Here is a 46,273-nt window from a genome sequence, read left to right as displayed (position 1 = left end):
CGCCGTGCGGGCACTTCAAGTATCTTCTACGCCTTCGATCCGCAGGGCAACCCGGCCGAAGAGGTCAACTCCAGCGATTCCGTTCTCGCCTCGTTCGACTTCGACGCCTTCGGCAGCCGCTCCATCTCCGGTACGGCAACCGATCCGTATTCCGGCTTCGGCTCACAGTTTGGGACCTATAGCGACACAGAAACCGGCCAGCACCTGCTGGGTTATCGGTACTACGACCCGGCAGAGGGCAGGTATGTAAACCGCGACCCCATCGGCATCGCTGGCGGGGTGAACGTTTATGGGGTTGTGGCGAATGATGCGGTGAACTGGGCGGATCCGGAACGGCTGCAATCAGCTGCTGCGGCCGTTTGGCTCGCTCGCGGTGGCGAGGGGGAGATCGCAGGCGGTGGCCCGGAGGACCCAGTCGCCGACTGCGTGGCCGTCGGCTGCGGCATTATGGCCATCTATTGCCTGGTCCATCCGCCACCGGTCCCGCGACTGCCAACCCTTGTGCATCCCTTTCCGCCGATCTCGATCCCGGCTCGTCCACGCCTGCTGCCCTTTCCGGCCCGCGGTAAACAGACGCGTACGGGTTGGCCCGGCAAGGATCCGGGCGACAAGGCCGGGCTGCATAAAAATGGAAGAAGTTCAAAAAAGAGAAGTGGCCCGATTGGCCAAAAAATGTATCCCCGCTCATACTAAAAGAGATAAAGCGGCATGAAAAAGCGATCGGATACGTGCACAGCCGAACAGGGTAGGCGCGCGCCCGGCGACACCAGCCTGATCGCGGCGCCTCCGGAAGTGCATGTTACAAGTCTACCACCCGTCAATCAGGCAGTTCTGGCTTTCCAGGCGGAGGTCGGCGCTTACCGCCCTACGTCGCGGGGTACTTTTCGGCGTGACCTCACCATAATGCGAAGGCGGGCAAACGGGCGCTCCGCTCCACCGTTCCGACCGCTGGCACGTCGCGAGGGACCGACGGGCGCGAACAAGTGCGGGCCGCGAACGCAGCGGAACACACTGTTGGGGCGGCCTCGCCGCAAAAGACGGGACAACTTAGTGCGAGGGTGTACCGATGATGGCTATTTATCTCCGAGTCCGCCCTCGCATGGCGGTTAACCCGCTGCATTCCGCGCTCCTGCGGCTCTATCGCCAAGGCGCTCCGTACTCCGTACGTATGCGCATCGTCGACCTCATCCGATACGATGAGGACCGGGCGGCCGAACTCATCATCGAGGCGATGGCGGATCCGAGCGCGGCGGTCCGCGCCGTCGCGGCGTCCAGGATGAATAATTCGGAGTACATCCCGCTGCTCACGGGGGCTGCCCTCAGCGACCCCAGTCCCGTCGTTCGGGCGACGGCCGTCAGGCGCCTCGGGAGGATCCAGAAGCAGTGGTGCGCGCCAGTCTTCCTCCGTGCGATTAACGACCGCGCGGGCTCCGTCCGAAGCGAGGCGGCAGCCGCGTTGGCGCTCTCAGGTTCAGCCGGTGGTATCGACGCCATACGCGGCGCGATGGCGGGTGAGCGCCACCGCTGCGTCCGGATCAGTTATTACGCGGCCCTGGTACAGCTCGGTGCACCGGAATGGCTTGGCGCCCTATGTGCCGAGCTGCGAGCGCCCTCTGCGGTTGCGCGGGCTCGGGCCGCGGCGCTCCTCGCCGCGGTCGCGACGGCCAAGACCGCCGAGCGGGCGATCGATGCGCTCGCAGCAGCGTACGGCCAGACAGCGGACTACGCGACGTGCGTGGCGCTCGCCGATGCGATTTGTGCTCTTGCCTGCGTTGGGAGCGGCGCGGCCGAGGCGCTTGTCCGCCTCAGCGGCCAGCGGCCCGCCGACGAGATTCTGAGCCGCGCGGTGGGCATTGCGTGGGCGAGGTCAGGCGGTACCGAAGCGAGTGCTGAAGCACTTACGGTCGGTGGGGCGGCGCGGTCCGGGGCTCCGCCGTCAAGACATTGAACGGCGCGAATGGCCGGCCTGAGGCCGCATATCGCGTGGAGTTTTCCGGACCCGTCTGCGAGGCAAGTAAGGGCCACGCGGGCGCACAGGACTTGAGATACCTGGCAGCGACCCTGCGCGGCTCGCGGATAGCTGATCGTGGCCCGTAAAGTCGTCGCGTCGAAAGCCGAGGAGGACCAACTGCTCCTCGACCGTTACCGCGCCTCCCGCAGTCCACGGGTTAGAGCAGCGATTGTCGCGAGTGTGAACGCACCGAGTCTGGCTAGCGTCGCCATTTTAAACCTCGCGATTCGGGACCGGAACGCCGGGATCCGGATGATTGCCGCAGATTACATGGCGGACGAACGGCACGTCGCTTCGCTGGCGGACGCGCTACGTCGCGATCCAGAAGCGATGGTGAGGGCATCGGCCGCCGAAGCTCTTGGGAGCATTGGGGACCCGGCCGGCGTCCCGGCGCTGCTTGATGCCCTGAACCAAACCTACTGGCTGGTAAGGGGCATGGCTGCGGATTCGCTCGGCAATTTCAGATCCATGGTGTGCGTGAAAGCGCTCAAGGCGCGTCTAGGGATCGAGCGCCGGCATTATGTGAGAATACATTGCCACGGCGCGCTCGTGCGCCTCGGATTCGATGAACACGTTGAGCCGCTGGCCGAAGAGCTTTATGCTCCCCGCCACACCGACCAGGGCGTCGCATCGACGGTCCTCGAAAGGGTGGCAACTCCAGTCACGGCAATGCGTATTGTTTCTGTAGCGCTGAAGTGCGTTGAGGTCAGGCGGCTCCGGTTCGCTGTCGAGAATAACTTCTCGCTCATCGCGCACCTTGCGGGCCCCGCGAACGGAGCAGCCGCGATGTTGGACGCGGCCGCTTGCGCCCTGACAGCGAACGAACGTGAGACCCTCGGGTGCTGCCTCGCGTTGGCCCGTTCCGGCGCCACGGCTCGGGCAGCCGCGATCATGGCCGCTATGGCGGATCAGGACGAGGTTCGCCGATGGCGTGACGAGTACTCCGAACTGGGGGATATTACACTTTGAGCATAGCGCGCCAACCGATCCGTATTCCGGGTTCGGTTCACGATCTTCGTACTATAGCGACAGCGAAACCGGCCTGCAGCTGCTCGGTTATCGGTACTACGACCCGGCAGAGGGAAGGTATGAATACCGTAACCGCAGTGGCACTGTCGGAGGGATGAAGGGTTAAGGTTACGGACGCACCGTTGCGGGGAGCCGGGCGGATGCAGAGGGTTGTGCGCCGTGATCGCGTATGGCGGTCTGCGAATCAGGATAAGAGAACCCGGGTTGTGCCACCAGTGCTCCGGGCACCCCTTCCACAGCAGTCGTGTTTCCGATGAGGCAGCCCGCGCCTCGGTGCGTGACAAGCCGTGCTGGTATACTGCGCGGGTGCCGAACCCGCTTCTTGAATACCGGAAGACACAGCGCAAACTGCGCGAAATCTTCGATCCGTTTACCGCATCGCACTGCGCAGCGTGCCCCACGCCCTGCTGCCGCCAGCCTGCGCGGATTGCTCCGACCGACATCCTGTTGGCCGAAGCCGCGGGCTGGCGGCCGCCAAATCATGGCTCGACCGACGCCGCCTCCGCAGCGGCCGGGGAAGCCGCCGCTGCGCTTACCGCCGCCGGGGACCCGGAAGGTGAGGGCGAGCCATGCCGCTTTCTTGGCGAGCGCGGCTGCTCCTTCCCCCACGATCTGCGACCGTTCGGGTGTACCACGTTCATCTGCCGATATATGTACCAGGATCTTGAAAAGTCGACTCTGGAACGCGCTCGACGCCTCGTAAGAATCCTCGCGCGGCAGCACGACGAGTTGATGAAACATGCCGCGGCGCACGCTCCGTCGCCGAAACCACGCAGGCGGCCCTGATGCGTGCCGTGGTCCAGCGCGTCTGCTCGGCTTCGGTCACGTCGGTGGACGATGGAATCGAAACGGTATTGGGCTCCATAGGCGCGGGACTAGCCGTACTGGTTGGCGTAGCGGCAACCGACGACGCCGACGGTGCAGAGCGACTCGCCTCCAGGATTCTGAACCTGCGGATATTTGTCGACACAGGCGGACGCCTGAACCGGTCGCTCCTGGAGACCGGAGGGCAGGCGCTTGTCGTCCCGAACTTCACGCTGTGCGCAGATTGTGATCATGGCCGCAGGCCCAGCTTTACAGGTGCTGCCCGCGGCGACATCGCGCGCTCTCTCTTTCAGCATTTCGCCGACACGTTTGACCGGCGCGGCGTTGTCACTGCTCGCGGCAGCTTCGGAGCCGATATGCGCGTTTCGCTGGTCAATGACGGCCCGGTCACGCTGATAATCGGGTCGCCGGCAGACCGCCATGATGCAGGAAATGAGCCTTCGGCAGGAGAAATCACGGTCAAATCGGCCACTCCGCGCGTAGAGGTATTGTGAACAACCGCACGAGCCAACCGCAGCAGACCGCCTGGGAAGAGGCGAAAACCATCCGGCGCGCCAACATGCACTATCGGCGCGCCGAAACGCTTCGCGTCAAAGGCGAGTTGGCGGCAGCCATCGCGCAGTACCGTATCGCCACCCAGGCTGCGCCCGAGAACGCCCACTACAGGTACCGACTGGGTGAATGTGCTGCCGCCGCAGGCGATCACGAAGAGGCGACGGCGCAGTTGGAAGCCGCTTGCTCGCTGGCCCCCCGCGACGGCTTCTATCGATTCAGCCTCGGCGAGGTGTATGCCAACGCCGGCCGCCATACCGAAGCCATTCGATGGCTGCAGCGTGCCATAGCCGCCGCTCCGGAGGACTCGTACTACACCATCCGCCTGGGCATCGTCTGCCTGCATGCCGGTTACATCCAGCAGGCTGTGCGGGCGTTCCGCCACGCAGTGGGACTTGAGCCCGATAACGCGGGCTACCACTCGCTGCTTGGCGATGCCTACGTTCAACTCGGCTATGAGCGCGAGGCGCTGCGCCACTACCGGCACGCCGGAAAGCTGGATCCCTACTTCGCCGCCGTTGTGGACCGGTTGCGCCGGCAGGCCGTCCGGGCCGGCGCCGCTGCGCCATAGGGTGGGGAAGTCGCAGGCTGCGGGAGAGAGCGCCATGATGGATCCGTCGCTGCCCGAACTTCTCCGCCTCACCGAGCCGGAGCGTGAATTGCTGAAGCTGGCGTGGGACATGCTGGCCGCCATCCACAGCGGCGACTTTGAGTTCTACGCGGCGCACTGCACGCCCGACCTCTCATGTTACGAAGATGTCTGCCCATACCGCATCGACGGGCTCGAGTTCCATCTCGACATGATCCGGGTACTCGGTTCCGATCCCTCCACGTTCCCGGTGCGGTTTGACCTGCTGACGCCGCGAGTGCAGCTTCTTGGCGATACCGGCGTGGTTACCTTTACGCGCCTCACCTCCCGGCAGAGCAACGGTGTGCCTCACTGGAGCACCTGCAATGAGACCCGCGTGTTTACGCGCTCCGATGGCACCTGGAAGATGGCGCACTTCCACCGCTCCGGCGTGCCGGGGTGAATGCTGCAATTGCCGAGCTCGCCGACCGCTCGCGGGGCAGCACGGCGGACCTGCTTTGGCTGGCGACAGAGCGCGGGGCGCAGCTGCTCCGCGAGGCCGAGGCGCTGCCGGATGATCCGCTGAAGCGCTCCCGCCTCTTGCGTCCACGATGGCCCGATGCACCGGTCGCCGCGGCGCTCTCGCTGCTGGCGCTTCGGCGGCGCGCGGATGGCCGTTTTCCGCAAGCCAACCGTTCGTTCTTCACGCGGGAATCACTCGAAATGGCCACCAGTTGGCCGGTTGCACGGTCGGTAGCTGCACGATTTGGTCCTGGCAGTTGCGTACTGGATGGCTGCTGCGGCGCCGGCGGCGATTTGATTGCGCTCGCTGCCCAGGGCTCAGTGATTGGCATTGAGCGGAACGAGCCGACCGCTGTTTGCGCGGCACTGAACCTTGCCCTTGCCGACCGGCCGTCACGCGGAGATGCCCGTGTGGTGTGCGGCGATCTGCTGGCATGCAGCTCAGGTAGGCTGCGCACGGGGGGTTATACGGCATTCTGGTGCGACCCGGCGCGGAGAACCACCACAGGCGGACGCACCCGTTTCGGCGCCGGTTACCGGCCACAGTTGCCGTTGGTGCTCGACCTTGCAAGGCAGTTCGAGCGGGCCGGCATCAAAGTGTCGCCGGCCATACCGGATGAGGAACTTGCTGCTTCGGAAGCTGCGGTGGAGATGTTCAGCTACCGCTTTGAATGCTGTCAGGCCGTTTTGTGGTTGGGCTTCGGCAGTTCAACGGCTCGCAGTGATCCACCCAGGTACACCGCAACGGTGGTTGGTTCGGACGGCTCGGCATCATCGCTGACGCCCGGTGATGCTGTGGCGCCCTCGACCGGTGAGATTGGGTCTGTGCTCTACGAACCGGACCCGGCAGTGCGCCGGGCGCATCTGGTGCACGAGTTGGCCGAACGCCTTCACGCCGGCCAGCCCGATTCGCAAAGCGCCTGGCTCACTGGTGAAGTCCCAGTGGCTGGGCCGTTTGCACGCTCGTGGCAGGTGTTGGAAGTCACCGATTTCTCCTCGAAGAGCATCGGAGCTGCGGTACGCCGCTTGGGGCTGCACGTGTCGGCGGTAAAATCGGGCGGTATGCCGTTTCATCTGGAGCCGCAGGAGCTGGCGCGCTGGAGTGAGCGTGGCGCGCCCGAATGCACCGTCATCTGCCTGCGCCGTAATGACCGGACCGTTGCCGCAATCACTCAACGACGAAACGAGCCAATCTGATTATGCGACTACTCTTGACGGGCAGTGAAGGCAACATCGGCAGATGGCTTACGCCGGCACTGGAGGCCGCCGGCCATCACGTGACGACGCTGGACGCTTCTGCGTCGGACCGACCGGGCCATATCGTGCTGACGCTGCCCGACTTCGATGGCGTAAGCCGGGCCGTTGCCGGCATGGATGGCGTGGTGCACGCTGCAGCGATCCCCGGCGACTCCGGAGGCACGCCCCAGGCAATCCACGCAACCAACGTGCTGGGTACGCTGCAGCTTTTGGAAGCGTGTGAGCGGGCAGGGACGGGCCGATTTGTATTCTTCAGCAGTGTGCAGGCGCTCGGCAACTTCGCCGGGCACCGTTCCGCATCCATTCTGCCGATAGCCGACGATTACCCGGCTCACCCGATGACCGCCTATCAGCTCTCCAAGCAACTCGGCGAGCTGGCTTGCGCCTGTTACACCCGGCGTACCGGCATCGTGACCCACTGCTTCCGACCCGTGGCTGTGTTACAGCCGAATCGCGGTCGAGTACGGAGCCTGGAAGAGGATGCGGCCACTTCTCACGGTTGGTGGCGCGACTATTGGGCGTGGGTAGATGTGCGCGATGTATGCAGTGCCGTGACGCTTTCGCTGGCAAACCAGACGGTGTCGCACGGAGCATGGCTCCTGGCTTCCAGTAGATCGGGAATGAATGAGCCAACCGCGGAGCTGGTGGACAGCGTCTACCCCAAAACGCCCTGGAGCATCGATCGAGCGGAGTGGCTGCGCTACGACGATCATCGCGGACTGGTCGACTGTTCAGCGGCCGCACGCGACCTGGGATGGCGCCCCGAGCATCCCTGGTGAGCCGCGAAGGAGGCGAGACGCATGCGTGTTGATATTGGCGTAGGCATCATCGGGAGTGGGTTCGTCGCGGATATTCATGCCGAGTCGTTTCAGCGGTATGTCCGTAACGGCGTAGTACAGGCCGTCGCGTCGCCCTCCCCCGGCAACGCTGCGCGACTCGCCGCCAGGCATGGAATCCGCGATGCGTACCTGGACTACCGTGCGCTGCTGGATCGCAACGACATTCAGCTCGTTGTGATTGCGGCTCCCAACGACCTGCACTGCAAGATGGCGTGCGACGCGGCGGCAGCCGGTAAACACGTCGTTTGTGAAAAACCGCTATGCCGCACGCTGGCCGAGGCCGACAGAATGATCGCGGCATGTCGCGAGGCCGGCGTGCTGCTGATGTATGCCGAAGAGCTGCTTTTCGCGCCGAAGTATGTCCGCGCCCGCGAACTGGCCGAGGAGGGCGCCCTTGGCCGCCTTTTCCTCGTGAAGCAGTGGGAAGAGCACAACGGGCCGCACATGCCCTGGTTCTGGGACATCGAGCGTTCTGGCGGAGGCGTGCTCCTGGATATGGGCTGTCACTCCATCGAGTTTGCCAGGTGCGCCTTCGGCAAGCCGCCCATCCAGAGCGTTTCGGCCGTGATGGGCACCTACGTACACGGCGCGAAAACGCGCGGTGAAGATCACAGCATTGTGATTGTGGAGTACGAGGGCGGCAGGGTAGGGATGGCGGAGAATTCCTGGGCCAAACCGGGAGGGGTGGATGACCGGGCCGAACTCTACGGCTCGCACGGCAACACGCGCGCGGATCTGCTGCGAGGCAACGCGCTCACCACGTACAGCGAAGTGGGTTATGGCTACGCCGTGGAGAAGGCAGGCTCTACGCGCGGCTGGACGTTTACGATGTTCGACGAAATCCTCAACTATGGCTTTCCGGCGGAACTGCAGCACTTTGTGAACTGCGCGCTGGGTATCGAAAAGCCCATCGAGACCGGAGAGGACGGGCGCACCGTGCTCGAGATTATCCTGGCTGCCTACCAGTCCGCCGGCGAGGGGCGTGCGATATCGTGGCCGTACGATGCACCGGAAGTCGAGAAGCCGATCGACCTGTGGCTCAACGGAACCGCCCACCGCGCGGCGCAATCTGCTTCCGCCTAACTGCCCACTGCGTTTGCCGCTCGGCCGGGGTTGGAGCCCTAGTTACAGACGTCTGGGAACGTTGGCAGATACGTGCGCCACACCGAGTTGCTTTGACCGGCGAGGTACTTGGTGAGGCTGATGTAGGGCACGTAGCGCGGGCGGCGCGGAGGTCGCCGCAGGTGCATGCCAACCACGTGCATCAGCTTGTCGCCCTTCCGCGCATTGCACTTGCGGCAGCAGCAGACCAGGTTCTCCCACGATGCGCTGCCACCCTGGCGTCGCGGCACCACATGGTCGATCGTCAACTCACGACTCGTGCTGGCGCAGTACTGGCAGGTGTACTGATCGCGCGCAAAGATAGTCCGCCGGCTCAACTTCAACTCCGGCAGTGGGCGCCGCACATGCGTGCGCAGTTTGACTACCGACGGCGGCAGCAGGCTGCCATCGGCGCGGAGGGGCGCGGCCTCCTCCATGGCGTGCAGCATCTCGGCTTTGCCGAGCACAACCATGATGACGGCACGCCGCACCGGGCAGACGTTCAGCGGCTCGTAATCGCTATTCAGTACCAGAACCTCGCCATGCATCTCAATACCACCCCCGAAACAGCGTACTGGGCGCGCATCCGCCGTCGTTCTCCGTATAAACAAAAACCCGCTCCAGGCTGGCGGCACAGAGCGGGTTTGCAGAGCGAGAACTTTTTTGTTGCTCGTGGTGCAGGTACCGCAGGTAGGCCAGGTTCTCCGGAGAGGCCGCCATGTGCCTTGCAGCATTCAGGCTGCTGCGCGAGGCACACCGGCCGACCCCGGATTGCATGGTATGGCGACTGGACAAGGTCATGATTGTTGAAGGCAAACGGAGCCTGTTTCACCCGCTATTATGCCGAGTTGAACTTTCGATGTCAAGTACGTGCGTTGTCCGTAATCCTCCAGCTACGCTGTCGGCTGGCGCCACACGTGCGTTATTGGTCGCCGTTTTCTCGGATTGGCTTCCGCAGCCAGTTTCAGGTGCCGTTGAGCGGTCGAAATATCGTGGGTTAGGGTCCGGTGCTGGCGCTTGTCCTGTCCATCTGGCGCTAGATTGCGCTGTTTGTGTTGCGACTGTATACGCCTCGCGTGAAAATGCGCTCCGAATCTCGCGTCGAGTTCAGTTGTCGGCTACTCTGAGACGCGCCGGCGTCTTGTGTGGTTGCTAGGTCATGTACTGCGCAACCGCCCTTTCTCTGATGACTGCGACCAGCTGCGCAACACGGATCCCAATGTCGGAGTCGCTACACGCAGCCTCTACGGTACCCAGATCGTCACCGGGTTAGCATTTTCCGTCGTGGCGGGGTCGCCCGGCACAACGGCAGGGCCAGCGGTGCCATTCGGGGGGCCAACCGCCGCTCCAAACAAACCGTCGGTTGGATACGTGACCACCGTGTACATTCCGGTTGCGAGGTCCGGGCTGTATTCGGTGACACTCTGCGACGTGCCGGGCGCGACGTCAACGGTAAGCACATCTGTGCCAGAGGTCCCCCCAGAGGGCGGCGGCTGGATGGCCGTAACCTTGCCGTCAGCGCTGGTTGCCGTCCCTATGAAGAGCGGATCCCCCGTCCACCACACGCTGCCTTTTGTGCCGTTGGCCACCGTGAATGTTATCGACAGGCACCTGGTCCCAGAGAAAGTAACTACCGCGACAACCTGGCTGAACGTGATGCCGTCGACCGTCCGGGGACGTGACGTGCGACTGACTGCGGCCGGGCCGGCGCCGCCGCCGCATCCCGAGCCGACCACGGTGGCTGCAAAGATCGCAGCCGCAAGATAGGCGCTCTTCATGGCTTGCTTTCCTTCTGGGGGATGAATGGGGGCGTGTCAGTACCCGAAATAGAACGGATAGATGATGGCCGGCGCGAACTGGTGTGGTTCCGGGCAGCGCCGTGCACGCATTCCCGCCATAATGAAGACGCTGGAACTTGGCGCCGAGCGGAAATGCCGGATTCCGAACAGCAGCACGCACAGGAGGGTCAACGCAAGCTGATTAAACGGCCAAGTCGGACGGGCCGCGTTGCGTTGCGTTGCGCGGCTGCCTGAAGTGTTCCGGTCCATCGGCGCTGCTCCGTTGAATCCCAATTTCGGCCCTTCGACACCGGTCTACCACAAATACAGCCGGTTGGCGTACCCGGAGCATTCTACAGATCAAGGTATGGCATAATCCCGGCAAATGCCGCCGGCATGCAACGCGTAGGGTCAACCTTAAGCTTGATCGGAATACGACGGTATTCAGGCTTCATTTACTCACCATTTCAGTGAGTAAATTCAACGCGCGAATCGCCGGTTCCGCGTTCACAGACGGTCCCAAACTATTATTGGTGGAGGATCACGGTTGCCTCAGGTTCGACTCAGACTAGTATCCAGGATCGTGCTAATACGATCGGGCCGCCCGTGCCATTGTGGATAGCAGCCCGTGATCAGGATGTAGCCGCGTCGTCCGCACGGCCGGCATGGCATCGGCTCCGCGCGCGGTCGATCGCATACGCGGCGGCTTCATCCGCTCCGCCACAACGGCTTTACGGGCCGCCTCCACCGCGTTACAGCCAGTCATCCTTCCTGCCTGGAGGCACGTGGGATAGTTCGTTCGGGCTCAGTTACACAGGATCTGGCCGCGCTCTTTCCGCAGCGCTTCACGCTGCTTAGCCGTGCGATATCTGCGCCGTTTGAAGCGCTGCAACGCCGGAACCGGCCCGCCGTCTTAAGAGAGTCCAATCGCTCCTGGACCCGTCGGTCGCTACGAGCCTTGTCTTTGGTGTCGTCCTGGCTAGTCAACGTGCTGCCCAGGTTCCACACAGGCTCGCACCCATCAGCAGCACGTCGAACGTACATTCGGAGACGAGTGCCCTCGCGATTCCGGTTTACTCCTCGATCTGACCGAGGGAGCCGGCATTGGCCTGACGACCGGCCGAGCCGACAATCGCGTTACAGAGGTCTTCCTTCGCTGCTGTAGAACGGCCATGTGCCATCAAGCGCTCCTTCCCCCAATTGCTGGCCCGCTCCTGGCGGGTAGATTCGGGGATGGCTACTGTTTTTGGTTACCGAGACGCATTCGAAACTCACCCTGTGAAATACTTTCGTTGACACGCATTCGCCGCTCCGGTATACTCGCGAAACGATGCCGGGTAGTGCAGCGGTAGCACAACTGACTCTGGATCAGTAGGTCGAGGGTTCGAATCCTTCCCCGGCAGCCAAACTTGCGCCCCGATGTGGGTCTTGCGTTGCTGTGACTGCGTGCGATGGCGACCCTCGCACGGTAACGCAGACGCGCCGGACCGGTGAGGTAGTACCAGCGCTGCTGCTCGCGGTGCATCTCTTGCGGAGCGGCAGCCGGTAGCAGCCATGGAGTGAACGTTGTCACGAACCAGGCGATGCCAGAACTGCGGCCATGAGGTCCGATTTCGGGATGTAAAGTGCAAGCGCTGCGGCAGGCAGGTTGCAGGCAAGGACTGGATGATATTTGCCGCACTCCTCGTGACAGTTGCCTTACTCGGCGTCGCCATGGCGCGTTTCATGCATTAGCCCTTACGGAACTTGCCGGGAACTGTTACATCTATTGCATCCGTAAGCAGGAATTGATGCACAGGTGTCGAACTGCAACCTGCGGCTTGGCGCCGGCCATGGCGGACTGCCCGTAGACTCCGCATCTCCACTTCTCGAACCATGCCGGGGCGTGCGTCCCCGAATCCACCGTCAACGCGGATTTCAACGCGAAAGGCAAGCAAAAATGCGTTTCCATCATTCCATTCTTCGGGCCGGCGTGCTTGCAGCCGTCGGCATCGCAGTCGCCATGCTCCCCGGTACGGCTCGCGCCGATACGGATGGCGGCTATAGCTGCTCGGTGCTCGGAACGGCAATTCCAAGCGTCACCGCCAAGAGCCTGCACGTCGACTACATGGGCGTGCGCTACTACATGTGCTGTGGCGGATGTCCTTCGCAGTTCAGTGCCAACCCGACCAAGTACATCAAGGCTGCCGCAAAAACCAGGAACGTTATCGGCGCCTCGCTGTTCGACCCCGTGACCACAGCACGGGTCCTGCCGGACAAGGCAGTAGCCCACGCCGATTACGGCAATGTTCGCTACTTTTTCGCCTCGAAAGACGACCTGGCAACGTTTAACAAGGATCCCAAGAAGTACACGGTAACGCCGAAATCGGAAGTGCTCTACTGCGCCGTGATGAACCAGAAGATTGCCTCCTCGGACAAGGCGTCGAACTACAGTGACCTGAAGGGCGTGCGCTACTACTTCTGCTGCACCAGCTGCAAGGCGCCTTTCGACAAGAATCCGTCGCAATACACCGACGGGCTCGACGCGCGCATCAAGGCGGCGACACCCTCCAAATAGCATCGCGCATCATCTGTGCGACCAATACGAGGCGCCCCGGCTGCACTCTGGCGGCCGGGGCGCTCATCGTTAGTCCGCGTTGAATCCCGGTTTCCATCGTCCGGCGCCGCGCCAGCGCTTGCGCTCGTCCAGTTCATCGATCTGTCCGGCAGCGATGCCGGCTCGACGGCAACGCGTTACGCAGAGGATCACGACCCGAGAGCGGTGTCTCACGATGCCTTATAGGTTCCTCAGCCAGCCCTGCGTGGCCGGGCGGTATAATCTGTGCCGTCCGCCTGCCCGGTTCCATCCCACTTTGTGGCCCAATATGCGGCAGACCATGGAGACCTCGTTTGCACCCTGCACCCGTTACGTACGTTCACGCAGTATGGTTGGGCCTGCTCCAGGGCCTTACCGAGTTCCTTCCTGTCAGCAGCACGGCGCACATGGATGTGGTGCCGCAGCTGTTCCATCAGCGCGACCCCGGCGCTGCGTTCTCGGCCATCGCCCAACTCGGGCCGATAATCGCCATTGTTCTCTACTTCTGGAGTGATATCGGCCGGTACATCAAAGGAATAATCCGTACCCGCACACCCCGGAATGTAGCTGCCGATGATCTGGACGCCCGTCTCGGCTGGTATACGCTCCTCGGCACCATACCCATCATCATTTTCGGCGTTCTGCTGGAAAAGAAGATCGATACATCGTTCCGCCGCCTTCCGGTAGTGGCTGCCAGCCTCATCCTGCTGGGCCTTGTACTGTGGGTCTCTGAGATTATCGGCAAAAAGCGGACGAAGCTGGATCAAATGACCATGGCAGACAGTCAGGTGGTCGGCTGGGCGCAAGTTCTGGCGCTGGTGCCGGGAGCCTCCCGATCCGGCGTGACGATCACTGCCGGGCTGTTCCGGAACTTTGATCGTGAGACTGCGGCGCGATTCAGCTTCCTGCTCAGCATTCCCGCGATAACCGCGGCGGGCCTCTACAAGCTGCTCAAATCGCTCAAAGCCGGCGGCCTCGCCGGCGCAGCGGGACCCGGTATTGTAGCCGCAGTGGTAGCGGGTCTGCTGGCCTACGTGGTAATTCGCTGGTTCCTTGGTTACATGAAAGAGCACAATACCGGCATCTTCATTGCGTACCGCATCCTGGCCGGCCTTGCCATACTCTGGCTGCTGCACGCCGGAACCATCAAGGAGAAGCCCGTCAAGCGTAACGCGGCAGTAATCAGCGCAGCCCGTTTGGCCAGCCGTCCACCAAACTCCGCCCCTCTCCGCTCTTGAGAGCAGCGTCGGGTCCGCCAACGCGGACCCGACCCGCCTCGTCCAGTATAGGCCCAGCTACCGGCCCATGGCCTTCAGGTTTTTGAGGCACTTGTCGACGCACTCCAGCGGAGGGAACGCGTAGCTCTCCTGCTCCACGATGTACCATTGCGTGCCCGCACTGGTTTCGCAGAGGCGGAAGATCTCCTGCCACGGAATGTCGCCTTCGCCGATAAGCGCCTGATCCCAACCCTGCTTGTACTCCTTGAGATGTACCGTGAGGGCCCGGCCCGGATATCGCTCCAGAAACGGCGGCGCATCGGCGCCGCCATGCATGGCGTTGCCGGTGTCAAATTGCATCACCACATCGGAGCGCGTGGCGCCAAAGAAGGTATCCCAGGGCAGCTCGCCATCCAGGGGCGTGAATTCCGTGTGGTGGTTGTGGTAACCCACCTGCATGTCCAGCGGCTCCAGATCGGCGGCGATCCCGTTGATCACCCTGGCCGTCTCCTGCCACGCCGCTCGGGACTCCGTTCGCTCGCGCGGCAGGCCCGGCACAATCAGAAACCGGTTGCCGATCGTCTTGTTAAACTCCACGGTCTCCGTCAGCTTCGGCCCAAGGAGTGTATCGATTCCCGTGTGTGTGCCGCAGCATTTGAGACCATTCTCATCCAGCAAGGCGCGCAACTCGGCTGCCGTCCGGCCGTAGTATCCGGCGAACTCCACGCCCTCGTAGCCCATACCGGCAACCGCCTTGAGCACACCCGGTAGATCGCGCGCGCAATCCTCTCGCACGGAGTAGAGCTGAAGCGCAATTGGTATTCGAGACATCCTTGACCTTTCTCCTGAGTTGTGGCCGGCGCGGCGCCGCCGACGGCTGCGTGGCAGTGCGAGCGCGTGTTCGCGACCGCTGCGTCAGGTTCCTGCCGCTCCGGTGACGCGGAGGCGCTTCGGCCAGCGTGCTTCAGCCCAGTCCATCCGGTTCCCAATTGGCGGTGTCGGCCTCATCCGGAATCGCGCCGAGCAGCTCGACGAGCCGTGAGATTCCGGTGAGGCTCATCCTCACCACCGGCAGGTGCACTCCGTCGCTCGGCAGCGCTATGGACAGCGTATGCGCCAGAGGCGTGAACAGCACCGTTTGACTGCCGCTTCGCGACGACGTGAGGTGCAGAGTCAGACCGAGCCGCTCGAGCCGCTCCGCCATCCGGATTCCCACAGTTGGATCGATGAAATTGCGGCCCTCAAATATCCGGATAGCTGGAGTATCGAGCCGGCCTTCGCCAAGCGCGCCAATTGACGGCACGTCGGCATTTACGATCAGCCGCAGGTTAGGTGCTCGGCGCTGCAGCCATACCACAGCTTTCCGGGCGACCTCCATCGCGCACTCCTCCGCCATTACGAACAGCGCAGCCACGCCGGGAACGCTGTGCGTTCGGGCGGCTTCGGCAGCTGCGTATGCCGTTACGCGCGGGTCCAGCGCCTTGCCCGATAGCAGGTCTCCATCGATCTCGGCATCCTGCCGGAACGTGAACACAGTTCGGTACGGCCGAATCGCTTCGCCATCCAGAACCAGTTTCTGCCCCAGGTCCACGTCCCCGGAGGAGGGAGTGGTTACCGCGCGCGCTGAAACGTCGAAGGCGGCATCTCCCGATTCCGCCAGGTAGTCCATGGCCTGAAGTCGAGCGTCGGCAAACACTTGTGCGGTATTGCCCCAGTGGCGGGTTGTCCATCCGCCGCCATCCTCGCCACCTGCTGGACCGTAGACGCACCCACCGACCTCGTCCACGTGCGATACATACAGCGTGTGGATGGCCTCCGGCGCGCCGCAGTGAAACAGGCAGAATCCGTCGCTGACAAACTCGGCTTCCCAGCCCTCGCCAAAAAACGTCCGCAGCAGCCGCATCACAGGCGCGCACGCGGTGCCGACCGAGGGCGCTTCGGAGAGAGCTTTCAGGAAGCAGGTGTCCAGGGCGGTCATTAATGGCCCCGCCGCGGCCGCTTCATGCGTAATCGGCACCCAACGGCCCGAGTGTCTGCCACGGTGATAGGGTTGTTTGCAGCCAGCGCCGCGAGCGCGTCCGCCAGCGGAGCGGCGCCATCTGGACCCATGACGGCGCCGTGGTAGTGAACGGTGCCGCTGCGGTCGATCACCCATACTTCCGGCGTGGCGACCGCCTGAAGCGCGCGCGTCACATGACCGCTGCGGTCCATGGCGGCTGGAAAGTTCCAGCCGTATTGGGTCGTGAAAGCGCGTACCTGGGAACCTGTTTCATTCCAGTTTGGGTCCACACCAACAAACTGCACGCCGGATGTAGAGTTCGCCGCCGCAAGCGAGGCGATCTTCGATGCGGCGCGGATCGACTCAGGGCAAGTGGTGGAGAAAAGAACCACCACCGTAAGCCGGGCGTTTGCCGCCGGGCACTCCGCCGTCCGCTTGCCATCCACGGCCGGCAGGCGAAAACTGGGTGCCGGGAGCCCGGAAGACACGTGCCACGTGCCGGAAAGCTCCTCCTCCAGGGTAGCTCCGTGCGTGCTCACCACACCGGCGGAACCCAGCGCAAGCCGCATGGCGTTATCTACCGTTGAGATGCGACCCTTCTTATTGATAATAAACGTCACACGTTCGGCATATCCGGACGAACCAAGGACACCATAAGCCCGGGAAACCGATTTCGACGTATCCGCAAGGATGGGATAGTTCAGGTGGTTCTTCTCGGCGAACTTCTGCTTGGAAGCCACATCCTGCACACTGATTCCCCACACCACCGCTCCGGCCTTCAGATAATCGGCCATGTGATCCCTCAGGGAACACGCTTCGGCCGTTCAACCAGGTGTATCGTCGGCCGGATAGAATGCCAGCACAACCGTATGTCCGCGTTCGGCAAACAGGTGCCTCGGTGTGTTCGTCTGGTCCGGCAGCGTGAAATCGGGCGCCATATCGCCCACCTTCAGCTCCGGATCGGCCGGTTTTTGCTGAGCCCCCGCGAAGACGCACGACACAACCATCAACAGGACGGCCGCAGCCGCCAAGCTCCATCTCCTCATCATTGGTACTCCTTCGTCAGGCGTCGACAGGTTGCAGCAGCATCGCCTTCACCCGTTCGCCGGCCCGAATGGCTCCGCCGCCGGCCGGCAGCAGCGCCAACGCATTGGCGCGGGCCAGCGATATCAGCATACCGGAACCCTGGCCCACAGCGGTACGCAACACTGCGCCGTCTTCACCGAATTCGACCGCTGCGCGCAGATACTCGTCCCTCACGGGATCGCACTGCAGATCCTTTGTTGCCACGGCTGTAACCCAACGGTCCGCCTCCGGGTGGCGCGCACCGGCCAGCTTCCGCAGCGCCGGAAGCACGAACAGGACGAAGGTTACAAACGCTGAAGCCGGGTTGCCGGGAAGGCCAAAGAAAAGCGTCTTGTCGATCCGGCCAAATGCAAAGGGTTTGCCGGGCTTTACGGCAACGCGCCATAGATCGAGAGTTCCCAGCTGCTCCACGGCCGGCTTGACGAAGTCGCGATCGCCCACCGAGACGCCGCCCGCGGCGATGATCACGTCGGCCGGTTCGGGTTGTTTGGCAAAGCGCGCCAGGTGCCGCAGCGTATCCTCCAGACTGTCAGCCGCGTGTGCCGTCTCGCAGCACTCGGCCCCGGCATCGCTGATAAGCGCCTTCAACATCAAACGGTTGGTGTTTACCACGGCGCCGAACGGCGCTTCGCCGAACGCCCCCGCATCCAGCACCTCATCGCCGGTCGTCAGCACGGCCACGCGCGGGCGGCGGGCGAACAGCGCGCCGCCTGGCGCCGCAGTCAGCAGCAGCGGCGCCGCCGCAGCGGTAATCCGGAATCCGGCCGGCAGCACTTCGGCGCCGGCGGCACACTCGGCCCCAGCGGGGCGAATGTACGCACCACAACGCACCTCGGCGTGCAGCATGATGCCTTCTGCGGTGACCTGCACATCCTCCTGCATCACAATGGCATCTGCGCCCGTCGGCACCGGCGCACCGGTCAGGATGCGGACGCAGCGGCCTGTTGTCACCGGCGGTGGCGGCCCGCCGCCAGCCACACTGGATCCCGTCAGTCGTAGCGAGGCAGGGCTGTGAGCCGATGCAGCAGCTACGTCACCGGCAATTACGGCGTAACCATCCACGGCAGAACTGTCGAATGCGGGAATGGGCTGTACGGCCAACAGAGGCGTGGCGAGCCGCCGACCGACAGCCGCCTCTGACGGCAGGTATTCGACTTCCAAAGGAGAAATACCATCCAGTATCGCTGCACGCGTCTCCTCAACCCGCCGCATGCTGTCCTCGCTTTCCGCCTTGCGGCCCGCAGCGCGGATTATACCTTTGCGCGTCGGCTGCGATGCCGGCGATTACCGAGTAGGCTGCTGGTACGTGATCGGATAAAGTCAACATGCAACCTGGTCAGGGCTCCGTGGCTGTCATCAGCGGCGGTTTGGGCGACATCGGGCAGGCGATTGTACGTGCCTTCTGCCGCGCCGGCTGTCGTGTTGCAGTGTGCGACCTTGCACCGCCGGAAAGTGCGGCGCCGTTACTGGCCGAACTTGGCTCAGCGGGCTCGTTTCATTACGCCCAGGTGGATGTCTCCGACGCCGCCGCTGTCGATGTATGGCTCAACGATCTGGAGTCGCAGTTCGGATGCCCAAGCTATGTTGTGCCAAATGCCGCCATAGTAACACGCGTCCCGGCCCTGGAGATGACGGCTCAGCAGTGGCAGCGCGAACTTGCCGTCAACCTCAACGGCGCCTACTTCCTGGCTGCATCGGCGGCTCGTAAGATGACGGCATGCGGGACGCCGGGCCGAATCGTATTCGTTGGGAGCTGGGCTGCCCACGCGCCACATCCGCAGATAATCGCATACTCGACGGCCAAGGCTGGCTTGCGCATGATGGCGCAGTGCCTCGCACTGCAGCTTGCGCCTGCCGGCATTCTGGTCAATGAAGTGGCGCCGGGCTACGTGGATGCTGGATTGAGCGCACAGCTTTTTCGTGAGGATCCCGGTCTCCGTGATGCCGCCGCGGCCCGCACACCACTGCGCAGGTTGATCGAGCCGGATGAAGTGGCTGACGCTGTGATCTGGCTGTGCAGTGATTCATCGCGGAACTGCACCGGCAGCGTACTGCTGATGGATGGTGGGCTGAGCCTGATGACGCCGGCCGGAGCGGCTCGGTGAACTCCGACTACCGGTACGTTGAGCCATCGTGGGCCGGCTGGGCCGGCGTGGCCGTCACGGATATTACGCCGCCCGTCGGCATCTACGCCCGCAACTGGGGCGCCGCGCAACACGACGTGGCTTCCGGAGTGCACCAGCCGCTGCAGTTGGCGGCATTAGTGCTGCGGCCGTCGCAGCGCGGCCCAGCCCGCGTACTGCTCACTGCCGATCTTGGCTGGTGGCGTGAGACATCTGATGAATGGTTTGTGCGCGGTGGGCTGTTGTTCGCGCACGGCCTCTCGCCCGATTCGGTCGTAATGGCGCTCAGTCACACCCACGCCGGTCCAACGATTTCACGAGCAGCGGCAGCCAATCGGCCCGGCGGCGACCGCGTGCCGGCCTATATTGAACGGCTTAGAGACCTGGCGATCAGCACCGTGCGCACGGCTATGGCCGCCGCCAAGCCATGCACCATCACCTGGGGCAGCGGCGCCTGCGACCTCGCCTGCAACCGCGATTTGCCCGATCCGGCAGCTAACCGCATGGTGTGTGGCTTCCATCCCGGGGTCGCAGCCGACAATACGCTCCTGGTGGGCCGGATTACCGGTTCCAACGGAACCACGATGGCTACACTGGTGAACTACGCATGCCATCCGACCACACTGGCTGCCGAAAACCAACTGATCTCACCGGACTTCGTTGGTGCGATGCGCCACCTGGTGGAGCGGCACACGGGTGGTGCGCCCTGCCTGTTCTTGCAAGGCGCCTCCGGCGAGCTCGCGCCGCGCCGTCAGTACTGCTCTGAGCCGGCTGTGGCCGAGTCGGGCGGACGGCAGCTGGGTTTCGCGGTACTATCGGCACTGGAAGGAATGCTGCCGGCCCGAACCGGGCTGGAGTTTGACCGCGTGCAGGAATCGGGCGCGCCGCTCGCGCTGTGGCGTGAAACTCCGACGCAGCCGTCATCCACGCTGGTTTGCCGGAAGGTCATGGTACGGCTTGCCCTCAATGCGTCATCCGATCCGCCGGAGCCCACCGATGACGATCCGTCTGCGGTTGCGGCGGCAAGAGAGCGCCGGGAGAGACGCGCTCTGGTGCGGCAATCGGTGGGAGACGGCGACGCCTATAGCTGCCCGCTCTGGGTGTGGCGCGTTGGCGACGCCGCTCTCGTCGCTCAGCCAAACGAAGCCTACTCTGCTCTCCAGCAGAGCCTGCGCCGCAGATTTCCGCGCCTGGCCATCATGGTAGTGAACGTTGCAAACGGCCATATCGGCTATCTGCCGCCGAAAGAAGCGTGGGCCGGTAACCTCTATCAGGCATGGCAAACTCCGTACGCTCCAGGCTGTCTGGAGGCGGTGACGGAAGCGGCCGGCGACACCATCGAGGAGCTGTTTCCCGTATCATGACTTTGAAGCCACCCATCACCGGCTCGGCATACATTGCGGCACGCGCGGCGGAGAGCTTGCCGGGCGGCACCGTTTCGTATAACCGCCGGATGCAGCCGGAGCTGGCATTTACACGCGCTCACGGCCCTTACATGTGGGATGCCGATGGGCGCCGCTACCTCGATTTTCATGCGGCGTTCGCTCCCTTTCTGCTGGGTCACGCGAACACCGAAGTCGATGAGGCGGTGGTCGCGGCCATTACGGATCGGGCGCCGCTCGCCGGTGCAGGCGTCACGCCGATGGAAGTGGACGCCGCCGAACTGTTTCTCCAGTGCGTGCGTACGGCCGAGCAGGTGCAGTTCACCACCAGCGGTTCTGAGGCCACCTACCATGCTCTCCGGCTGGCCCGAGCCGTGACGGGCCGCAGCCATATCGTGGTGATGCAGGGCGGCTACAACGGCTGGCACGATCATGTTGCCTGCAATGTGATGACTCCGCTTTCGGAACTGGGCCCACGCGTATCGCCAGGGGAGTATCCGTACCTGCCGATGACGGCGGGTGTGGCGGCCGGCGTGGCTGAAACGGTACATCCGATCAACTTCAACGATTTGGATTCGGCCCGACTGATGCTCGAGAAGTATCCGGTCGCAGCCGTCATTACCGAACCGATCCTGCAAAACGTCGGCATCATCAAGCCGCAGCCCGGCTACCTGGCCGGCCTGCAGAACATGTGCCGTGATGCGGGTGCGCTTTTCATTCTCGACGAGATCAAGACCGGCTTCCGCCATGCGTTGGGCGGATGGCAATCCATCGAGATGCTCAGCCCGGACCTCTCGGTGTTTGGCAAAGCCATCGCCAACGGCTATGCCCTGGGAGCTGTAGCAGGCTCGCGCACGGTAATGGAAAGATTCGCCGCGCCGGATGTCGCCGATCGCGTACTGATCGGCGGCACCTATAATGGGCATCCTGCGCCTATGGCTGCGGCGATTGCCACCATGCGACTCCTGCAGCGCGACGAATTCAGCCTCTATCCAAGACTCGATTCTCTCGGCGCTCGAATGCAGGCTGGGCTCGAGGCCGCGGCCTCTGATCTTGGCCTAACAGCAACTGTAGCGCGCCAAGGGTCGGCGTACTGCCTCTATTTCATGGACCATCTGCCCGTGGATTGGCACGATATCCTTCTGCATCACAACTTTGCCGCCGACGTGGAGTACCGTCGTCGGCTGATCGACGCAGGAGTGTTCCACTTCCCAGTCGCCACCAAGCAGAGCAGCATAAGCACCGCACACTCGGAGTATCACATCGATCTGGCGGTTAAGGAGGCAGCGAGGGCGATGGAGGCGCTGCCCGTCTGATGCCCCAGTACGACGCCGCGGATTGAGGAGGTTCGGATGCCTTTGTATGCCGGCGTAGCCGAGGTTGACATCACGCCGCCCCTGGGCGTCTGGATGGGCGGATATGGCTTCCGTTCGGAAGGCGCGCGCGACGTGCACGACCCCCTCTTTGCTCGCGCGCTGGTGCTGGATAACGGCTGCTGCCGCCTGGTGCTTCTGGTTGCCGACCTCATCACGTTGGATCAGGACCTGGTGCATGCGGTTCGCACCGGCGTCGGAGAGAAGCTGTGCGTGCCACTGGAAAACGTGATGCTGCACTGCACGCACACGCATGCCGGGCCGCTTACGCAGAGTTACCGCGCGATGGGCGTACGCGATGAGCCATACGTCCAGATGCTCTGCCGGAAACTGGTGTCAACGGCGCAACTGGCTGCGATGCGCCTGCAGCCCGCTCGAATCACCTATGGTGACGCCTCCGTGCAGATCGGCGTCAACCGCAGGAACCGTGACCCGCAGCGCGGTTCGCCCGGTGTCAATCTCGCCGGATCGGTGGACGGCGCCGTGCAGTGCGTGTGCATCAACACGCCGGAAGGAAATGCGATCGCGGTAGCGTTTCTACACGCTTGCCACCCAACCACGATGGGCGGCGATAACCTTGCAATCTCGGCAGAGTGGCCCGGCGCCGCAGTCTCAGCGCTGCGCCAAAGGCTGGATACCGAAGCCGTGGAGGCCGGCAGGAGGCAAGATGCCATGGCGATCGCGCTGCAGGGCTGCTGTGGCGATATCAACCCGCATCCGCGCGGCACGTGGGAACAGGTGGCAGAGTACGGTGCACGGGTTGCGAATGCCGCCCATGCTGCCCGATGGGCAGCCCATGTGCGCGCCGGAGAGAGTCTGGAGGCACGGTGCGAGGTGGTGAACCTGCCGCTGCTGCCGGCGCCACCTTTGGAGGAGTTGCGCGCCGAAGAGGCGCAGTGGGACCAAACCCTGACGGATGAACGCAAGAACGGCAATGTTGGGCGCATTCTGCACGCCGATGCCCGCCGTCAGTGGGCTCGTGATGCGATGGTCTCGGAAGCCACACAGCAGCCGATTGAACTGCAGTGCTTCCACGTAGGTGGAATCAGGATTCTGGGAATACCGGCGGAGGTTTTTGTGCAGTACCAGCTCGACTTTGTCAAACAGTCGCCGGAACCGGCGCTGGTTCTAGGCTATGTCAACGGCTGCTGGAACTACCTGCCCACGGCGGCAGAGTTTCCACTCGGGGGTTACGAAGTGGCGGCTGCATATCGGTACTACGGCACGCGAATGTTCGCGCCCGAGTGCGAACGGCTGGTCCGCGATGCCGCCTACCGTCTGCTTGGCGTTGCCGACGCCGATACAGCGCCGTTTCCACTGGTTGGCTGAGGCCGCAAGTTCAGTACGGCTTGTGGAGATTCACCGTCGGTGGCGCGAAGGTTTGCGTCCATACCTTCCAGCCGGCGTGGCCGTCGGTGAACACAAAGTTTGAGCCGCCGTTGTGACGGTGCGTTGCAATCGCCCCGGTAAAGGCATCCATTTCGTCTGCCGGAGCAGCGGGGTTGATCGGCGGATAGAACCATGGGTGGTAGATGTCGTCGCAGAAGGGTGGCGCTGCAGGCGTGCCTTCCGCGACGCTCCGCCGCTCCGCGAACAGGATCGTGGACGATGGAGAAACCACACCCGCGTCGGTGATGCCCCAAACAAAGTAGCCGTTTACCAGGTACGAGATCACATGCGGACCGCCAATGTTGATAACGTCCGGGCAGTTCGAGTCGAATGGCGCCGGATCGTCCGGACACGCGAACAGTCTCTGCTGGTAGAGTACGTCCTCGGTGCTGGCGCCGCCATGACCCGTGTACGGAAGGATCATAGCGAACATGGAGCCGGTATCGGGATTTTCGATACTGCCGTCGGCGTCGTCTACGTCGGGCGCGCCGTCCGTGCGTTTCGTCTGCGGAAACGTGCTGTCGTAGTCATCCATATACATGCGCGTCGCGAGGCCTATTTGCCGCATATTGCTGAGGCACGCGGTCTTGCGCGCCGCTTCACGAGCCTGACCGAAAACCGGAAACAGAATCGCTGCCAATACGGCAATTATAGCGATAACTACTAAAAGCTCGATCAGTGTAAACGCGCGCAGGTGCTTCATCTTGTACATCCTGTCCACACCCGATTCGCACGACTGAGCGATTCCGCCCGCCTTGCGATGTTTCCTGCCAAAACGGCGCCGGACCACAAGCCGCGCACCGTGCTACACTACCCGACATGACGCAGATGGACGCCCAAACCGTGGCTGAAGAGTGGGGCCCGGCCGTTCGTAACCTTCCACTTCGCCTGCGGTCGGTTTTGCGCGCCGGTGAGCCGATGTGCCGTCACACCAGCCTGCGCGTTGGCGGTCCGGCCGATTGGTTTGCCGAAGTTGATGACAGCAACATATTGGCGGAATTGGTGCAGACGGCGCAGTCAGCCCGGCTCCCTTACTTTCTGTTAGGTGAGGGCACCAATATCTGCGTCAGCGATCGCGGGGTACGAGGGCTTGTCATCCACAACCGGTGCCACAGCCTCGATCTCGGTAGGCGATGTACGGTGGAAACCGGTCACAACCTGATGAGGCTCTTCCTTTTGGCGATGCGCGCCGAACTCTCCGGGCTGGAGTACGCAGTTGGTATTCCCGGTTCGGTAGGCGGCGCTCTTGCCTCCAATGCCGGCGCGTACCAGGCGCAGATTTGCGATCTGGTCGAAGAGGTCGAGGTCGTGGATGAGGGTTTGCGCCAGTGGAGGCCCGCTGCATGGATGGAGTTTCGATATCGCGATAGCCGCTTGCGGCGCTCAGCCGCCGAACGGCCTGTGGTGCTGTCCGCTCGCATGCGCCTTCTGCCCTCCACGCACAAAGCGATCCGCGAAAAAGCGCGGAAGTTACAGACTCAGCGCATCTTGTCGCAGCCGTGGGAGTCTTCTGCGGGCAGCTTCTTCAAGAACTCAGTGAACCATGCGCTGGCGCAAACGGTGCCGAATATCCGGCCCGAGGCTCGCGCCGCCGACAAGGTTCCAACCGCGGCGCTTTCAGAGGCGTGCGGCATGAAGGGCTTCCGGTTTGGCGGCGCAGCAATCTCGGCCCGTCATGCCAACTTCATTGTGAACTGCGGTGGCGCCACCGCCGGCGACGTACGCACTGTTGCCGATACGCTCAAGCGCCGCGTCCTGGAGCAGTTCGGCCTGGCGCTGGAGGAAGAGGTTATGTACGTCGGCGACTGGAGCGGCTGGCCGGAGAGCGACGGCTGACAGGTCGGTGCGTTTAACTGACGACCACGTTAACCAGCTTGTCCGGAACCACGATGACGCGGCGGATAGTTTTACCCTCGAGCCATGGCTGTACCCGCTCCGCTGCCAGTGCCATTTCCTGCAGCTCGGCATCCGGCGTGCCCGGTGCGGCCTCCAACTGTGCTCGCAGCTTGCCGTTCACTTGCACAACCACTGTGATGGCATCCAGAATCAGCATCGCCGGATCGCACGCCGGCCACGGCTGCTCCAGCGTGAAGCCGGTTTTGCCCAGCATTTCCCACAGTGTGTCGGCCAGGTGCGGCGCGGCTGGTGATATCAACAAGGGCAGGGTCTCCAGGAATTCGGAGGCCGCAAGCTGTTCATCCGCCGATGGACGCCGCGTGGCGACATCGTTTCGGAAAGCCGACGCCCGATTCACGAGCCCCATCAACGCGGCAACGGCCGTGTTGAGTCGGAACTCCTCAATATCTCCAGTCACCTTGTGAATCGTGGCGTGCAGCGAACGCCGCAACACAAGGGCTCCAGGCTCGGATGGAGCCGGCTGATTGCGCCAATCGGCGGTATAAATCGGCAGCAGGTCACGGTAGACCTGCCACAGACGCTGAACCCATTTTGCCATGGCGTCAATGCCCGATTCGTTCCATTTCACCGTATCCTCAAACGGCGCAGCGAACATTCCAAACAGCCGAAGACTGTCTGCGCCGTACTGCTCGGCCATGGCGTCGGGCGTCACAACATTGAAGAGGCTCTTGCTCATCTTCACCCAGCGATACTGCACCTTCTCAGGTGGAAAGGTCGCCAGCTCATCCGGCTTCAGTGGCTTCCAATCCTCGATCAGCTCTCCGGCATCGCCCTCGTCACCCTCCACCTCCTCCGCCTGCACCACCTCACGGCCAGGCGTGTGGGCTAGCAGCATGCCCTGATTTCGCAGCCTCGTGAACGGCTCGTCGAACGTTATCAGGCCGGCATCGTGAATCACCTTGGTCCAGAACCTTGCGTACAGCAGGTGCATCACCGCGTGCTCGGCGCCACCAACGTACAGATCCACGGGAAGCCATCGGCGAACCGCTTCCTGTGAGAACGGTTCACTGCCGTTATGCGGATCGGCGAATCGCAGGAAGTACCACGAAGAGCAGGCGAACCCGGCCATCGTATCGGTCTCCCGCCGTGCAGGCGCTCCACACTTGGGGCACGACACGTTCACAAACTCCGGCACGTTAGCCAACGGCGACTCACCACCGAGGCCAGATTCATAGCGGCTCAAGTCCGGCAGCAGCACGGGCAAGTCTGCCTCAGGCACCGGCTCCTCGCCGCAAACATCGCAGTGAATTATCGGTATCGGCGCGCCCCAATAGCGCTGACGTGAGATCAGCCAGTCGCGAAGCCTGTAGTTCACCTGCTCGTGGCCGATTCGTCGGTCTTCCAGCCACCGGATGACGGCGCCTACTGTCTCCTTGTCATTTGGCGCCCCAGCAAATGGAAACGGGCGGTCTGGAGTGCCAAAGTCCACCATCGACCCACCGGCAGGCTCCGCACGCTCCATCTCAGCTTCCGGCGGTGACTCCGGCGTCCGGTAGACCCATCGGACCTCAATGCCGTACTTCCGTGCAAACTCAAAGTCACGTTGATCGTGCGCCGGTACGGCCATAATGGCTCCAGTACCGTAGCCCATCAGCACGTAGTCGGCAATCCAGATCGGTATCGCCTCTCCGTTCACCGGATTTACAGCAAACGAGCCGGTGAACACGCCGGTTTTTGGCCGTTCGGTGCTCTGTCGATCGATCTCTGTCAGCGCTGCCGCACGGTCGCGGTATGCCTCCACTTCTGCACTGCGGTCCGCTGTGGTCAAATCCGGAACAAGCGGGTGCTCCGGGGCCAGCACCATAAAGGTGGCGCCCCACAAGGTGTCTGGCCGCGTTGTGAATACGCAAAGTGTCTCCGGCAACCCCTGCAGTCCAAAAACCACCTCGGCGCCCTGGCTTTTACCAATCCAGGCACGCTGCATGGCGCGAATGCCCTCGGGCCAGGCCAGTCCATCCAGCGTGTCTAGCAACCGTTCGGCATAGGCGGTAATCCTGAAATACCACTGTGGCATCGGCCGCTTTTCTACCAGGGACTCACATCGCCAGCAGCGGTTGGCTACAACCTCCTCGTTTGCGATTCCAGTCCGGCAGCTGGGGCACCAGTTGATCGGCGCCGTCTGCCGGTACGCCAGACCGCGACGGTAGAGCAGCAGGAAGAAGTACTGGGTCCAGCGATAGTATTCAGGATCGCTCGAGTTGATTTCACGATCCCAATCGTACGAGATGCCGATCAGCTTCAGTTGGTGCTTGTAGTTGGCAGCGTAACGCGGTACCAGGTCTCGCGGGCTGACGCGAAGCCGCATCGCCGCGTTTTCGGCCGGCTGGCCGAACGCGTCCCAGCCCATGGGGTGCAGCACGTCGTAGCCAGCCATCCGCTTCATGCGGGCGTATACATCCAGCGGCACGTAGTTGCGGCAGTGGCCTACGCTGATACCGGCGCCGGACGGATACGGGAAGAAATCGAGCGCATAAAGCTTGGGACGGCTGCTGTCCTCCGGCGTCCGGAAGAGGCCGGCCCGTTCCCATAGGGCCTGCCATTTGCTCTCCGCAGCGTTAAAGTCGTATCGGTCCGGAGTCTCTTCGGGTGAACTCATCTTGCTCTGGCCGTCGTCCTGGATTTGCGCCACACGCTATAGATAACAAACAGACCGGCGCGCGTGTTGCGGCTGCCGGGTTGAGAGCGCATAAACCGGCCGCGTCACTAACCGAGCGCCGGCGCGTACGGCAGTGGATCCCGGCAGCCGGGGAAGGGGTCGATTGAGGAGCGGGTCGTTCACCGCATTCGGAGGCGCGCAAATGCGTCAATACCTGCCCAACTCACGCCCCACGCCGCCCATTATACGGCCCATGCCGCGCTTTTGCAACACGCCTGTTAGCCAACGGCGCCCGAGGTCAGCCCGTTTTCTGCTCCGCCTGGCTGGGGTTTGGGCGAAGTGGCATGATGCCGGCTGGATCCTGCAGGATGTCGGCGATCACGATCGACCGAAACCGCTGCTCCATAAGTTCCAGCACTTCATCAATGCTCCGGTGGAGTGGGCACAACTGCTCCGCATGAGCCGGAAGTCCCAGCGGGCATTCCAGGATGCGGTGCAGTGGATCCACGGCCTGTACTACTTCATAGATCGAAAGCGCGTTGGCTGGTCGAACCAGCGCGAATCCGCCGTGCATGCCTCGCTGGGCGCGTACGACCCTGGCTTTGGCCAATGCGTTCAGTACTTTGGCCAGGTAAGGACGTGGCATTTGTGTAGCGGCGCCGATCTGCTCGGTGGTTTGCGGTGAGTCGCTGAATTGGGCAAGATGCACAACGGCGCGCAATGCGTACTCTGCGGTTTGAGAAATCACGTTGCGCTGCGTACCTTTACGCGTCGGCCGGCCCTGCAGTTTGAATTGTAGATATATGCGTCCATATGTAGGAGGGTACCCGAAACCTGGAAGGCGGTGTCGCGCACGGGCCGTTCAAGCCGGGTATGATGGACCATCGGCGCCGGGCCGAAAAACCAGCGCGGCGACGTCAGGCATTTGGGAGGCTCTATGGCAGAATCGCTCGGTTTGGTCCTCTGGTTCACGGGGCTTTCTGGGGCGGGCAAATCGACGTTGGCAAATCTTATTGCTAACGCGCTCCGGAAGGAAAACCTCCGCGTTGAGGTACTGGACGGCGACGAGATTCGGACCAACCTCTCCAAGGGCCTGGGTTTCTCAAAAGAGGACCGGGATACCAACATCCGGCGAATCGGCTGGGTAGCCCGGGTGCTGGCACGAAACGGCGTAGTAGCGATAACGGCCGCAATCTCGCCATATCGATCGGTGCGTGACGAGGTACGACTGAGCGTGGAGGCGGAGGGGTGCCCGTTTGTGGAGGTATGGGTAAACGCAGATATCGAGACGTTGATTGCCCGCGATACAAAGGGTTTGTACCGCCAGGCTCTGGCCGGCGAACTGCCCGGATTTACCGGCGTGACAGACCCCTATGAAGAGCCTGTCTCCCCCGAACTGGTTGTATGTACCGATAAGGAGGGACCGGAGGAGTCGGCGCAGCGCGTGCTCGCCTTATGCCGTGGCGCAATCCGGTAGAGCCTTCCGCCGTAACCGTGCAGCACCTGCAGGATTTGCTTGCAACTTCACACAAAACAAACTATACTGAATGCGGATAATTTGGCTTGAGTTATGCACGCGCGCGCAGTTGGTCGCGTCTTAGGTTTGTATTCGGTTGTGCTTTTCGGTTTCGACGGCCTGGATCGTGCGTCCGCCACGTTTGATGAGTAGAAGGAGAATTTACATGAAGGCCGCAAAAGCGACCGGTTTCACACTGATCGAGCTATTGGTAGTTATAGCCATCATCGCTATACTTGCCTCGATCCTCTTTCCGGTCTTTTCGCAGGCACGCGAGAAGGCTCGCTCCATCTCGTGCCTGTCCAACTGCAGCCAATTGGCAATGGCGCACATCATGTACTGGCAGGATTACGACGACACCACCGTTACCTCATGGTCGTACGGTTTTCCCGGCGATTTCGAATGGTATGTGCAGCCCTACGTGAAGAACTTCGACGTGATGTTGTGCCCCTCTTACCGCGTCGCCATGACCTCGCTGGCAACCGCCTGCAACAACGCGGACTTTCTTCCCGGTCACGTCAACAACCCGACTGGGCAGGCGTACAACTGGGGGTACGGTTACAACACCGGCCTTGCATGGGACGACGACACAGGGCTCACCCGCCAGGCGCCGGCCGACTATCCGGATATGACGCCATATGAGTTTGATTTTAACGGTATGGCCTACACCGCTTACTACCGCAATCCCTCGATGAACGGTATCGCCGAGGCATCGATGGCATCACCCTCACAGCTGATACTGCTCGGCGACACCGTGGATACGGTACCGGCTGGTTTGGGACTGCCGGATCTGAGCCTTGACCGCACCGGAACGTGCAATACCGTGCGCAAGCAGAACTGGCCACGACACACCGCCGGAGCAAATCTGGTCTACTGCGATTCACACGCGAAGTGGTATCACTATCAGACTTCGTTGGTCACACTGAACGATCAGGTAACACCAGGTACGTTTGTGGGTCAAACCAATCAGGTCGTGCCGGATCCATGTACGTACATCAGTGACTACGACGGCACCAACGATCCCAACAACTGCAAGCAGTTGGGCAATCTACACGTGCCGTGATCACCTGTCACGGGCAGGCAGCCAGGGAGGGCTAAGCCATGCCGATGGTATTCAAGCCCGATAAGGAAGACCCGATCTGGGGTCAAAACGATCCCATTTGGGGTGACGCAGCGCCAAAGAAGCGCGGCATGTTCTCGCGGATGAGGGACCGGGCGGAAGACACCACGTTATCTCCCCGAGCGCCGTTCTATTTCCTGATGGCGGCGGCCGTCGTTCTGGTCGGCGCTGTGGCATGGTCGTATCTGCCGCACCCAACCATTCTGATGAAGCAGGACGCGCACCGCGGCAAGCTCGTCGCTTCGTCCGGAACCATGACCCGGCATGCGGTCCGGCCCGGCAAGAATGGCGAACGCTCGGCCGACAGCCGCGCGTCAGCATCGAACGTCGATAACAAGCGGCACGGTACAACGCCGACGAACGTGCCTTTGCAGCCGCACAAAACGGTAGCTGCTGGCTACACCAAATAGCAAGTAGAGCGCCGGCTCATTCCCCGTTGGGTCCGCCACGGTGGCTCATCAGCGGATCAAGACGCTACAGCACATCGTCACCACGCTCGTGCGTGCGCACCCGAACCGCTTCCTCCATCGGCAGCACAAAGATCTTGCCGTCGCCTTCCTGTCCGGTTCGAGCGTGCTGCATAATTGCCTCGACGATCGCGTCGGCGTCCTCGTCGCGCGCAACAATCTCAAGCTTCATCTTCATGGGTAGGTCGATTACGTCCTCGTGACCGAGATACCACTCTCGATGCCCCCCGTGACGGCCGCTACCACGCACATCGTACACCGACATGCCCGAAACGCCGAGCTCACCGAGGGCGATTCGCACGGCATCCATGCGTGATGGCCTTATAACAGCCTCAATCTTCTTCAAGACGATATGCTATCGCTACGTCCCGTGACTAGCGATCCTCAATGGGTGTCCACGTCAGGTTTCGGGCGCCAACATACTCAGAGCGTGGCCAGATGATCTTCTGATCGGGTTGGTACTGCTCCATCATATGGGCGCACCAGCCGGCCGTACGGCTGATCGCAAAGATCGGCGTAAAGAGCCGCATCGGCAGCCCCATCTGGTGGTAGCACAATGCCGAGAAGCAGTCTACATTCGCGTAGATCGGCTGCTTGCCGGCGGCCATCCTCTCCGGGGTGTTGCTCAGCGCATCCACCACGGCCTCCGCGGCCTCGGCCATGTTCAGCCAGCGCCTATCGCCGAGACTATCCGCCAATTCGGCACTCATTCCGTGCAGATGGCGTGCCCGCGGATCCGGCGCGCGGTAAACGGCATGGCCGAATCCGGGCACGGCCGACCGCTTCTCTCCGGACAGCTTCTCGGTCACCCACCCATCCACGTTCTCCACGTCGCCGATTTCCAACAGCATGCGCATCGTCTCTTCTGCTGCACCGCCGTGCCGCGCTCCACTCAAGGCGCCGATGCCGCTTACGGCTCCGGAGTAAATATCGGCATGTGTGGCTACGGTAACCCGAGCGGCGAATGTAGAGGCGTTGAGCTCGTGATCGGCATGGAGAGTAAAGTCTACATCCATGGCGCGTACAAACACGGGATCGGCCTCTGTTCCAAAAAGCATCCAGAGGAAGTTGGCGGCCAGCCCCAGTTCGGCCCTCGGAGCTACGGGTGGCTTGCCCTGCATCCAGCGCTCGATCGCCGCCACCATAGTTGGCATCTTAGCCTGCAGACGTAGGGCCTTCCGCCGGTTGGCGGTCTCGGAGTTCTTGTTGGCATCCGGGTCGTATGTCGCAAGCGCAGACACCATCGTTCGAAGTGCGTCCATGGCGGAGCACTCCTTATGGAGGGCAGGCAACACGTCCAGCAGGCCGGCCGGCAGCGCTGCTTCCATCGCAAGCGCTGTCCGGAATCCGGCAAGCTCCCCCCGCGTGGGCAGCATGCCATTCCACAGCAGAAACACCGTCTCCTCAAAAGTTGCATTGTCGGCCAGGTCGTGGATGTTGTACCCACGGTAGAACAGGTCGCCGCTTGCATGCACATCACAAATCGTGGAGTCACCAACAACAACACCGCGCAATCCACTTGAACCAGCATTCATAAATCGGAGCCTCGTTTGCAAAAGTGACCCGCATCGCAACGGTATCCAAAACAGGATTCTAGCAGAAACTAGCCAGCATTTTGTAACGATTGTAACCTCACGGCCGCGAAATTGCCAGGGTTGGCCACTCAATTGACGCGGTACCGGCGGTGCAGTGAGCGGTATACTGCACATACCGTTGCCAATTGCTGTGGGATATCGTGCAGGTTTTGCTTGTCTTGAATTCTGAAGGAATGTCATCGCCCTTAGGGCTTACATCTTTCCGGCGTGGACGCGACGCCGTGCTGGTCATGGCGTTGGTGCTCACCGGCGCTTTCGCGTGTGCGCAAGCGCCTTGTCCCATCATAACGCAGCACCGCGTGAACGAAATGGCGGCCGCGCTGGATCAACTGCACCGCTCCCTGGTGGATGATCCGCATGCTCGCATGCCCGGAGAACCGATCGAAGCGTACTGCCTTAGGATGGCCGGCAAGCTGCCGAAAGAGGCGCCTGCAGTCTGGCAAAAGCGCCAGGCGCTGTGGCAGCGACTTATTCAAAGTGCCGCCCGAGCTACCAAGTGCTTGGTGATGCCGGTAAAGCCGCACATAACCAGTGCCGCAAATCTCTCTCAGTGGGCATCCGCAACAACCGCCGCGCAGGGGTTGGAACACGATTCTCGGCGGCTTGACGCACTGTACCGCTCGGAGATCGCCGGCGGCGGCAGGTCTATCGCGGCTGAGCGGGCCTATGCGGCGGGTACTGCCAGTGCGCTCATCCATGCGTCAGAGCTGCTGGAGGCGCTGCGCGCGGCCTTGCCATGAGAGCCCGCTGGCGCCGATCCGCGTTCACGCTTTTGACTATCGGCGGAACTGTGTTGTCGGTCGGGTCTACGCTGGCGCAAACGCCGTCTCAAGACGCGCTTAAGGCTGTACAACTGCTGATAGCCGGTAGATCAGCCCAGGCCGAATCGCTAACGCAAAGAGCGCTGCTGGCGGCGCCGGCAGAACCGACATTCCGCTTGCTGGCAGCTGCCGACGAGCTGCTGAGCGGTGATACGGCCAGTGCGATGGCCGATTTTCAGGGTGTCACTGCAGCGCGCCCGCATGACGCACTGGCTTGGTACGGCCTCGGTATCTGCCAAATAGCGCTTCACAGCAACGCCGGAGCGGTGACCAGCTTTGCACATGCGCTTGCCGCTGGTGGAGATAAGACGGCAATCGAAACGGCGCGTGCCTACCTGGCGTGGTTGAATGGCGCCAATCCGCCAATCGGCGCCGCGCCGGGCGGGCCCGCGCTGTTGGCGGTACAGGCGATGGAGCAGGCGACTGCACGTCACATCGCGGCAGCGGAGGCTTCTATGAGTGCGGCTCTTGATCAGTATCCCGGCTTGGGACTGCAAGAGCCGGCCGCTCCCCTGATGACGTTTGATCGCGCGTCGCCCATCGAGGCCCCTGTGTTACCGATGGAGCGACCGCTAGGCGTGGCTCGAGCGGGCACTTCGGTGTCTGGAACTGTGCGGCTGCAGCCCGATCAACCGCCGTCGGAGACAGCCTACGTAACGTATCAAATCGATGGCTCGTCGGCCGGCCTGGTCAATGTATCGCCCTTCGACTATGAGTGGGACACAACCACCGTTCCCAACGGACCTCACAAGGTTGTCATAGTGGTGGAAGACGCTCAGGGGACCGAGATACTGTCGACATCCCGCACGATTCAAGTGCTGAACGCGCGTCGGCTTACCGCCGGCTCGCGGGATACAGCGGCATTGGCCGGCGCGCGTGCAGGTATCTGGAAGCTGCTTACGCCGATGCCGAGTTGCTGCGTTTGCTCGTGGCGGCTCGGAGCATGGCAACTCACCAGCGGCGACCGCCGAGCAGCCGGAGCTCAGTTTCTACGATCCCTCGCCCTCCGGCCCGATTACGCGCCCGCGCGTAAGGCCATGCGCGCCATCGGCATTGCGGCGGAGGGGATGGCCGACGTGTGGGGCGGACTGCCAACTCCTAAACTGGTTGCCCTCACATTTGATGATGGCCCCAAACCCGGCCTCACCGAACCGCTTCTGGCCACACTGGTGCGCGAACACGTTCCGGCCACATTCTTTGTAATTGGCCGCCACGTCGTGGAGAATCTGGCGCTAACGCGGCTGATTGCAGCGGACGGGATGGAGTTGGCAAACCATACGTTCACACATCCCGATCTCACGACGCTTTCTCCGATGCGCGCCAGGCAGGAGCTTTTGCGTACTCAGGCCGCCGTTGCCCTGGATACGGGGCAGATCCCGCAATACATGCGGCCACCGGGCGGCGACTGGAACGACAGGATCGATTCACTGGTTCGCGGCGAGGGGTTGACGCCAACGTTCTGGACGGTAGACGCATTTGAGTACGAGAGTATAAGCTCGCGGGCGGTCGCCGATGCCGTGCTCAAGAGAGTGAGGCCCGGCTCGATCCTGCTGCTTCACAACGGCAAACTGAGCACCGTGGAAGCTCTGCCACGGATTGTCTCGGGCCTGCGAGCCCGCGGGTACCGGTTTGTTACCATCGCCGAACTGAGCCGGCGGCTGCAGAGCGCCTCTCCGAGCGCGCGAGCTCTGGCGACCCGCGCCGCCATCACCAACTCGCGCCGGGCCGAGTAGGAACGACGTGGTACAATGAACACCATTCTGTGTCGTGCGGCTGCAGGATTCGCATCTTCGCGTGTGTAAAGCACACGTGACCGGTCGCGCCGCGTGAACCCAATGACGGAAGGCTCCGTCCAAACTGAGGTTTGATCAATCTCGACTGGTTTCCGGTCGGCGCAATACGCCGGCCGGCTGGGAGGAAAGCATGCGCAAGTCTCGCGCCACTCTTACCATCACAGGCGGCGGTTTGGCTCTGCTACTTGTTGCTCAAGCGGCGCAAGCGCGGCCGGGCCTTCCAGCTCCGGAAGTCAGCCTGCTCGGTATCCATTTGAACAGCACCTTCAAGGAGGTGCTCCATCGATTTGGCCAACCGGGCGAAATCCAGGCGGGCCAGCCCCAGTTGCCCAACCAGGGACAGCCTGCCACACAAGCCACAAACACAGGCTTCGGTTCACCCGGGTTCGGCGGTGCATCGCCGCTCGGTGGCGGCGGCATGTTCGGCATGAAGAAGCAGATGGGCGGCACCATGGGGAGCATCGGTGTCGGTGGGCCTCGTGGCGGCATGGGCAGCCTGGGCGGCATGTCTGGCCCAATGAGTATGCCGCGAGGTCTCGGAGGCATGTCCGGACCCATGAGTATGCCATCCGGCGGCAAAGCGGGCGGATTACCGGGATTTTTGGGCGCCGGCGGCGGCGCATCACCTTTCAGTGGCACGCCAGTTGGCATGGGCCTGAACGCCGGCGCAAGTGTTGGATCCGCTGCCGCGGCAGAGAGCGCCGTAACCACCTGGTGGTACCACTTCGTCCGAGCCGGCCGCCACTATTCGTTCCTGTTTAACTCAAATGGCCGTGTCGTTCAGATCCAGGAATATGGCTGGACCGGCGGCGGCAAAACAAGGCAGGGTGTGGGCCTCGGCTCGTCGCTCGGGCTTGTGCTCAAAAAGTACGGATGGAGCGGCGACGGAGTGCGCGAAGGCGCACGTCTCACACTGCCCTATGGCGGCAATACCGTGCTCGTTTTCCAACTGGTCAACAACAAGGTCGTCGGCATAACCCTGGCCAAAGTGAACTAATCCGACTGGCCGCGTGGTCTTCGCTTTCGAACGTCATGCAGGAACCATTCCAATTATGATGCGAAATATAGCTCTCATTGCCGCAGTCTCGGCCGTTGGCTCGGTTGCGCTGGCGCCGGGCGCAGCTGCCCAGACCGAGAACGCTCTTCTCGGCATCCGCGTGCTGTCGTCGTACCAAACCGTTTTGCACCGCTACGGTCAGCCCACGGAAGTGTTCAATGCGGGGCAACCCGTGCCCGTAACGTTGATGGTTAATGCACTGGGCGTGCCCGATGGCGCCGTCAGTGGCCTCGCAGATCTCACCTCCGGTCCTACCGCGGGCGGCTTCACAGCCGGCGGTGGTGCTCCGGGCCCCGGCGGAATGCCCGGCTTCGGCGGGCCCGGCGGCCCAGGCGGAATGACGCCGATGAAAGGCGGTATGCCCGGACCAGGCGGAATGACGCCGATGAAGGGCGGAATGCTTGGACCCGGTGGATTTCCGGGCCCCGGCGGTTTGCCCGGCGCAAGCGGTATGACGCCCGCTAAAGGTGGCGCGGGAATGATGGGCGTCGGGCCTGGTGGCTTGCCATCCATGGCGGGTGGTGCCGGCGGTCTGATGGGCGCCGCAGGGCCAGGTGGCGCGGCCGGCGCTCAGGGCGTTGCTCCCGGAACACTGCCGGGCGTTACATTTCGGGATAGCGGTGGGTTTACGTGGGTCTACTTCTACCCGGCAAAGCATATCGATTTTGAGTTCTATTTCAACAAGGATGGCCGCGTTGAGATGATCGTGGAGCGCGGCGCGCACGGCGGATACCGCACCCGGCGCGGCGTTGGTCTGGCCGATTCCGTTCGTAAGCTCTACGGCGCCTATGGCTGGCCGGATGGCATCCTCCAGAAGGACGCGAACACACTGCTGCTGCGTTACAACCAGAAGGCACACGCGCAGTTCGAGGTGGTGAACAGCAAAGTAACCAGCATTGCGATATTCCTGCGCGAAAACCAGCCGGAGGCACTTGGCCTCGCCGCGCAATTGGCCTCCACCGGCGGACGTCCCGGCATGGGCATGGGGATGCCCGGTGGCGGTAGGCCAGGCGGAGTGCTCGGCGGCGGGACTGTGGGCGGACGCAATCTGCCTCGCGCAGCGGGCGGGAGCGGTGGCGCCTAAGCCGTCGCTGGACCTGCAAGCGATCAACGTCAGCGGGGCGCGCCAACCGCGTATGCGGCTTGCGCGCCCCGCTGTTTTGGGAATCCGCGCATCCCGCCGCCCACTGACCCGCTGTGCGGCTACCACGCATGAGTGAGGCCGGCCCTGTTGAGGGCGTCTCGCGCATACAAGCGCTTCGATTCATTCAGAGCTCGGCGCCGAATAGCATTTCCGGTAAGATTGACAACCGCACCCTGCAGGTCGGCGGACTCTGCGGTACCGTCAAACGGGTGGTGATAGCGCCGTATCCCTCCGGTCCGGCCATCTCAACAGCGTGCAGCCGGAAGGACACACTGCTCGTGACGGCTGCTTCGTTGATCCGGCAGCCCGTGCGCTCTCTGCTGTCCGACGAGTTCCTGGTCGAATGCATCCGCGACCTTCTCCACTCCCGTGCTGCACTGCTGGTGCTCGCCGGCCGCTGGCGTCGCTCGTTTGCAAGCGCGGTTCTGGCAGAGCGCCTGGGCCTGGCAGATATCCGGGCACTGGCGCCACATCGTGGGCCGCGACTTGTGAAACTGGCGATATTCGTGCCCACCGAACATCTCGATCGGGTACGCGCCGCCGCGGCTCATGCCGGCGCCGGGTCAATCGGCAACTATCGCGAGTGCAGCTTCGCAACTTCAGGCTGCGGTACATTTACGCCCGGCGAAGGCGCCCAACCGTGGTTCGGGTCGGTTGGAACGCTCGCACGGATTGACGAGGTGCGCCTGGAAATGACGGCAGCTGCATGCAACATCGGTAGCATCATGGATGCAGTCCGTAGTGTGCATCCCTACGAGGAGGTGGCGTTCGATGTCTACCTGCTCCAGAACCGGGCAATGTCGGATGGGGCCGGGCGGGTCGGACGGCTGAACGAGCCGGTTGATCGGACGGCGCTGGTCGGCCTGGTCAACCGCGCGCTCGGCCTGGCCGGCGTTACTTCGGCCCGCTGCAGTGGGGCCGAAACGAGCGTGACCGAGTGGTTGGCGATCACAGCCGGCCGTGCAAATGAAGCGGTGATCAGGTCCGCCGCCAGTTTCGGCGTAAGCGCAGTCGTCTGCTGCGGGCATTCGGTCAAAGCGGAGTCTCTTGCTCGTGCTGCCGGCGTCGCGTTGATCGAAGTTGGGTTCGCGGTGTCTGTGGCGCCGGGACTTGCCGAGTTTGCCCGCGGCGCAACTGAATTGTTCGGCCCACACGGCGTGGAGGTAGCCTTTGTCAACTGAGTCGGAAACCGTTAAAGTGCGCCACGCCTCCCCGCGGGAGGTACGGCGTCGTGCACGCGACTGGTCGCTGCGTACGCTGTATCAGATCGACGTAGGCGGCGTGACTGTGGACGATGCTCTGTCCGGCACTATGGAGCAGCTGCGTCATGAGTTTGTGCAGAACGTGCGGACCGGCAGCCCCGATCCGGTAACCGAGCGTGCGGCTCTGGAGTGCATCACTGCTGCCCTCGCGGCTGAAGTGGCCGCAGGCGCTACTTTACGCGTGCGGGATTTGCCTGCCTGGGTACAGGCGCTCTTTATCGATTTACCGCGGCGACAGGAGCAATTGTGCCGGGCGGGCTTGGCCCGTGTTGCGCCCGTGGCACTGTTTGGTGATGAGCGTGCCGCAGACTGGAACACCGCCATATCCGAACCGGGTGATGTGCTGCAACTGCTCCACACGCCGCTTGCCGACGTGCGCGAGCAGGTATCCCTGGCTGCACATGCCGAACTGGCCGCGTCGGCCCGCCGGTTTGTGGCGCAGTCTCGAGCATGCCTCAAGGCGCCACAGACTGCTGCCGGCGCCATCCGCAGCCTGCGCGAGGAGGCGCGCACTACGTCCGTAGAACGCTGGCGACATGCCGGTCGTGCGGCGGCCCGCCAGGTAGTTGACTGGTTTGAAACGTCCGATTATGCCCGGCGGCTGGTTACCGGTACTCAGACACACCTGAGCGAGATCGATTCTGCGATGCGCGTCGCTTGCAAGGGATGGGCCATGGACCGGCTGGCCGCGCCGGATCGCAACATAATCCGCCAGGCCTACTGCGAACTCCGGTGGTTCCCGGATTTGCCGGCCAGGGTAGTAATCAACGAAGCCGTGGAGCTAGCGAAGCGCTACGGCAGCGCCGACTCCGGAAGTTTCGTCAACGGCGTGCTTGGGGCGCTGCTGCGCGCCCAAACGGGCGCGTGTGAGGCGAGCGCAGAAAGACAGGCAGCGGAGGAGCTGGAATGTCTGCGTTGAATGCGCAGATTCTGGACGGCAGCGCGACTGCGGCGCTGATCCGAGCGGAAGTGGCTGAGAGTGTAGTTGCGTTCGTGGCTAACGGATTGCCACCCCCGCATCTGGCTGCAGTGCTGATCGGCGAAGACCCGGCATCGCACACCTACGTCAGCATGAAACGGCGCGCATGCAGGGCAGTCGGAATGGCCTCCAGCGTTCACCGATTGAACGCTACGGCATCGCAAAGCCAGTGCGAGGATCTTGTTTCAGGGCTCAACGCGAATCCGGATATTACCGGCATCCTGGTGCAGCACCCGCTGCCGAAACATCTGAACGAGCCCGCCGTGCTCGACCTGGTTTCGCCCGGGAAGGATGTGGATGGTATTGGCCGCGCAAGCCTGGGCGCTTTGGTAAATAACGAGGAGGGGTTTGAATGCTGCACGCCGGCAGGCATCATGGAGTTGTTGCGCCGCTACGCTCTGCCTATTGAGGGCAAGCATGCCGTGGTGGTTGGCCGCAGCATTATCGTCGGCAAGCCGATGGCGTTACTACTGCTAAACGCCAGCGCCACGGTAACCGTGTGCCATTCCAAAACACGTGATCTGGCAAGTGTAACGCGCACAGCCGATATCCTGGTAGCGGCAGTCGGTAGGCCGGAATTGATCACCGGAGAGATGCTCAAGCCCGGCGTGATCGTTGCCGATGCCGGTTATAACCGCGTGGCGGGCCGGACCACGGATGTCGGTGACGTGGAATTCGAATCTGCCTCTTCCGTGGCTTCGTTTATCACGCCTGTCCCCGGCGGAGTGGGGCCAATGACGATTGCCATGCTGTTAAGCAACACGCTGAAGGCGGCGCGGCGGGCAGCTGCAGACAAGTCCGGCTATTTGTGATGCGCAGTACTTTTCCTGGCAGGCTTCGTGGCTTTGGACTGCTTCGTGAGCGTCAGTGACACAATCCTGTCGCCCTGTTTGATACTATCCATCACCTTTAGGCCCTTCAGGATTTTACCGAATACGCAGTACTGCGAGTCGAGACGGTGGTTATCCACCAGGTTGAAGAAGAACTGGCTGTCTCCGGACGTTGGGTCATTGGAGCGTGCCAATCCGAGCGTACCGCGCGTGTGTGGCATCGTCGCTTCGAGAGGAACCGTGGTGCCGGAACCACCGTCACCGATATTGTGCGACGCCACAACCGCAGGGTCGTTAACCTGCTGACGCGTCAGTTTCCGCGTTCCCGGGTCGCCGCCCTGGGCAACAAAACCAGGAACGACGCGGTGAAACCGGATGCCGTTGTAGAAGTGGCGCTTCACGAGCGCTAGAATGTGCGCCACGGTCTTTGGCGCGGCCGTTGGAAACAACTCGATCTGAATCGTCCCACGCTTGGCTATCACCATGGTGAGCTGCGGGTTTGCGGTGCTTCTGGCCGGTGGCGCCGCCTGCAGGGTGCCCGCACTGGCGGCAAGGAGAAGTGTGGCCAAACCGAACGAAGCCACGTGAAGATTGAGAGCGTAACGCATTATCGGATGCCCCTTCATGGGTGTGAAGCTACTTCGCCGGTATTACGGGATGGTGAATGTCTGAATGATGTCGCCGATGTCGATTCGTGCCGGCAGATCGGTGCCTTTGACCACGCGCCCAAATACGCAGTATTGGCCGTCCAGATTGGCATTGTCGTTGAGATTGATGTAGAACTGGCTGTCTCCTGAATCCGGGTCGCTCGATCGCGCGAGCCCCAACGTATTCGTGAGGTTGGGCAGCTTGGCCTCCAGCGGCACGGTTTTACCGGAGCCATGTTGACCGACGCCGGCCTGTTGGAACATGGCCGCCTGCAGCCCCTTGGAGAGTGGGTCGCCGGCCTGACATACAAAGCCGGGCACGACTCGGTGAAACTTGATCCCGTCGTAGAAGCCAGACTTGATCAGCGATTCGATATGCGCCACCGTTTTCGGCGCGGCCTCAGGATAGAGTTCCAACTCCATCGAACCCTTCCCGGCGATGGTAAGCGTGGCGTGAATGGCGGTCTTTTCGTAATTTGCGAACACAGATGCATCTCCTGCCGTATGGCTTTGCCCAGATTGTACAGCGCTGCTATGGCTCGGGCTCGCAGAACTGGTCGTTCCCTTCTTTTGGCTCCCGTTTAGCGCTTTCTTGTTCGATACAGGCGTGGTGGTTGACGTCGGCTGATCCTGCGGAGGTAGCGCCCCGCCGGGATGCAGCCGCGTTGTGATCCACGCCAAAGCAATAGCTCCTAAAACAATCGCAACTATAGCGGCTAACGTACGCATTATTCCACTCTCCGGTCAATTGTAATGGGCCGGACGTGCACACAGTTCAGTTCACGGCCGGCAGCACCCTTAAACAAACATCAGTCAACAGCACTATTGTACACCGGATAGGCTCATTCCACGCAGTTTGAGCGCGCCGGCGCCGAACTGGGCTTGTGTTATACTGGTGAACATGCTGGCGCGCCGCGTTATACCCTGCCTGGACGTGCGTGCCGGCCAGGTGGTCAAAGGAGTACAGTTTCAGGACCTGAGGAGCGCGGGCGACCCGGTTGACCTGGCGCGCCGCTACGACGCAGCCGGCGCCGACGAGTTGGTGTTTTTAGACATTACTGCCAGCCATGAAGAGCGCAAAACGATGCGTGCATGGGTTGAGGCCGTGGCAGAGCAGGTCTTCATCCCGTTTTCGGTCGGCGGTGGCGTGTCGTCGGTCGGAGACTTCCAGATCCTGCTGCGTGCAGGGGCAGATAAAGTTGCCGTGAATACCGCCGCGCTTGCCCGTCCCGATGTCATCAAGGAAGCCGCCGCTACTTTTGGAAGCCAATGCGTGGTGTTGGCGATCGACGCGAAAAGACGGTCTGGCCCTGGTACGGCCTGGGAAGCATGGAGCCATGGTGGGCGGCGCGCAACCGGTCTGGATGCTGTGGAGTGGGCGCAGCGTGGTGAGGCGCTCGGCGCCGGTGAGGTTCTCCTTACCAGCATGGATCGCGACGGCGGTAAGGATGGCTTTGACCTTGCCCTGACGCGAGCCGTGGCAGATGCCGTATCAATACCCGTAATTGCCTCCGGCGGCGCAGGCTCGCCGGCCGATTGCGTTGACGCGGTATTGCGCGGTCAGGCAGATGCGGTGCTGGTGGCAAGTATTGTGCATGACGGCATTTTCACCGTCCGGCAGATCAAGGCCGCAATGCGCGATGCCGGGATACCGGTGCGAATGCATGCGGAGTCACCCGTAGAACAAGGAGCGGACTGAGTGAGCATACCGGCAACCCTGCAATACGATGCCGACGGTCTGGTGCCTGTGGCCGTGCAGGACTACGAGTCCCGCGACGTGCTGATGTTGGCTTTCATGAACCGCGAGGCGCTGGAGAGCACCATTGCAACCGGCCGCGTGACGTACTGGAGCCGGTCGCGGCGGAAACTCTGGGTAAAAGGCGAAACGAGCGGCTTCAGGCAGTATCTCAAAGCCATCTATGTAAACTGCGAGAACAACAGCCTTCTGATTGAGGCGGAACAGATAGGCGCCGCGTGTCACGAAGGCTACAGAACCTGTTACTACCGGAGACTCACGCCGACAGGCGACGCTCTTGAACAGGTCCAGGAACAAATCGCCGAGCCGTACTAGCGGCTACGCCGCGGTCGCTACCTCTAGCAGCACTCCATCCTCCAGCACTGTCGGAAAGTGTTTGCCGCGCAGAACGTCACCACTGGCCACCTCCACATGGTGCTCCACAAGGTGAGATCGGCCTGCTTCCTTCACGTAGCGCGTATGGCCGGGCATATAGTGGACGGCAATTGCCGGACGCGCCCAGCTTGACCCATTTCGCGGCGCGCCGTGCCACGTCAGGCAGTGGTGGAACACCACGCTGCCGGCCGCCACCGGACACGGGACAATCTCCACCTTCGCGCCTTCCGGCAGCTTCGCCATGTCGCAATCCGGCCACAGACCGTCGTCTTTCAGTCCAACGGTCCCGTTTCTATACGCACCCCATTTGTGGCTGCCGGGGGTCATCCACATACAGCCGTTTTCAATCGTGGCGTCTTCCAGCGCAACCCAGGCGCTGACCAAATCGGCCGGTTCCACGATCGGCCAGTACGGATGGTCCTGGTGCCAGACCGTGGGTCCGCCATTCCCGGCCGGCTTGACCTGGATCTGGTCATGCCACACCCGCACGGTGTCGGTGCCCATCAGATCGGCAACCATACCCACGATCGCCGGGTTCGAGAGGTGCCGGCGGAAGGCCGGTTCTGCCTCCCAGATGTTGACCACCTGAACCACCACGTTGCGTTCGTCTCCTGTCAGGTTGGTTATCCGCTCCGGCGCTGCCACGCTTTCACCGGCCATGACGCGTGTAAGCGCCGCGTTCAACTCGGCGAGTTCTGGACCACCAACCACCTCCTCCGGGAACAACAGAAACCCATCCTGGCGGAACCGTGCGATCTGTTCCGGCGAAAGTCGACTACTCACTTTTGGGCGCCTCGTGCGTGGCGGAATTGACGAACGTTTTCAGGTCACCGATGATCTTCTGCAATTGCGATACCTTCAGATAGATCATATGGCCCGATTCGTATCGGTGAGTCTCTACGTTTGCTCTGAGGCTGGGATCCAGATTCATGTGGCTGAACGTGTAGTCCACGGCATAGAAGGGAGTAGCCATATCGTAATAGCCTTCTCCGATAAACACTTTCATGTACCGGTTCTTGGCCATCGCTTCGCGGAGACGCACCGCGACATCGATGCCACCTCGCGGAAACTGCCAGCCATGCACTCCCTGGCCCATGACGTCGTAGACGGCGTCGGTGCGAAAGCCCAGTTTGTCGCGGACGTAACTGTTGAACGCCGATGTGAATGGCGCCTCAACTGCGGCATCCGAAGGATCGTATTCCGGACGCGGTGCGGCGTTGTCGTTATCCAGTCCGGTAAAACGTGCATCCAGCCGGCCCACGGTTTTGCCCTCACTGCGCAGCAGCTCCTTCTGGAACGCCGGCATGCTGATACGCAGGTTGGAGTCGACGATAAAGGATCGGCGCAGACCAAGATACTTTTGCAGTCCTGCGACGACGGCCGCCTTTTGAGCAGGACTCATGGTGTCGCCCGCCATGAGCGCCGGTTCGTACACCGCTTTGTCCCACTTGATCGCCTCGTCGACTGTGGCCTGTACGCTGGTCTCCAGGCTCGGCGCCAACTTGTGGTGGTACCAGGCCGTGGCGCACTCCGTAGGAAAGTCCAGTGCGAAAGACATATCTCCTGCGCCCTGAAACTTGAGAATGGTGGAAACCAGCACCACGCCATTGAGGTTGATGCCGTTGTCTGCCAGATACAGCGAGAGGCCGGCAGCACGCGTGGTGCCGTAGCTCTCTCCAAGCACAAACAGGGGTGAACTCCACCTGTCGTACCGCGTCAGGTACATGCGGATGAACTCACCGACGCTCTGAATATCGCCGTCCAGGCTCCAGAACTTCGGACCAAGTTCCGGCGTCGCCGGGCGGCTGAAGCCAGTCCCAACCGGGTCCAGAAACACGAGGTCTGCATCGGTGAGCAGCGTGCTGGGGTTATCCGCCAAACCGTATGGCGGTGGTGGAAAGTGCCCGTTCGGCAGCGTGACCACGCGCTTTGGTCCGAGGAAGCCAAGATGCACGAATACCGACGCCGCGCCGGGACCTCCGTTAAATGCAAATACCAGTGGCCGCTTCGTCACATCCTCTCCGTCACGCGTGTACGCAACGAAGAAAACGTACGCCTCGGTTACCCCAACGTCATTCTTGAGCGGAAGCATTCCGGTTGTTGCTGTATAGTGCAGCGGGGCGCCATCCAGCATGATGGTGTGGTGCGTTACAACCGGCGGCGCAGTCTCCGCTTTCGTCTCCGCCTTCGCCGCTACCGTCTGTTTCGGTGGCGGCGCCTGACCAGCAGGCATCGGGCGGCGACCTTGTTGTGCCAGGCTCAGTGCAGCCAGCACGTATGGCAACAGCGGCATAAGTCTCTCTCCTTCACACCAGGCGGGCAATCAATAGCGGTCCGGCAAATCATATGGCGGTCGGCAGCGGCTAACAGCCCCTCGATTCGACATCGGCGATGCAGTAACCTGCCACGCTGTGTAAGAACCGCGCGCAGCGGCAGGAGAACTGCGGTGACTCGCGGAACACGCCGGCGCGACGGCGGCGCTTCTGCCGAGCCGGACGCATCGCATTTGCGGAGTCACACTCATCATGGTTTCCGACAACTGTGTGCGCGCCCTTCTCGTGTTGCGCCAGGCTGCCGATGCCGTAAACAGCGGCTTTCCGGAGACGGAGTGGCAAGTTGTGAGCGGCGCCGTCAATCGCACGGTTCACCTTGACGGGGGAGGAACTTTTCACGGACTGGAAGTTAGCCGTAACGCTACTATAACCTTGAAATGTATGCTCGACCTGCCGGAGGCCGCCTGCGGCGTACAACTGGCTGGCGACGTGCTTGAGG

At 62.3% G+C, this 46,273-nt stretch carries 47 protein-coding genes and 1 tRNA gene (1 of these 48 only partly in view); 32 read left to right on the top strand and 16 right to left on the bottom strand.

Features of this window, described 5'->3' with window-relative positions; all coding sequences use genetic code 11:
* The 10 genes from KGJ62_10290 to KGJ62_10245 form a co-directional block, all read left to right on the top strand.
* On the top strand, positions 1–693 hold a 693-nt coding region (locus KGJ62_10290; GenBank protein ID MDE2126967.1), incomplete at its 5' end, for an RHS repeat-associated core domain-containing protein.
* A gap of 406 nt (positions 694–1,099) precedes the next feature.
* The gene (locus tag KGJ62_10285; GenBank protein ID MDE2126966.1) at positions 1,100–1,948 is read left to right on the top strand and encodes a HEAT repeat domain-containing protein; all 849 of its coding nucleotides are present in this window, start codon (positions 1,100–1,102) and stop codon (positions 1,946–1,948) included.
* A 315-nt stretch (positions 1,949–2,263) separates the two neighbouring features.
* Positions 2,264–2,980, top strand: coding sequence for a HEAT repeat domain-containing protein (locus tag KGJ62_10280; GenBank protein ID MDE2126965.1), 717 nt, complete (start codon positions 2,264–2,266; stop codon positions 2,978–2,980).
* 366 nt (positions 2,981–3,346) lie between these two features.
* Entirely contained in the window at positions 3,347–3,826 is a 480-nt protein-coding gene (locus tag KGJ62_10275; protein MDE2126964.1) for a hypothetical protein, read from the top strand.
* The gene (dtd, locus tag KGJ62_10270) at positions 3,826–4,359 is read left to right on the top strand and encodes a D-tyrosyl-tRNA(Tyr) deacylase (protein MDE2126963.1); all 534 of its coding nucleotides are present in this window, start codon (positions 3,826–3,828) and stop codon (positions 4,357–4,359) included. The genes KGJ62_10275 and dtd overlap by 1 nt, the downstream gene beginning before the upstream one ends.
* The gene (locus KGJ62_10265; protein MDE2126962.1) at positions 4,356–4,988 is read left to right on the top strand and encodes a tetratricopeptide repeat protein; all 633 of its coding nucleotides are present in this window, start codon (positions 4,356–4,358) and stop codon (positions 4,986–4,988) included. The genes dtd and KGJ62_10265 overlap by 4 nt, the downstream gene beginning before the upstream one ends.
* Positions 4,989–5,022: 34 nt before the next feature.
* Positions 5,023–5,448, top strand: coding sequence for a nuclear transport factor 2 family protein (locus KGJ62_10260; protein ID MDE2126961.1), 426 nt, complete (start codon positions 5,023–5,025; stop codon positions 5,446–5,448).
* Entirely contained in the window at positions 5,445–6,704 is a 1,260-nt protein-coding gene (locus KGJ62_10255) for a hypothetical protein (GenBank protein MDE2126960.1), read from the top strand. Before KGJ62_10260 ends, KGJ62_10255 begins: the two co-directional genes overlap by 4 nt.
* A 2-nt stretch (positions 6,705–6,706) precedes the next feature.
* Complete coding sequence (locus KGJ62_10250) at positions 6,707–7,543, top strand: NAD(P)-dependent oxidoreductase (protein MDE2126959.1); 837 nt, start codon at positions 6,707–6,709, stop codon at positions 7,541–7,543.
* A 21-nt stretch (positions 7,544–7,564) separates the two neighbouring features.
* Positions 7,565–8,686: a Gfo/Idh/MocA family oxidoreductase gene (locus tag KGJ62_10245; GenBank protein MDE2126958.1), complete on the top strand. Its 1,122-nt coding sequence runs from the start codon at positions 7,565–7,567 to the stop codon at positions 8,684–8,686.
* Between the two features lie 38 nt (positions 8,687–8,724).
* Here the strand turns inward: KGJ62_10245 and KGJ62_10240 are convergent, their stop codons facing one another.
* Complete coding sequence (locus KGJ62_10240) at positions 8,725–9,252, bottom strand: HNH endonuclease (GenBank protein MDE2126957.1); 528 nt, start codon at positions 9,250–9,252, stop codon at positions 8,725–8,727.
* A gap of 696 nt (positions 9,253–9,948) precedes the next feature.
* Positions 9,949–10,482: a hypothetical protein gene (locus tag KGJ62_10235; GenBank protein MDE2126956.1), complete on the bottom strand. Its 534-nt coding sequence runs from the start codon at positions 10,480–10,482 to the stop codon at positions 9,949–9,951.
* A 1,331-nt stretch (positions 10,483–11,813) separates the two neighbouring features.
* Here KGJ62_10235 and KGJ62_10230 point away from each other — a divergent pair.
* From KGJ62_10230 to uppP, 4 genes are all read left to right on the top strand, one after another.
* Positions 11,814–11,888: transfer RNA gene (locus KGJ62_10230), tRNA-Gln, on the top strand.
* Positions 11,889–12,048: 160 nt separating this feature from the next.
* On the top strand, positions 12,049–12,216 hold the full coding sequence (locus tag KGJ62_10225) for a zinc-ribbon domain-containing protein (protein ID MDE2126955.1): 168 nt from the start codon (positions 12,049–12,051) through the stop codon (positions 12,214–12,216).
* A gap of 205 nt (positions 12,217–12,421) precedes the next feature.
* Complete coding sequence (locus tag KGJ62_10220) at positions 12,422–13,039, top strand: YHS domain-containing protein (protein ID MDE2126954.1); 618 nt, start codon at positions 12,422–12,424, stop codon at positions 13,037–13,039.
* A 332-nt stretch (positions 13,040–13,371) separates the two neighbouring features.
* A complete protein-coding gene (uppP, locus tag KGJ62_10215; GenBank protein ID MDE2126953.1) occupies positions 13,372–14,295 on the top strand; it encodes an undecaprenyl-diphosphatase UppP in 924 nt (307 codons plus the stop codon).
* A gap of 57 nt (positions 14,296–14,352) precedes the next feature.
* On the opposite strand, the gene KGJ62_10210 is transcribed toward uppP, so the two are convergent.
* The 5 genes from KGJ62_10210 to KGJ62_10190 all read right to left on the bottom strand — a co-directional run bounded on the left by KGJ62_10210 (position 14,353) and on the right by KGJ62_10190 (position 18,571).
* Positions 14,353–15,105 carry a sugar phosphate isomerase/epimerase gene (locus KGJ62_10210; protein ID MDE2126952.1) on the bottom strand — a complete coding sequence of 251 codons (753 nt, stop codon included), beginning with the start codon at positions 15,103–15,105 and terminating at the stop codon, positions 14,353–14,355.
* Between the two features lie 133 nt (positions 15,106–15,238).
* Positions 15,239–16,252 carry a hypothetical protein gene (locus KGJ62_10205; GenBank protein MDE2126951.1) on the bottom strand — a complete coding sequence of 338 codons (1,014 nt, stop codon included), beginning with the start codon at positions 16,250–16,252 and terminating at the stop codon, positions 15,239–15,241.
* Complete coding sequence (locus KGJ62_10200; protein ID MDE2126950.1) at positions 16,252–17,067, bottom strand: redoxin domain-containing protein; 816 nt, start codon at positions 17,065–17,067, stop codon at positions 16,252–16,254. The genes KGJ62_10205 and KGJ62_10200 overlap by 1 nt, the downstream gene beginning before the upstream one ends.
* Before the next feature lie 30 nt (positions 17,068–17,097).
* Positions 17,098–17,280, bottom strand: coding sequence for a redoxin domain-containing protein (locus tag KGJ62_10195; GenBank protein MDE2126949.1), 183 nt, complete (start codon positions 17,278–17,280; stop codon positions 17,098–17,100).
* Between the two features lie 55 nt (positions 17,281–17,335).
* Positions 17,336–18,571 carry a molybdopterin molybdotransferase MoeA gene (locus KGJ62_10190; protein MDE2126948.1) on the bottom strand — a complete coding sequence of 412 codons (1,236 nt, stop codon included), beginning with the start codon at positions 18,569–18,571 and terminating at the stop codon, positions 17,336–17,338.
* Positions 18,572–18,684: 113 nt separating this feature from the next.
* Between KGJ62_10190 and KGJ62_10185 the strand changes: the two genes are divergently transcribed.
* From KGJ62_10185 to KGJ62_10170, 4 genes are read left to right on the top strand one after another with little or no spacing between them, the layout of a single operon-like run.
* Positions 18,685–19,464: an SDR family oxidoreductase gene (locus KGJ62_10185; protein ID MDE2126947.1), complete on the top strand. Its 780-nt coding sequence runs from the start codon at positions 18,685–18,687 to the stop codon at positions 19,462–19,464.
* Positions 19,461–20,846 (top strand): neutral/alkaline non-lysosomal ceramidase N-terminal domain-containing protein, encoded by a 1,386-nt coding sequence (locus tag KGJ62_10180; GenBank protein MDE2126946.1) that lies wholly within the window; start codon positions 19,461–19,463, stop codon positions 20,844–20,846. The genes KGJ62_10185 and KGJ62_10180 overlap by 4 nt, the downstream gene beginning before the upstream one ends.
* On the top strand, positions 20,843–22,180 hold the full coding sequence (locus KGJ62_10175) for an aminotransferase class III-fold pyridoxal phosphate-dependent enzyme (protein MDE2126945.1): 1,338 nt from the start codon (positions 20,843–20,845) through the stop codon (positions 22,178–22,180). Before KGJ62_10180 ends, KGJ62_10175 begins: the two co-directional genes overlap by 4 nt.
* A 36-nt stretch (positions 22,181–22,216) precedes the next feature.
* Positions 22,217–23,566 carry a neutral/alkaline non-lysosomal ceramidase N-terminal domain-containing protein gene (locus KGJ62_10170; GenBank protein MDE2126944.1) on the top strand — a complete coding sequence of 450 codons (1,350 nt, stop codon included), beginning with the start codon at positions 22,217–22,219 and terminating at the stop codon, positions 23,564–23,566.
* A gap of 10 nt (positions 23,567–23,576) precedes the next feature.
* Here KGJ62_10170 and KGJ62_10165 read toward each other — a convergent pair whose 3' ends face one another.
* Positions 23,577–24,329, bottom strand: a complete 753-nt coding sequence (locus KGJ62_10165) for a DUF1559 domain-containing protein (protein MDE2126943.1) — start codon at positions 24,327–24,329, stop codon at positions 23,577–23,579.
* A 116-nt stretch (positions 24,330–24,445) separates the two neighbouring features.
* Here KGJ62_10165 and murB point away from each other — a divergent pair, with 116 nt between their 5' ends.
* Positions 24,446–25,462 carry a UDP-N-acetylmuramate dehydrogenase gene (gene murB, locus KGJ62_10160; GenBank protein MDE2126942.1) on the top strand — a complete coding sequence of 339 codons (1,017 nt, stop codon included), beginning with the start codon at positions 24,446–24,448 and terminating at the stop codon, positions 25,460–25,462.
* Positions 25,463–25,475: 13 nt separating this feature from the next.
* On the opposite strand, the gene leuS is transcribed toward murB, so the two are convergent.
* A complete protein-coding gene (leuS, locus tag KGJ62_10155; protein MDE2126941.1) occupies positions 25,476–28,139 on the bottom strand; it encodes a leucine--tRNA ligase in 2,664 nt (887 codons plus the stop codon).
* 298 nt (positions 28,140–28,437) lie between these two features.
* Complete coding sequence (locus tag KGJ62_10150) at positions 28,438–28,887, bottom strand: Rrf2 family transcriptional regulator (GenBank protein MDE2126940.1); 450 nt, start codon at positions 28,885–28,887, stop codon at positions 28,438–28,440.
* Between the two features lie 189 nt (positions 28,888–29,076).
* Between KGJ62_10150 and cysC the strand changes: the two genes are divergently transcribed.
* The 3 genes from cysC to KGJ62_10135 all read left to right on the top strand — a co-directional run bounded on the left by cysC (position 29,077) and on the right by KGJ62_10135 (position 31,185).
* Positions 29,077–29,616: an adenylyl-sulfate kinase gene (cysC, locus tag KGJ62_10145; protein ID MDE2126939.1), complete on the top strand. Its 540-nt coding sequence runs from the start codon at positions 29,077–29,079 to the stop codon at positions 29,614–29,616.
* 205 nt (positions 29,617–29,821) lie between these two features.
* The gene (locus KGJ62_10140) at positions 29,822–30,718 is read left to right on the top strand and encodes a prepilin-type N-terminal cleavage/methylation domain-containing protein (GenBank protein ID MDE2126938.1); all 897 of its coding nucleotides are present in this window, start codon (positions 29,822–29,824) and stop codon (positions 30,716–30,718) included.
* Between the two features lie 38 nt (positions 30,719–30,756).
* Positions 30,757–31,185 carry a hypothetical protein gene (locus tag KGJ62_10135; GenBank protein MDE2126937.1) on the top strand — a complete coding sequence of 143 codons (429 nt, stop codon included), beginning with the start codon at positions 30,757–30,759 and terminating at the stop codon, positions 31,183–31,185.
* 64 nt (positions 31,186–31,249) lie between these two features.
* Here KGJ62_10135 and KGJ62_10130 read toward each other — a convergent pair whose 3' ends face one another.
* On the bottom strand, positions 31,250–31,588 hold the full coding sequence (locus KGJ62_10130) for a P-II family nitrogen regulator (GenBank protein MDE2126936.1): 339 nt from the start codon (positions 31,586–31,588) through the stop codon (positions 31,250–31,252).
* Between the two features lie 28 nt (positions 31,589–31,616).
* A complete protein-coding gene (locus tag KGJ62_10125) occupies positions 31,617–32,777 on the bottom strand; it encodes a citrate synthase (protein MDE2126935.1) in 1,161 nt (386 codons plus the stop codon).
* Between the two features lie 233 nt (positions 32,778–33,010).
* On the opposite strand from KGJ62_10125, the gene KGJ62_10120 reads away from it, so the two are divergent.
* From KGJ62_10120 to folD, 7 genes are all read left to right on the top strand, one after another.
* Complete coding sequence (locus tag KGJ62_10120) at positions 33,011–33,577, top strand: hypothetical protein (GenBank protein MDE2126934.1); 567 nt, start codon at positions 33,011–33,013, stop codon at positions 33,575–33,577.
* 53 nt (positions 33,578–33,630) lie between these two features.
* Entirely contained in the window at positions 33,631–35,391 is a 1,761-nt protein-coding gene (locus tag KGJ62_10115) for a polysaccharide deacetylase family protein (GenBank protein MDE2126933.1), read from the top strand.
* Positions 35,392–35,581: 190 nt separating this feature from the next.
* Complete coding sequence (locus KGJ62_10110) at positions 35,582–36,448, top strand: hypothetical protein (GenBank protein ID MDE2126932.1); 867 nt, start codon at positions 35,582–35,584, stop codon at positions 36,446–36,448.
* 55 nt (positions 36,449–36,503) lie between these two features.
* A complete protein-coding gene (locus KGJ62_10105) occupies positions 36,504–37,592 on the top strand; it encodes a hypothetical protein (protein MDE2126931.1) in 1,089 nt (362 codons plus the stop codon).
* A 128-nt stretch (positions 37,593–37,720) separates the two neighbouring features.
* Positions 37,721–38,833 (top strand): Nif3-like dinuclear metal center hexameric protein, encoded by a 1,113-nt coding sequence (locus KGJ62_10100; GenBank protein MDE2126930.1) that lies wholly within the window; start codon positions 37,721–37,723, stop codon positions 38,831–38,833.
* Positions 38,823–39,833 carry a transcription antitermination factor NusB gene (nusB, locus tag KGJ62_10095; protein ID MDE2126929.1) on the top strand — a complete coding sequence of 337 codons (1,011 nt, stop codon included), beginning with the start codon at positions 38,823–38,825 and terminating at the stop codon, positions 39,831–39,833. The genes KGJ62_10100 and nusB overlap by 11 nt, the downstream gene beginning before the upstream one ends.
* Complete coding sequence (folD, locus tag KGJ62_10090) at positions 39,821–40,705, top strand: bifunctional methylenetetrahydrofolate dehydrogenase/methenyltetrahydrofolate cyclohydrolase FolD (GenBank protein MDE2126928.1); 885 nt, start codon at positions 39,821–39,823, stop codon at positions 40,703–40,705. The genes nusB and folD overlap by 13 nt, the downstream gene beginning before the upstream one ends.
* On the opposite strand, the gene KGJ62_10085 is transcribed toward folD, so the two are convergent.
* The gene (locus KGJ62_10085) at positions 40,696–41,331 is read right to left on the bottom strand and encodes a peptidylprolyl isomerase (protein MDE2126927.1); all 636 of its coding nucleotides are present in this window, start codon (positions 41,329–41,331) and stop codon (positions 40,696–40,698) included. The genes folD and KGJ62_10085 overlap by 10 nt on opposite strands.
* 42 nt (positions 41,332–41,373) lie before the next feature.
* Positions 41,374–42,099 (bottom strand): peptidylprolyl isomerase, encoded by a 726-nt coding sequence (locus KGJ62_10080; protein ID MDE2126926.1) that lies wholly within the window; start codon positions 42,097–42,099, stop codon positions 41,374–41,376.
* Between the two features lie 172 nt (positions 42,100–42,271).
* Between KGJ62_10080 and hisF the strand changes: the two genes are divergently transcribed.
* Both hisF and hisI read left to right on the top strand, forming a co-directional pair.
* The gene (hisF, locus tag KGJ62_10075) at positions 42,272–43,069 is read left to right on the top strand and encodes an imidazole glycerol phosphate synthase subunit HisF (protein ID MDE2126925.1); all 798 of its coding nucleotides are present in this window, start codon (positions 42,272–42,274) and stop codon (positions 43,067–43,069) included.
* Entirely contained in the window at positions 43,070–43,441 is a 372-nt protein-coding gene (hisI, locus tag KGJ62_10070) for a phosphoribosyl-AMP cyclohydrolase (protein ID MDE2126924.1), read from the top strand.
* A 3-nt stretch (positions 43,442–43,444) separates the two neighbouring features.
* Here the strand turns inward: hisI and KGJ62_10065 are convergent, their stop codons facing one another.
* On the bottom strand, positions 43,445–44,284 hold the full coding sequence (locus tag KGJ62_10065) for a phytanoyl-CoA dioxygenase family protein (GenBank protein ID MDE2126923.1): 840 nt from the start codon (positions 44,282–44,284) through the stop codon (positions 43,445–43,447).
* Positions 44,277–45,794, bottom strand: coding sequence for a peptidase S10 (locus KGJ62_10060; GenBank protein MDE2126922.1), 1,518 nt, complete (start codon positions 45,792–45,794; stop codon positions 44,277–44,279). Before KGJ62_10060 ends, KGJ62_10065 begins: the two co-directional genes overlap by 8 nt.
* 232 nt (positions 45,795–46,026) lie before the next feature.
* Between KGJ62_10060 and KGJ62_10055 the strand changes: the two genes are divergently transcribed.
* Positions 46,027–46,273, top strand: the 5' end (the start) of a protein-coding gene (locus KGJ62_10055; protein ID MDE2126921.1) for a hypothetical protein. The gene runs 2,897 nt beyond the window's last position; only the first 247 of its 3,144 coding nucleotides appear in the window; its start codon is at positions 46,027–46,029; the stop codon falls past the right edge of the window.

The sequence above is a fragment of the Armatimonadota bacterium genome (assembly GCA_028871815.1).
In the GTDB taxonomy this organism is placed as follows: Bacteria; Armatimonadota; Chthonomonadetes; order Chthonomonadales; family Chthonomonadaceae; genus REEB205.
This window is presented reverse-complemented; position numbering and strand designations above follow the sequence as displayed.

Excerpts from the sequence above, each read along its gene's own strand:
- KGJ62_10080 (MDE2126926.1), bottom strand. The coding sequence starts at position 42,099 with ATGCGTACGTTAGCCGCTATAGTTGCGATTGTTTTAGGAGCTATTGCT.
- murB (MDE2126942.1), top strand. The coding sequence starts at position 24,446 with ATGACGCAGATGGACGCCCAAACCGTGGCTGAAGAGTGGGGCCCGGCC.
- leuS (MDE2126941.1), bottom strand. The coding sequence starts at position 28,139 with ATGAGTTCACCCGAAGAGACTCCGGACCGATACGACTTTAACGCTGCG.
- KGJ62_10280 (MDE2126965.1), top strand. The coding sequence starts at position 2,264 with ATGATTGCCGCAGATTACATGGCGGACGAACGGCACGTCGCTTCGCTG.
- KGJ62_10085 (MDE2126927.1), bottom strand. The coding sequence starts at position 41,331 with ATGCGTTACGCTCTCAATCTTCACGTGGCTTCGTTCGGTTTGGCCACA.
- folD (MDE2126928.1), top strand. The coding sequence starts at position 39,821 with ATGTCTGCGTTGAATGCGCAGATTCTGGACGGCAGCGCGACTGCGGCG.
- KGJ62_10285 (MDE2126966.1), top strand. The coding sequence starts at position 1,100 with ATGGCGGTTAACCCGCTGCATTCCGCGCTCCTGCGGCTCTATCGCCAA.
- dtd (MDE2126963.1), top strand. The coding sequence starts at position 3,826 with ATGCGTGCCGTGGTCCAGCGCGTCTGCTCGGCTTCGGTCACGTCGGTG.
- KGJ62_10205 (MDE2126951.1), bottom strand. The coding sequence starts at position 16,252 with ATGACCGCCCTGGACACCTGCTTCCTGAAAGCTCTCTCCGAAGCGCCC.
- KGJ62_10100 (MDE2126930.1), top strand. The coding sequence starts at position 37,721 with ATGAGTGAGGCCGGCCCTGTTGAGGGCGTCTCGCGCATACAAGCGCTT.
- KGJ62_10195 (MDE2126949.1), bottom strand. The coding sequence starts at position 17,280 with ATGGTTGTGTCGTGCGTCTTCGCGGGGGCTCAGCAAAAACCGGCCGAT.
- KGJ62_10190 (MDE2126948.1), bottom strand. The coding sequence starts at position 18,571 with ATGCGGCGGGTTGAGGAGACGCGTGCAGCGATACTGGATGGTATTTCT.
- KGJ62_10135 (MDE2126937.1), top strand. The coding sequence starts at position 30,757 with ATGCCGATGGTATTCAAGCCCGATAAGGAAGACCCGATCTGGGGTCAA.
- hisF (MDE2126925.1), top strand. The coding sequence starts at position 42,272 with ATGCTGGCGCGCCGCGTTATACCCTGCCTGGACGTGCGTGCCGGCCAG.
- KGJ62_10210 (MDE2126952.1), bottom strand. The coding sequence starts at position 15,105 with ATGTCTCGAATACCAATTGCGCTTCAGCTCTACTCCGTGCGAGAGGAT.
- KGJ62_10185 (MDE2126947.1), top strand. The coding sequence starts at position 18,685 with ATGCAACCTGGTCAGGGCTCCGTGGCTGTCATCAGCGGCGGTTTGGGC.
- KGJ62_10110 (MDE2126932.1), top strand. The coding sequence starts at position 35,582 with ATGCGCAAGTCTCGCGCCACTCTTACCATCACAGGCGGCGGTTTGGCT.
- KGJ62_10220 (MDE2126954.1), top strand. The coding sequence starts at position 12,422 with ATGCGTTTCCATCATTCCATTCTTCGGGCCGGCGTGCTTGCAGCCGTC.
- KGJ62_10200 (MDE2126950.1), bottom strand. The coding sequence starts at position 17,067 with ATGGCCGATTATCTGAAGGCCGGAGCGGTGGTGTGGGGAATCAGTGTG.
- KGJ62_10245 (MDE2126958.1), top strand. The coding sequence starts at position 7,565 with ATGCGTGTTGATATTGGCGTAGGCATCATCGGGAGTGGGTTCGTCGCG.
- KGJ62_10260 (MDE2126961.1), top strand. The coding sequence starts at position 5,023 with ATGATGGATCCGTCGCTGCCCGAACTTCTCCGCCTCACCGAGCCGGAG.
- KGJ62_10165 (MDE2126943.1), bottom strand. The coding sequence starts at position 24,329 with ATGAAGCACCTGCGCGCGTTTACACTGATCGAGCTTTTAGTAGTTATC.
- KGJ62_10125 (MDE2126935.1), bottom strand. The coding sequence starts at position 32,777 with ATGAATGCTGGTTCAAGTGGATTGCGCGGTGTTGTTGTTGGTGACTCC.
- KGJ62_10170 (MDE2126944.1), top strand. The coding sequence starts at position 22,217 with ATGCCTTTGTATGCCGGCGTAGCCGAGGTTGACATCACGCCGCCCCTG.
- KGJ62_10105 (MDE2126931.1), top strand. The coding sequence starts at position 36,504 with ATGATGCGAAATATAGCTCTCATTGCCGCAGTCTCGGCCGTTGGCTCG.
- cysC (MDE2126939.1), top strand. The coding sequence starts at position 29,077 with ATGGCAGAATCGCTCGGTTTGGTCCTCTGGTTCACGGGGCTTTCTGGG.
- KGJ62_10250 (MDE2126959.1), top strand. The coding sequence starts at position 6,707 with ATGCGACTACTCTTGACGGGCAGTGAAGGCAACATCGGCAGATGGCTT.
- KGJ62_10140 (MDE2126938.1), top strand. The coding sequence starts at position 29,822 with ATGAAGGCCGCAAAAGCGACCGGTTTCACACTGATCGAGCTATTGGTA.
- KGJ62_10235 (MDE2126956.1), bottom strand. The coding sequence starts at position 10,482 with ATGAAGAGCGCCTATCTTGCGGCTGCGATCTTTGCAGCCACCGTGGTC.
- KGJ62_10175 (MDE2126945.1), top strand. The coding sequence starts at position 20,843 with ATGACTTTGAAGCCACCCATCACCGGCTCGGCATACATTGCGGCACGC.
- KGJ62_10120 (MDE2126934.1), top strand. The coding sequence starts at position 33,011 with ATGTCATCGCCCTTAGGGCTTACATCTTTCCGGCGTGGACGCGACGCC.
- KGJ62_10060 (MDE2126922.1), bottom strand. The coding sequence starts at position 45,794 with ATGCCGCTGTTGCCATACGTGCTGGCTGCACTGAGCCTGGCACAACAA.
- KGJ62_10240 (MDE2126957.1), bottom strand. The coding sequence starts at position 9,252 with ATGCATGGCGAGGTTCTGGTACTGAATAGCGATTACGAGCCGCTGAAC.